Origin of the sequence: Gemmata sp., from assembly GCF_051859125.1 — a bacterium.
Taxonomy (GTDB): domain Bacteria; phylum Planctomycetota; class Planctomycetia; order Gemmatales; family Gemmataceae; genus Gemmata.
Window position 1 is genome coordinate 1 of record NZ_JBHYGG010000260.1, and the last position, 47,339, is coordinate 47,339.

Genomic DNA, 47,339 nt, shown 5'->3' on the forward strand with positions numbered 1-47,339 from the left:
CTAGCCCAACCGGACTTGGTGGCGAACCCTGAGCGCCAGCGAGGGGGTGAGGCGGACCCCCTCGCTGGCGCTCAGGGTTCGCCGGGCGCAGCGCGCAAGCAAAAGGCCGGCCCGGTTGGGTCGGCCTTTGATCAATCAGAGTGTTCGCCGCCCGGGTCAGGCGGTGGCGGTGACGGGGATCGGCGGGATCGGCGCGGCCGCGGGGGGCTGGGCGCCGCCGGGCTCGCGCTTACCGCCGGGCAGGGCCGTCGCCTCGGCAACGCGCCGGTAGCCGAGCGAGTACAGCACCTCGAGCACCTCGCTCCAGGTCGGGAACGGCCGGCGGTTCTCCCGCTTGTACCGGTCCATCGCCTTCATGAACTCGGTCTCGTCGAGGTTGTAGTCCCGCTCGCAGGTGGTCGGGTCGATGAGCCGGCGGCGCTCGCTGCTCTTGCGCTTCTCGGCGGCGTTCTGGGCGCGGCGGCGGTCGGTGGCGATGGGAATGGTCCGCTTCCGCCGCTCGTTGCCGAAGGGCGTGGTGGCACCGTCGTCGCCCGGGGTGTTTTCGAGGTCGGGAGTCATCGCATCCGGGGTGGGTTCGGGTGGGTTCATCACGCGGTGCCTCAATCCGTGGGGGAGCGGCGGGCCGCAACCGCTGGGTTAACCGAAGTACGGTTGTGGAGCGGTCCTACGGAACACACTAATCAAGTTAAACCTACCCGACGAACCGGGGGTGTCAAACCGTTTTCAACTGTCGCCCCAATTCGGGAAGTATTTCCTCATGTCGATTATACCGGCTGCCGACGTCGCGCGGTCAACCCCCCGGGGAAGTTACTTGCCGGCCCGCCGCCACTGGTTCAGCGCCACGTTCGCGAGGAGCAGTACGCCGATCAGGATGTACTGCATCTCGACCGGGACGTTGAACAGGCTCACCCCGTTCTTGATGAGCCCCAGGATCGCGACCCCCAGCAGCGCCCCAACGACCGTCCCCTTCCCGCCCGACAGGCTCGCTCCGCCGATGACCACGGCGGTGATGACGTCCAGTTCCAACTGCTCGCCCAGCGTGGGGTTGCCGCTGTTACTGTGGGCGAACATCACCACCCCCGCCCAGCCGGTGAGCAGTCCCGCGAGGGTGTAGACGAGCACCCGGGTGCGGTTCACGTCCACCCCGCACAGCCGGGCGGCCGCCTCGTTCGACCCGACCGCGTAGACGTGGCGTCCGAAGACGGTCAGGCGGAGGAGGACCGCGGTCAGCACGGCGAGGAGCACGACCGACCACAGGCCCGGGTTCGTGAAGCTCGTGACGGCGAGGCCCTCGACCCATTCCGGCGGCTTGCCGGGGAACGCGAGCGTCGTGCGATCGGCCAGCCACACGGCCGCGCCGCGGGCGATGCCGAACATGCCGAGGGTGGCGACGAACGGCGGCAGCCTCAACCGGGTGACGAGGAGCCCGTTGGCGAGGCCGCACAACCCGCCCACCCCGACGCCCGCGGCCGCGGCCGCGAACCCGGCCCCCGGCGTGTCGGCCCCGCCCCCGGCCCGCACGAACACCCGCATCGTCACGACCGACACCAGCGCGACGACCGCCCCGACCGACAAATCGATCCCGCCCGATATCAGTACCAGGAGCATCCCGAGCCCGACGACCGCCGGGACGGTCGCCTCGTGGAGCAGGACGCGGAGGTTGCCGGCGCTGAGGAACTTGTCGAGTTCGCCGGTCGTGCCGATCAGCACGCTGAACAGGACGAGGACCGCGGCGAACCCGACCCACGGCCCGGCGGGGAGTGCGAGCGGTCGCGGCGCGTCGGCGGCGGGTGTGGTCATCGTGCCTGCTGGTGTTCGAGTGAATCGGTGCGCCCGCGGGCCGCGCTACCCGGCCCCGGTGGCGGCGGCGATGACGGCTTCGGGCGTCCAGTCGCGGACGGGCCGCGGGGCGGTCAGGCGGCCGCGGCACATGACGGCGAGCGTGTCGCAGACGCCGAACAGCTCCGGGAGGTAGCTGCTCACGACAATCACCGCCCTCCCCGCCGCGGCCGCGGCCCCGATCTGGCGGTAGATCTCGGCCTTGCTCCCGACGTCCACGCCCTTGGTCGGTTCGTCGAGCAGGAGCACGTCGGCCCGCTGGTGGAACAGCCGGCCGAGCGCGACCTTCTGCTGGTTGCCGCCGCTCAGCTCGCCGACCGCCTGCGCCTGGTCCCGGCACTTCACGCCGACCCGGGCGAGCACGCCGGCGACCGACGCCGCGAGCCCGGCCCGCGACAGGAACCCGCGGCCGAGCCGGCTCAGGGTCACGTTGTCCGCGATCGACATCTCCAGCAGCAGCCCCTCGTTCTTGCGGTCCTCGCTGAGCATCCCGAGCCCCTGGGCGATGCGGGCCGCGGGGGTCGCGCGACTGGTCACGCGGCCGCCGACCGTCACGGCCCCGGAGCGGACCGGGTCGAGCCCGTAGACCGCCCGCAGGAGCTCGGTGCGGCCCGAGCCGACGAGGCCGGCGATGCCGAGGATCTCGCCGCGCCGCAGGGTGAGGCTCGCGCCCGCCGGCAGCGGGTCGCCGGAGAGGGCGGCGAGTTCCAGGACCGGCCCCCCGATCGCGTGCTCGGTGCGGGGGTACTGCTCGGCGACCGACCGCCCCACCATCAGCTCGATGATCTTCTCGCGGGGCACCGCGCCGACCGCCCCCGTGGCGACCGCCCGGCCGTCGCGGAGGACCGTGAACCGGTCGGCGACGGCCTCGATCTCTTCGAAGAAGTGGCTGATGTACACGACCGTGACGCCGCGGCCCTTCAGCCGCCGCACGAGGTCGAACAGCCGGGCGGCGTCCTCCTGCGTGAGCGCGCTGGTCGGCTCGTCGAGCACCAGCACCCGCACGTCGGTGAGCAGCGCCCGCGCGATCTCGACGACCTGGCGGCCGGCGGGGCTCAGGCCGGCGACGGGCGCCCGCGGGTCGATCTCGGGGTGGCCCAACTCACCCAGCACCGTGCGGACCCGCTCGCGGTCGGCGGCCCGTTGCAGGAACCCGCCGCGGGCCGACTCCTGGCCGAGCAGCACGTTCGCCTCGACGGTCAGGTCGGGGCACACCGCGAGCTCCTGGTACACCATCACGACGCCGCGCCGCCGCGCCGCCTGCGGCCCCGCGGGCCGGAAGTCGGTGCCGTCGAGGGTCACGCCGCCGGCGTCGGGCCGCTCGGCCCCGCTCAGCACCTTCATGAGCGTGGACTTCCCGGCCCCGTTCTCGCCGACGATCGCGTGGACCTCGCCCGCGAGCAGCTCGAGGTCGACGCCCCGCAGCGCGGCCGTCGGCCCGTAGCTCTTGTGGACGCCGGTCATCCGGAGGCGGGCGGCCATCTACTTCGCCCCCCGCTTGGGGAACCGCGGCCTGTCGATCACCCGCCGGGCCTGGGCCGCCGGGTCGAACAACCCCAGGGTGGCCTCGGCGGCGACGTTCTCGCGGGTGACGACCGTCTCGCCGGTCCCGAGGTTCAGGTCGGTGCGGCCGGCGTTCACGTCGTCGCCCAGGGCGTGCCGCACGCAGCACCAGGTCGCGAGGTAGCCCATGCGGTACGGGTCCTGGAGGACGCTCCCCACGGCGTCGCCCTCGTTGATGGAGCTGAGCAGCGGCTTGCTCGCGTCGAACGCCATGACGAGCACCTTCTTGTTCAGCCCCTGCGACCGCAGCACGTCGATCACGCCGGACGCAGACGACTCGTTGGGCGCGAACACCGCGTCCATGCGGTCGGCGAACTGGTGGACGAGCGGCCCGGCCTCCCGCATGGCCGAGTCGCGGGTCGAGCCGGCGTACTTGTCCCGCGACACCCACACGACCCCCGGGCACTCGGCGGCCACGGTGTCCTCGAACCCCTTCTCGCGCTCCTCGGTGCTCTGCGACCCGACCGCGTACCGGAACAGCACGACCCGCGGCTCCGTCACCCCCTTCTCGCGGAGCACCGTCAGCAGGTGCCGGGCCGCGAGGCGGCCGCCGTTGTAGTTGTCGGTGGCGACGTACTTCTGGACGCGGCTCATGTCGGAGAGGCCCGAGTCGATGAGCACGACCGGCACCCCGGCCCCGTCGGTCCGCGCCACGCACGCCTCCATGGTCCGGTTGTGCTGGGGGGCGAGGACGATGCCGGCGGCCCCGGTGGCGACGCGGCGGTCGACGATGCGGATCTGCTCCATCGCGTCCCGCTCGCGGAGCGGGCCGTCGAAGACGACGCGGACGGTCACGCCCTCCTCGGCGAGCAGGTCGGCGGCGCACCGCTCGGCCCCGCGGCGGACCGACTGCCAGTGCTCGTGGGTCATCCCCTTGGGGACGACCACAACGGTGAGTTCGCCCGCGGGCCGGCCGCACCCGACGAGCACGGGGCACAGCGCCAGGCAGAGGAGTCGCAGGGGGCGGAGCATCGCGGGTCCCGGGAGAGGGCGAGCGCCGAAGGTACCCCCGGTGCGACGGGGAATCAAGTTTCGGGCGGGGAAAACCGATACGATCCTGATAGGTCGCCCCAGGTGCCGCATGCCAGACGAACCGCCGCCGATCAACCTGATCCGCATCTTCGACTTCTACGTCAGCCTCATGTTCCTCATCAGCTTCCTGCGGCGGTGGGACGTGTACCTGAACGCGGTGCGGATCGCGTTCGCGGTGCGGGGCCGGTGGCCGAAGCTGATCCAGCGGCTCGGCGACCACAAGAGCCTGATCCTGAACTGGTCGTTCTTCCGGCCGGCGATCCTCGCGGCGGTCGTGACCGCGGTCCAGCTCGTGTGCTCGCGGATGATCTTCCCGATGGCCGTGCTGACCGGCCCGCAGCTCGAACAGGAGTGGTGGCTGGTCCCGATCATCCTCGTGCCGATGATCCCGATGCTGGCCGTGGACCTGTACTTCATCCTCCGCGTCGGGCGGTTCGACCACGGCGAGACGGTGAAGTACTTGGACCAGGCCGAGACGTGGCTCGGGTGGCGCGGCCCGCTGATCCGGGCGGTGACCCTGGGCATCGTCAACCCGAAGCAAATGGTGGACAACGAGGTGAAGAAGAGCCTCGCCGAGATGCAGACCACGCTCGCCTCGTCGCTGTGGTGGGTCATCGCCCAGACGGGCCTGCGGTTCGCGTTCGGCCTCACCCTCTGGACCGTCTGGGCGCTCCACGGCTGACGGTGTGCTGGTGGGGCAGGCATTCTTGCCTGCCCTGGTCTCGCCCGGTAGGCATGAATGCCCGCCCGACGCACAACCATCTACCACCCGTCCGGGAACGTAGTGTTCGGGAACACCGCACGCGCCTCGGCGAGCAACTCCCCGAGCCGGGCGGGCAGGTAGCGCGGCGAGACGTGGAACAGGATCAGCCGCCCCACCCCGGCGCGTGCGGCGAGGGTCGCGACCTCCCGTGCGGTCGAGTGCATCGCGGCCTCGGCCAGTTCCACGTCGGCCGCAATGTACTGGCTCTCGCACACCACGGTTGTGACGCCCCGGAGCCGCGCTGCGAGCACGTCCTGCGTCGCGGCGTTCAGGCGGAAGTCGGTCAGGTACGCGATCGATTCGCCGGGCGTGGTGGCGAGCAACTCGGCCTGCAACTGCGCGAGCGAGTGCTCGGAACCGTTGACCGCGACGACCTCCCCGGGTTGTGCGGCCGGGCCGCGGAGCCGCTTCAGCCACGCCCCGGGTGCGAAGCCGCGTTCTGCCAACTTCACGGTGTCCACGTTCACCCGCGCCGCCTCGCGGACGACGTACCCCATCGACGGGCACCCGTGGTCGAGTTGCACCGCCTCCACGGTGTAACCCTCGCCCCGGACGATCACCGGATCGCGGGGCTCCTCGCCGGCCGGGTGCCCGGTGCGGAACGCCTCGCGGGTGAAGAACCGCGTCGTGCGCACTTGCTCCGCACCGATCTCGTGAACCTCCCACGTCCCGCGCTGCCGGCTGCCGACGAGGTTCCACTCGTACCCGCGGAACCGGTGGTGCAGGACCTCGGTGCCGTTCGAGGGCACCCACAGGCTCACGGGCGGCTGGTCGCGGTCGAAGTTGATGCGGAAGAAGTGGTCGAACCCCGCGACGTGGTCCATGTGAAAGTGCGAGAAGAAGAGGTGCTCGGTGTTCAGCAGGTCGGCGACCGCGAGCGCGTGCGGGCACCCGTCGCCGCAATCGAAGAGCAGCCGCGAGGTGCGCTGACCCGTGTCGACCGTCACGAACAGCGCGTTGTCGCTGCCGGGGCCGCCGAGGACGCGAAAGGACAGGGGCATGGCGAGTTCCTCACGGCGCGCCGCGGGTCACCCCGGGCGCTCCTCGAACCGGACGTGCTTCACCGACTCGCCGCGGTCCCGGAGTTCGATCAGCGTGTCGATGCCGATGTCGAGGTGCAGCCGGGCGAACTTCTCGGTGACGGTCGCATCGGACCGCGAGGTCTTCACGCCCTCGGGGGTCATCGGGTTGTCCGACACGAGAAGGAGAGCGCCCTTGGGGATGTGGTTCACGAACCCGACGACGAACACCGTCGCCGTCTCCATGTCGATCGCACTGGCCCGGACCTCGCGCAAGTAGTTCTTGAACTTCTCGTCGTGCTCCCAGACGCGGCGGTTGGTCGTGTAAACGGTGCCGGTCCAGTAGTCGAGGTTGTGGCGGTTGATCGCGGCCGAGAGTGCGGCCTGGAGCCGGAACGACGGCAGCGCCGGGATCTCGGGCGGCAGGTAGTCGTTGCTCGTGCCCTCCCCGCGGATCGCCGCGATCGGCAGCAGGAAGTCGCCCACGGTGGTCTTCTTCAGCCCGCCGCACTTGCCCAGGAAGAGCACCGCCTTGGGCTCGACGGCCGACAGCAGGTCCATGACCGTCGCGGCCATCGCGCTGCCCATCCCGAAGTTCAGGATCGTGAGGTTCTCGGCGGTCGCGGACTGCATTGGCCGGTCGCGGCCGAGGATCTCGACCCCGAACCGGGTGGCGAACATCTCGACGTAGTTTGCGAAGTTCGTGAGCAGGACGTACCGCCCGAACTGGTCGAGCGGGCGGCCCGTGTACCGCGGCAACCAGTCCTGCACGATGTCGGCCTTCGTCCTCATCGGCTCCCCCGTTCCGTGGGCACTCGCGGCGCGCCCGCAGGATATTCTCCGCTCGGGTGCGGCACAATCCAATCTCGTCGGTCAGCGCGGCGCGAGCCGCACGCGGCCGTCGTCGCCCACGAGCAACTGGCCGGCGGCCGTCTGCGCGTTGAGCGCTTCGGCGACGCGCTCGCGGATCTTCGGCCCGGTGCGCTTGAACCCGAGCCGCTTCGACACGGCCGCAATCAGGTCTTCGGCCGGCATGGACCCGAAGTCGCGCAGCGAGCGACCGATCGCGTCCGTGACCGCGGGCTCGGGCACCGCTTCGATGTTGTCGAACTCCGGGGCGGGCGGCGTTCGCTGATTCACGACCACCGGGGCGGGGGCGGGTTCATCGCGGCGCTCGGGGTGGGGCTGCTTCGCCGCTTCAAGCGCCGCCAGCACGCGCCGCACCTGCTTCTCGCGGTCGCGGACCCAGTCGGACGACCAGACGCGCACCAGCCGCCACCCGAGCCCTTCAAGGACCGCGTGCCGGAGCCGGTCGCGGTCGCGGGCCGTGGCGGCCGAGTGGTACGTCGCCCCGTCGCACTCGACGCCGAGCAGGTAGCGGCCACCCTGCCCCGGGTCGGCGATCGCGAGGTCGATGCGGTAGCCGCCGCACCCGACCTGCCGGTGGACCGTGAGCCCGCGGCGCGCGAGTTCCTCGCCCACCTCGCGCTCGAACGGCGAATCGGCCGCCCGCTGATTCGCCTCGGTGACCATTTCGCCCAGCGCGACCGGCCCGCGTTCGGCGTAGTCGAGGAACGACTTCAGGAGCTTCGCGCCCTCGGCCGCGGTCCGCGACAGGTCGATGTCGTTCGCGGTGAGCGACGACACGACGACCATGGCCCACCGTGCCCGCGTGACGGCGACGTTCAACCGCCGCTCGCCGCCGCTCTGGTTCAGCGGCCCGAACCGCATCGCGACCTTGCCCGAGTCGTCCGGGCCGTAGCCGATGGCCAGGACGATCACGTCGCGCTCGTCGCCCTGCACGTTCTCCAGGTTCTTGACGAAGAACGGGTCGGGCCGGTCGTCGGCGAAGAACCCCTCGTGCTCGCTGCTCTGCAGGCGCAGCACTTCGAGTTCGTCGAGGATGCGGTCCTGCTGCTTCTGGCTGAACGCGATGACGCCGAGGCTGCGGCCGGGCGTCTGCCTCGCGTGGTCCATCACCAATTGAGCGACGCGGCGGGCCTCGACGGGGTTCACGCCGTCGGCGAAGCGGCCGCCCGCGACGCGCTCGACCGTGACGGCGCGCGTCGTGCCCTCGTCGGCGCTTGGGAACGTGACGAGCCGGCTCTCGTAAATGTGCCGGTTCGAGAACGCGATGAGCCCCTCGCGGCGGCTCCGGTAGTGCCACCGCAGCCGCTTGCGGGTGAGGCCGAGCGACACGCACACGTCGAGCAGGCTCTCGAAGCCGGCCCAGCGGTCGTCGCTGTCGTCCCCGTCGCCGGTCGAGCGGTTGAAGAAGTCGGTGGGCGGGAGTTGCTTCGGGTCGCCGCCGACCACGAGTTGCCCGGCGCGCGAGATCGCGCAGATTGCGTCGTGCGGGCGGACCTGCGACGCCTCGTCGAAGATCACCACGTCGAACGTGAAATCCGGGTCTTCGAGGTACGTGCTGACCGCGAGGGGGCTCATCATGAGGCACGGCTTGAGCCGCGGGAGGAGCGTCGGGATCTGCCGGAACAGCGCGCGCAGCGGGAGGTGTCGGCGCTTCTTGGCCACCTCGCGCATGAGCACGCCGAGTTCGGAACTCTCAGGTGCGGAGTCGCGGCTGTGGGGCCGCGGGGCGGTCGCGTCGAGGTGCCCGCGGACGCGGTTCGGTGCGGTGCGGACCGCGAGCCGGTCGAGTTCGGCGAACCGCTCGATGAGCCGCTCGTGCGCGTCGGTCGAGAACGCCGCGAGCGCCGGCACCTGCTGGTGCAGCGAGTCGAGCCACAGGCGGAAGAACCGCGCCCGGAACGCCGCGGCCGCATCCGCAACCGGGTACTCCTTCGCCCGGACCTCGTCGAGGACAGCGCCCAGACCGGCCGCCCGCATCTCGCGCTCGCACGCGACGAACCGCGCCCACTCGGCGAGGCGGTCCACGTTCGCCGCGAGGTCCGTCGCCCACGCTCTCAAGTCCGACAGCGGTGCGCCTTGCAGAACGACGTTCGAGGAGACCGACGCCGTGACATCGAACAACTCGCTCGCGACGCGGTCCCAGGCCCGGTCGAACGCGGCGTGCGCCGCCGTGCTGGTGTCGAGCGCGACCCGCAGGCGCTCGCGGGCCGCCGGCTCCGTGAGGGTCGCGGCAAGTTCGACCGAGCCCGGCCGGTTCAGGGTCGCCAGAAGCGCGAGCAGCGTGCGAGCGGTCGCAGCGGCGGTCGCGTGGTCGGTGGCTTCGAGCGCATCGGACGTGCGCGTCTCGCCGAGTGCGGTCGCAGCGCCGGCGACGCGCACCCGGGCCGCGGCAAGTTGCCGCAGCGCCGCACGGCGCTCGCTGAGGTTCGCCCCAGTGACATCGTGCCCCGGCTTCAGCAAGGCGACGATCTTCCCAAGTTCGCTGGCCTCCCGCGAGACTGCGGCCGCCTGCGTCTGGAGCCACGCGATCACGTCGGCCGGGGCCTGCGCCAGGATCGTCGCGGCATCGGGAACGACCAAGTCGCGGAGGAGCGCCGTCCAGCCCTCGGCGAATGCGGCCGCGACCGCCGCGAGCCGCTGCGCCACCGATCCGAGGACGGAGCGGTCGAACGAACCGCCCGCGGCGAGGCGCGCCTTCAGTTCGGGCGCAGCCTTCCAGCGGTCGAGCGACTCGATGTCACGCAGCCCCGCGAGCGTGGCGTTCCAGTCCGGCGCGCCGCTCGGGCTCAGCAGATCGGCCCGGTACGCGGCAGCGACCTGCTCGGCGGCTTCGACGCGCCGGTGGTACGCCGCGAGTTGCTCGACATCGGCCCGGAGCGGCGCATCATCCGGCGGGGCCGAGTACCACGCGGCGACCGGCACGCGGGCCTTGCCCCACGCCGACCACGGAACCCAGCGCCAGGTGGACGCTGCCGCGGTCGCCGCTTCCCGAACGACCGGTGCCGACTCACGCGCGAACGCGACCGGCGAGAGCTTCGCGGCGAGCTTCGTGCGGTCCGCCTGTGCGGTGCGGGCGTCGTCCGCGGCGCGCCCGACGGCCGCGAGCAACTCGGCCCGCCGCGGCGCGTCCCACCAACTCGCGGGGAGCGGCGGCAGCGCGGCAAGTCGCCTCGCGACGGCCGCGAACTCGGGCAACTGCGCCGCGCCGATGCGCGGCACCCGGAGCGCGTCGCGCACCTGCCCCGCGAGTGCTTCCGCCTCCCGCAGTTGCTCCCCGAGTGCGGCGAGCGCGGCCGCGACGCGCTCCAGCGTTGCGAGTCGGTCCTTTGCCGAGGGTGCCGCGGTGAGCGACACCGACGCCGCTACGGCGTCGAGATCGGCGGGTAACGAGCGGAGCGTTTCGGGCGCGAACTCGGGCAGCGCCGCGACCACCTCCCGGGCGGTGCGGGACGCGCCGTCGAGTTCGAGGACCGCCTTCGCCGCCCGAACGGGGTCGGCCCGGAACCACTCGGCGGGGAACAGCGGCGCGGCCAGAACCGCACGCGCGTCGCCCTCTGCCGCCTGCCATTGGAACACGCCGCAGGGGGCCGGCGCGACACCAGCCGCGGTCAACGCGGCCACCACTTGCTCGGCCGCCGGCAGCGCGGCCGCGAGTTGGGTGAGGGCGTGCCGCGTCTCGTCGGCGGCGGTGTGCGAGTACGCCACCACTTTGCACCCGCGGAACGGGTGGCCGCCGGGTTCCTCCAGCACCGACCCGCACGCGGCGAGCCCGGAAAGAATCGCGCTCGACTGGTCGAGCCAGGCCGCGTCTTTCGTCAGCGGTTCGGGGACCGCCACGCGCGTTCGCCCGGTGCGGTCCCCGAGGACCGCGAGTTCGCCGTGGACCCGGAAGGCGCTCCGACCGAGCGGCTGCCGGACCGCGTGCAACTCTGCCACGAATTCGTTGAGCGCGCGCTGCGCGGCCCCGAGTTCGCCGAGCGGCCCCGCGTCGTCGGGTTCCGCAACGACGGGCAGATCGAGGCACCGGCCGAATTCGTCGAGTACGGCGCGCTTGTTCGCCTTGGCGCTGTGCAGTTCGAGGCAGTAGTCGCCCAGCCCGCTGCGGTCGAGCCGGCGCTTCACGACCTCCAGCGCCGCGGTCTTCTCGCTGACGAACAGTACCGTCTTTCCGGCCCACAGGAGTTCGGCGATCATGTTCGCGATGGTCTGGCTCTTCCCCGTGCCCGGCGGGCCGTCCATGACGAGGTGCGCGCCGCGCTTCACCGCCTCGATCGCCTCGTGCTGGCTGCTGTCGGCGTCGAGGATGTGGACCGCGGCCGCCGGCGTCACCAGGCGGTCGAGGTCGGCGGCGTGCGGCAGGTCGGCCGGCGGCGCGAGTGACACCGCACTGTCACCGGCGATGGCGCGGCACACCGGGTGCGCCGTCACCCGGGCGGCGTTGCGGCCCAGGTCCTCCCACATCGCGAGCTTCTGGAAGTTGAACACGCCGACCGCCGCGGACTCGACCACGCCCCACCGCGGGACGTGCGCGACCGCGGCCCCGACCGCTGCGCAGTACCGGGCGACGCACTCCGGGTCGTCGGCACCCAGCGGGCACGCGGCCGCGGTCGGCAGCGCGATGCGGAACTGCGTGCGGAGCAACTCGGCGAGGCAGTGGTTCGGGACGACGTCCTCGTCCTCGGCCCGGAGCGTGAACGACGACTCGACGGTCTCGCGCTCGAGCCGCACGGGCACGAGCAACAACGGGGAGAGCACCTCCTCGGTCGAGTCCGGGCTCTCGAACCAGCGGAGAAATCCGAACGCGGCGAACAGCGTGGTGACGCCGTGGTCGGTCGCGCCCTCGCGGGCCGTGCGGAACAGCCGCGTGAGCCGGGCCGCGAGCTGGCGGTCGGTGAACTCGGTCAGCAAGTGGTCACGCCGGAGGTGCGGGGACCGCAGGCACAACTCGGTCAACTCCCGGGCCGCGTCGGCCCCCGCGGCCGCCTCGCTCTGCGGGTCGTAGTCGGCCCCGAGGGTCTCGGCGTCGAGCACCTGCGCGGGGAGGCCGAGGATCTCGGCCTTGCGTGCGAACGTGAGCCGCTCCCCCTCGCACACGAGCCGGGTCCACAGGTCACCGACCGTCGGCCGGAGCAGGTACGCGCCGCCACCCCGGCCCGCGGCGAACTTGATGAGGCGGTTCCGCTTCGAGATGTCGAGCAGGCTCTTCCGCCACTCGGCGAGGCGGGCGTCCGGGTCGAACGGCATCGGCTGGTCCTCGGTGCGACTGCCTCAGGTTACTGCCCGCACTCACCAGCGGGAACGACACCTCGCGCACGCAGAGCGTTCGTGTAAGTGTAAAGGCCGATGGATCAGGGCGGGGCGTGCGCCGGTCTCGCAGTTCCGCGACGCGAGCACCTGGGACGAGTTGTTCGGCGCAACGTGACACGGATCAGGGTGACAGCGGCTGGGGCAATGCGGCGAGTTCCTTGACGGTTATCCCGCTGCGGCCGATGGTGCGGAACTGCTCGGCCAGCGCGACCACCCGCCGGACCGCCTCGTCGCAGCTCACGCCGCGCGAATGGATGTTCGAGATCAAGTTCCGGTCGGCGTCGGTGTGGCCGGCCCGCGGGCGGAAGGCGAGGTACGCCGAGAGGCTCTCCGCGGTTGCCAGCCCCGGCCGCTCGCCGATCAGCAGCACGGCGACTCCCGGGTTCAGCAGGTCGCCTACGTCGTTCAGCACGCCGACACGACAGTACCGCACCAGAAACGGCCGCCCGAACGACCACCCGCGGGCCTCGCACGCGGCACGGAGCCCGTCGAGGAGTGCGGGGGCCTGGGCGGACACCGCGGTCGCGGAGAGCCCGTCGCCGATCACCACCTGCACGTCGCGGCCCGCGGGGCAGCGCTCGAGGATCGTCTGGCGCGACTCGGCGTCGAGTCGCCGACCGAGATCGGGCCGCCGCAGGTACTCGGCCTTCGAACCGGCTTGCGACTTGAGCGCGAAGAGTTGGTGAGCGGCGATGCGGTCCGGCCCGAACGCGCCGAGCAGATCGACCTCGGCCTGCACCGCGTCGCGGGCGGCGGCGTGGTCCTCGCGCAAGGAGAGCCAGGTGCGGGTGCGGTAGCCCGGTCCGGCGCGGTTGACGAGGACGCGGGCCGGGGTGTGGTCGCGGGCCACCTCCAGCGGATCGGGCGTCGGTGACAGCGGGCTGTCACTCACTTCGCACCCTCGTGAACCCGGACCTCGGCCGCGGCGATCTCGGCCCGCTGCTGCGGGGTGAGCGCGCCGACCGGCGGGCCGGGGAACGTGCGGCGGGCGACCGCGAACCACCACACCCCGAGCAGCACGACCGTTCCGCCGACGACCACCGCAGCCTTCTCGTTCGGCGGCTGCATCCCGATGACGATGAGCCCCCCGCACCCGATCACGCTGACAACGGCGAGCGGCCGGAACCAGCGGCCGAGGTGCCACGGCCCCAGCTCGGTCCACCAGCGGCCGTGTGCGACGAGGCCAATGGCGGTGGGCAGCACATACGAGACGTAGAGGTAGATCACGCACACGGCGGCAATCGTCTCGTACACCTCGGCGTAGGCGGTGAACGCGACAGACGCGAGCGCCACGACCCAGATCGCGACGACCGGGGTGCGGAACCGCGGCGACACGAACCGCACCCACCGCGACCCGGGCAGGCCGCCGTCTCGGGCGAACGCGTACGCCATCCGCGACGCCGACGTAACCGTCGCCAGCCCGCAGAGGTACTGTGCGACGACGATGCACCCGAGCAACACGACCGAGTACCACTTCGGCAGCACGTCTTCAAGAGTGAACACGAACGCGCCGGTACCCTTCGCCGCGGCCGCGTCCGGGTCGCGCATCGCGAGCACGACGGCGCACAGCATCACCCACCCGAACACGCCCGACACGAGGACCGACCGCACGATCCCCCGCGGCACGTTCCGGGCGGCCCCTTCGGTCTCTTCCGAAACATGCGCCGAGGCGTCGAACCCGGTGATGGTGTACGCGGCGAGGAGGAACCCGAGCGCGAACAGCCACGGCACCGACTCGGTCCGCGGCCACGCGACGAGCGCGTCGCCGTCCTGAAGGCCGCTGTAGTTGGTGAACGTCCAGAGTCGCGAGAGGTCGTGCGAAGGGGCCGCAACCAACAGCGAGACTGTGAGGACCGTCGCGATCAGCAGGATCCAGTACCCGCTGAAGTCGGTCAGTACCTGCGTCACGCGGATGCCGCGGTGGTTCACGATCGCCTGCGAGACTGTGAGCAGCAGCACGACCCAGAACTGCTCCATCGGGTCGGGCTTCGCCTCGGGGTAGAACGCACCGAGTGCGAACCGGTACGTGCCGACGTTGATGCTCGCGAGCACGGTCACCAGCCCAGCGAGGTTGAACCACGCCGTCACCCACCCCCATCCACGGCCGCCCAGAATCGCGGCCCAGTGGTACAGCCCGCCGGCCGTCGGGAACGCCGACGCGATCTGCCCCATCGTCGCTGCCACGCACAGCGAGAACACGCACACGAGCGGCCAGCCAAGCCCGATCGCCGCGCCGCCGACCGAGCAGTACCCGACGTGGAACGACGTGATCCCGCCCGCGAGGATGCAGATGATCGACATCGAGATGGCGAAGTTCGAGAACCCGCCGAGCACGCGCGACAGTTCCTGGGCGTACCCCAACTTGTGGAGGGTGCGAACGTCGTCGGATTCGGGGGGCAGGTCGAGTGGTGCGGGCATGGGGGCGTTGTATGGATGGCCGCGCTAGCGCCCGAGTTCATCCGCGTGGTTCTTGGCTCCCCCCGTCGTTACCGCGGGGAGGATGGCGATGGTGAATTGCACTGCGGTCATGGCGGCTTCCCCTGCGATCTGCTGGTCGGAGGGCAGAGGTGCTCCTGCCATGCATCCCGGCCGCCGCTCGCCGCAGCCGGTGATGAACACGAGTGCGAAGAGTCCTGCTGCCCACGCGGAGCGCTTGTGCAGCCACTTCCACACGCGCTCTCGCCGCGTCGTGCAGTCGGCGGTCATCACCCGACCGTCCGGCCGACGGTAGACGCGGAGGCAAGGCATCGATTCCCCGTCGGTAACCAGTTGGACGGCCTCGGCCCGCGCGAGTTCGCTGACATCGTGGACGTTCTGGTTGCACTTGTCGCAGAACCGCACTCGATCGTCGCCGTGCATCGTGTCCCAGTCCACCGGGCATGCGACGGGGATTGCAATTGAGTCCAGCACGTCAATTGTGGGCAGCGGGACCATGTTCCGCCCTCTGGTGGCTTTCACACACTCATTGTCGATTCTACCCGCATCATGATTCGACTCACCGGTTATCTCAACCCGTGAGCACTTTACCGAGTTTCGCGAGCAGTGCGGGCTGCCCACCGGCGGCCAGCTTACCCGCACGGTGTATGCCCTGCGCTTCGAGCCACGCTAGGAACTCCGGGGCAGGGGTCAAGCCGAACAGGCTCCGAACGGTCGCCGCGTCGTGGTAGCTCGTGGACTGGTAGTTCAGCATCACGTCGTCGCTGCACGGCACGCCCATGACGTAGTTGCACCCCGCGGCCGTGAGCAACAGCAACAGGTTGTCGGCCGAGTTCTGGTCGGCGTCGGCGTGGTTGGTGTAGCACACGTCCACGCCCATCGGAAGGCCGAGCAACTTGCCGACGAAGTGGTCCTCGAGTCCGGCCCGCGTGATCTGCCGCTCGTCGGCGAGGTACTCCGGCCCGATGAACCCGACGACGCTGTTCACGAGGAACGGGTCGAACGAACGGGCGACGGCGTAGGCACGCGCTTCGAGCGTGAGTTGATCGACGCCGTGGTGCGCCTCGGCCGAGAGCGCGCTCCCCTGCCCCGTCTCGAAGTACATGACCTGATCGCCGACCCAGGCAACGTCGCGCTTCGCGTGCGATTCCCGCACCCGCTCGCGGCCCTCCTTCAGCATCGCGAGCGTGACGCCGAAGCTCGCGTTCGCGGCCTGCGTGCCGGCGACCGACTGGAAGAGTAGATCGACTGGCGCGCCGCGTTCGAGTGCCGCGAGTTGGGTGGTGACGTGGGCGAGGCAACACGCCTGCGTGGGGATGCCGAGCGTGTCAATGAGCCGGTCGAGGGTGCGAAGCACGGCCGCCACGGTCTCGACGGAATCGGTCGCGGGGTTCACGCCGATGACCGCGTCGCCGCACCCGTACAGCAGTCCGTCGACCGCAGACACGACGATGCCGGCGGGGTCGTCGGTCGGGTGGTTCGGTTGCACGCGGACGCCAAACACGCCGGCCCCGCCGATCGTGTTGCGGCACCGCGTCACGTTGCGGATCTTCGCGGCGACGTAGACGAGATCCTTGTTGCTCATCAGCTTCGCGACGGCCGCGGCGACCTCGGGCGTGATCGCGCTTCGCAGCGAGTGCAGCGTGTCGCACGTGGTCGCGTCGTCGAGCAGGAACTCGCGGAACTCGCCGACGGTGAGCGACGCGATCGACGCGAAGCCGGCTGCGTGGTGCGATTCGACAATGAGCCGCGACACATCGTCGGTGTCGGGGTCAATGACGGGGTTTGCGACGATCTCGCCGAGGGGCACGTCGGCGAGTGCGAACTTGGCCGCGGCGCGCTCGCGCTCGCTCCGAGCCGCAACGCCCGCGAGTTCGTCGCCGGACTTCAGCTCGTTCGCCTTCGCGAGCAACTCGCGCAGCTCCGCGAAGACGAACCGCTCGCCGCGGGTGGTGTGAGTGAACGCCATCGTGTTACGCCGGCGGGTTCAGGAGATGAGCGGCCCACACCGCATCGCCGGCGGGCAGCGGCGGTTCGGGGTCGGCGTCGTAGATGAAGAGCTGATACCCGGCGGTGTCGTAGATGCGGTGGACGATCGCTTGCAGGTCGAGCGTCGCCTCGGGTTCGCCGGGGCGGAGCGGAATCGGGATCGTCGGCAGCGGGTCGCGGACGCCGATCGGCCACAGGCCGGCGTGCGGGTCGTCGCCCGTGCGGTCGGCCGGACGGCTCACGATGGCGTAGTAGTCGCACGCCGGCAAGCGATCCCACGGCATCCGCGGACCGCCGCGAAGCAGGTCGATCTCCACGAAGCTCGTCCGACTCGCGAGAATCCGCCGCACCTTGGCGAGGTACTGCTCGCGCGGCGTACCGGTGGCCTTGTTCGCGGGACTGAGCAACTCGATGACCGTGACGACTTCGTTCCGCGATCGGTCGCGTATCTCCAGAAACGGGAGCCGCTCCTCTTCGACGTGAACCGGCATCCCGACCGACGTGGGGGCGAGTACCGCCACTCCCTGGGCTCGATCAGGAGCAGTTCCATGAGCCGGGTGAATCGAGACGTCCGGTTTCCCGAGCGGGAACCGCTCGCGCGCCTCGGGCTCGTGGATGTAGAGGTTCTCCTCGATGCGAACGAAGTACCGCGGCTGAAGCTGCGGCGCGAGCACCTCGCGAACCGCGGGGATGAACGTGTTGTGGAAGTCGTTCCACAGTTCGGGACGTTCGATGTACGGGTTCATGCCCGGGAACGGCGACGGCATCAGCGGCCCTCGTGCAAACGAGACACAGCGATTGTACCACGCGCGCCGCGGTCACTGCTTCCCGAGGATCAGATCGACGACCCAGCACCCGCGGGCTCAGGATCAGCGCGTGGGTCGGTTACCGCGTCCGGGGATCCTCCCAACTTACACCCACTATTGCCCCCCTCGCCCTACCGTTCTCACCGATCGTCAACTCGAGCCACAAGGACTCATCGAAGAGGCCTTTTGCGTAAAAGCCCAGCAACCACCGAGTCCCCTCATCACCCGGGCGCTCAAAGTCAGGTTCGCCCAGCATTTCCACCAATTCGGAGCGCGTTTTTCCGTCGAGCATCTTCTCGTTGGCGAGGTAATTGGCCATTCCGACTCGGTTCCGAGCCCGTCCTCTGAGCCAGAGGTCACGATCGAATGGGATGGGATCGTTGACGTTAGACGTGTACTGAGGATGGACGAGCGCAACAACTCGGCGAACCACGAGGGTGTTGCTGCACGGGCAAATGACACACGTACCCGTCATCGCCATCGCAAGGACCGCCAAAGAACTGCGTGTGACGGTCGGGTTCTTGTCATCCATGATTTTGTCCCCACTGGCCCCGACGAACTCCGTTCCGCAGTTTACCACCGTCGCACCAACGCCGGGAGTCGTCATGTCCGAGTCGAACGCGCCGTACCTTGCCATTCAAGTCCCGATGATGCCGAAGGACACGAACCGCCACGGCACCATCTTCGGCGGGGTACTGCTGTCGTACCTCGACCTCGCGGGGGCGATCACGGCGCAGCGCGAGTTGCAACTCCGTGGCGGGAACCCGAAGGCGTCGTTCGTCACGGTCGCCATCAACCGCGTCGAGTTCAAGAAGCCGGTGCTCGTCGGCGACGTGGTGCGGTTCGAGACGAGCGTCGTGCGCGTCGGGCGCACGTCGATGACCGTGAGAATCGACGTCCACGCCGAGCGGGGGGCCGAGACGATCCATGTCACCGAGGCCGAGGGGGTGTTCGTCGGCGTCGACCTCTCGACCCCCGAGCGCAAACCCGTAGCCCTGTTTCCAGATGCGTCGTGATTCCGCCCCGTGATGCCCGGCCCCGCGAACGCCGGAACACTTGTCTTCCATCGCCCAACGGCTATAGCAACGGACGGTGTTGCGGTCCCGTGGTGTTCGCCCGAGGTCGGTTCATGGCTTTTTCGGCCGCCCATTTGTTCTTCGACGACCTGGACGTGAACCAGGAATGGGTCTCAGGCGGGCGAACGGTCACCGAGGCGGACATCGTCCACTTCGCAGGGTTCAGCGGCGACTTCAACCCGATCCACGTCGACGCCGAGTTCGCCAAGACGACCCCGTTCCGCAAGCCGATCGCGCACGGGTTCGCCGTGTTCTCCATCGGCAGCGGCCTGGGCGTCATGGCCCCGCAGCTCCGCACCATCGCGATGCTGCGCGTGCGGTACTGGAACTTCATCCTGCCCGTGTTCGCGGGCGACACCATCAAGATGACGAGCCGGGTCATCGAGAAGACGCTCCGCGGTCGCGGCAAGCGCGGCGAGGTCGTCTGGCAGCGGTCGATCAGCAACCAGGACGGCAAGGTCGTGCAGGAGGGCGAGATCGTCCTGCTCATCGAGGCCCGGCCCCTGCCCCGCCCGACCACCGTCGCCGCCAATTCGGAATGCGAGGTCCAGACCGCGGAATAGAAAGGCATGGGGCAGACGAACCACCCGCTCGCGGCGTGCGTCCGTCTTCCGTGTTGCAGACTCCGCACTCCGCACCCCACGATCACATGACCGTTCGCACCCGCTTCGCCCCCAGCCCGACGGGCTACTTGCACATCGGCGGCGTCCGCACGGCGCTGTTCAACTGGCTGTACGCCCGGCGGCACGGGGGCCAGTTCGTCCTCCGCATCGACGACACCGACGCCGCCCGCAACCGGGCCGAGGCCGTCAAGCCGATCCTCGACGGGTTCGAGTGGCTCGGCATCGACTGGGACGAGGGCCCGGCCCGGGACGCCAGCGGCGAGAGCTTCGGCCCGCACAAGCCGTACTACCAGGGGCAGCGGAACGACAAGTACGTCGCGGCCGCGATGAAGCTCATGGGGGCCGGCCTCGCGTACCCCGACTACACCACGCAGGCCGAGCAGGACACCCGCCGCGACCTCGCGCAGCGGCTGAAGAAGGCGTACGTCCACCGCGGGAGCAACCGCGACGTCGCCCCAGAAGAGAACCTGCGCCTTTACAAGGAGAAACCGGCCCCGGTGCTGCTTCGGGTGCCGGAGGGCGAGAAGGTCGTGTTCGACGACCACGTCCGCGGCACGGTCGAGGTGAGCACCGACACGATCCGCGACCCGGCCCTGCTCCGCGCGCCGAACGCCGACGGCGTGACGGGCGCGCTGTACAGCTTCGCCACGGTCGTGGACGAGATCGACTTCGGCATCACGCACGTGATCCGCGCCGAGGAGCACCTCGCCAACACACCCGTGCAGTTGCTCATCTACCAGGCGCTCTTTTACAAGGCGCTCGGCGCGAAGCCGCCCGAGTTCGCGCACGTCCCGCTGCTCTACCGCAACGGGAAGAAGATCAGCAAGCGCGACCTCCCACCGCTCTCGGCCGACGAGATCGCGAAGCTGAAGGCGTGCGGGTGGACCGACGAAGAGTTGAAGGGCCGCGACGACCTGAACCTCGCGACCGTCGCGTACTACCGCGAACTCGGGTACATCCCGGCGGCGCTCATCAACTACCTCGTGCGGCTCGGGTGGGCGTTGAACGCCACCGACGAGATCATCCCGCTCGAAACGGTCATTGCGAACTTCGACACGAAGGACGTGACCAAGGCACCGGGCAACTTCGACGAGAAGAAGCTGTTCTGGGTGCAGGCCGAGTACATGAAGAAGCTCTCCGCCGAGGAGAAGCTGGCGGGTTCCCTCCCGTATCTGACGCGAGCGAAGCTCGTGGCCGACCCGGTGCCGGACGAAACGCGGGCGTTCCTGCTCAAGATCGCCGAGGCCGCCGCGGACCGGATCAAGCTGTTCTCGGACTTCGTGTTCTACGCCGCCCCGCTACTAAAGGACGCGCCCGACTTCAACCCGAAGGCCGTCGCCGACAAGCTCGCGAAGCCCGGCGTCGCCGACCGCCTCAAGGCGTTCGCGGAGGAACTCAAGACGTTGGAGCCGTTCGACCCGCCGACGATCATGGTGGCGTTCACCGCGTTCGCCGCGAAGGTCGGGGTGAAGCCCCGCGACCTCGACGGGAGCGTGCGGGTCGCGGTCACCGGCGAGACGATCGGGTTCGGGCTCCCGGAGACGCTCGCCCTGCTCGGCCGCGACAAAGTGCTGCGGCGAATCGACACGGCCGCCGCGATGGCGTAATCTGGACGGTGAACACGGGAGCCCGACGATGTTCACCTCAGTCCTCCGCGAGCTGTCCGGCCCGTACCCGCTGCTGCCGTTCCTCCAGGAGCCGTGGTTCCTGCGCGAGCCCCTCGCCCGGCACCTGCTCACCGCCTGGGAGCAGACGAGCCGCCGGGTGCTCCGCGACAACTGCGTCGAGGAGCTGCACGCGGTCCGCGACGACTACCACGCGGTGCTGCTGGGCCACGTGCGGATCATCGAGGGGTACCTGACGCTGATGGGCCGGTTCGGCGGCGACCCGCACGGCGACGTGCTGCGGCACCTGGCCGTGAACCTGGACAGTCTGCGGCGGCACTACGACTCGCTGTTCCCGCAGTGGCAGACGCTCGACGACCTGCGGGCGGTCCTCGCCGACCAGATCAACAGCGCGGCGTGGCAGCGGCCCACCCCGGTGTACCTCCCCCGGTTCGAGGCGTAGCCCCGCACCGGCACCCAGAGAAGCACACAGCAATGAAAGAGTTCGACGTCATCGGCCTCGGCAACTCGCTCGTGGACATCCTCCTGGAACTCACCGACGCGGAGTTCGCCGCCCTCGGGTTCGAGAAGGGGACGATGCGGCTCGTCGAGCCCGCCGAGCAGGCCCAATTGCTCGCTGCGTACCGGGACCACGAGCCGCGGCTGGTGAGCGGCGGGAGCGTGGCCAACTCGGTGATCGCGTGCTCGCAACTGGGCGGCAAGGGCGCGTTCCTCGGGTGCGTCGGCGACGACCGGTACGGGCTCCACTACGCAACCGAGTTCCAGGAACTCAACATCGACTTCGCCAACGCCCCGCTCGTGGGCGAGACGACCGGCACCTGCGTCAGCATCATCACGCCCGACGCCGAGCGGACGATGCGGACGAGCCTCGCGGTGTCGAGCCACCTTGCCGCGAGGCACGTCCGCCCGGAGAAGGTGACGGCCGCGACGTGGCTGTTCGTCGAGGGCTACGTGTTCGCCAACCCGAGAACCGGCCAGCACGCGATCCGCGAGGCGGTGAGGGCCGCGAAGGCTCACGGCACGAAGGTCGCGCTCACCTGCTCGGATGCGTTCATCCCGCAGGTGTTCGGCGAGCCGTTCCGCGAGGCGCTCGCCCAGAGCGACCTCCTGTTCTGCAACGCGGTCGAGGCGGCGGCGGTCGCCGGCGGGAACACGGCCGCGGAGTCGTTCGCGAAGCTCAAGGCACTCGTGCCCAGTGCCGTCGTCACCGACGGGCCGAACGGCGCGTTCGTGCGGTACGACGGCGAGGAGTGCCACGTCCTTGCGTTCCCGTGCCACCCGGTGGACCTGACCGGGGCGGGCGACATGTTCGCCGGCGCGTTCCTCTACGGGGTCACCCGCAACGTCGCCCCGCAAAAGGCCGCACGGGCCGCGAACTTCCTGGCGATGAAGGTCGTCACTCAGATCGGGGCGCGGCTCCACCATGGGGCCAAGCAGTTCTGGGACGAGGCCGCCTGGAGCTAAGCCGAGCCGCCGCGTCGCCCGGACCCGCACCACGAGAAGCACGCACGCACATGGGCCGAACCCGCACGTTCATAGCCGTCGAGATTGACGACGAGGTCCGCGACCGGGCCGTCGCACTCCAGGCCGACCTCGCGAAGACCGGGGCCGAGGTGAAGTGGGTCGAACCCGAGAGCATGCACGTCACGCTGCTGTTCTTGGGCGAGGTGGACGACCGCGAGCTGCACTCGGTCTGCCGGGCCGTCACGAGCGTGGCCGCGAAGGTGCCGGCGTTCACGCTGGCGGTCGCGGGCGTGGGCGCGTTCCCGACCCCGCGGCGGCCGAAGGTCGTGTGGGCCGGGGTCACCGAGGGGGCCGAGGAGCTGCGTCAGTTGTACGGCAAGCTCGAAGCTCGGATGCTCGACCTGGGCTGCTACCGCACCGAGGAGCGCGGGTACACCCCGCACCTGACCCTGGGCCGGGTGAAGGGCGCGGCCGACGGCGAGGCGCTCGCGCCCGAGCTGCCGAAGCGCATGTCGTGGTCGGGCGGCCGCACCGCGGTGTCGCAGGTGACCGTGTTCAGCAGCGAGCTGGAGCGCGACGGACCCGTGTACACGGTCCTTGCCCGCGGCCCCCTCCGCGGCTGACCGCGTGGCCCTTCTATGACACAAAGCGGCCTTGTCAGCGGCCCGACCCCGCCGGACAATTCCCGAAGAGCGCCCGTAGCTCAACTGGATAGAGCACCCGCCTTCTAAGCGGGTGGTTTCGGGTTCGAGTCCCGACGGGCGTACTCCGTGTCACGCAGTCCTCAACAGTCCCCAAGCGTCCCAACCCCTAAGAAACTAGGGGTTTCGTCTTTCCCCGCACCCGCCCTTCCGTCCCCGAGTTCGTCCCAGCGGGGATTAGACCGTACCCGTCCGTCTCACGAGTTGGTGTAAGCGGGGGTGATCAAATGACCCCCGCGATCGCCGTCGATGCCCCAAACGGTGGCGAGGAGCATCTCGGCAGCGGCTCAAAGCGATCCGAGGCGCGGTCCCGCGGAACCTCAGAAGGGCAAGTACCCCGAGGACCGCTCACCGATACCCATACACGGCCAGCGGCGTTAACAGTGCGACATCGGCCAGGACGCGCGCGTGTTTCGTGCCGGTGGGGTGGCGGGCGGCGTGCAGTACGAGCAGGAGCGCGACCGACGTACCGAGCGCGCCGCGCACCGCGGCGGGTGAGGTCGCTCCGGTCAGGAGCACCCCGAGGGCCAGCAGCACGGGGAGGATTGCACCCCCGCTCGCCCCCGACTCCCAACGCTCGATCAACGCACAGTTCAGCCAGCAGAGCAGTCCGAACGCGAACGTGGAGGGGAGCCACGCGACGAGGGGCGCGTCCGAAGCGATCAGCGGCACGGACACCCCCGCGGCGAAGAGCACCCCGACGAGGGATTCCTTGGCGATCGGCAGGGCCGCACGGGTCAGGTGAACGAGGCCGAAGTAGCCGGCGACCAGACCCGCCACCACCGCCCCGACTTCAAGGTACGCCCAAGGGAGCGTGACCGCGAGGAGCGCTGCGGCGACAAGAGCGGCGAACGCCAAGACGGTAACGAGGTACGGGTTCCGGCGCGCGAATGTGTGCCGCGGCTGGGTGAACCCGGGCCGCGCGGCGTCGAGCCGGCGGTCCAGGAGGTAGATGCCCCAGACCACGAGGCCGAGCGCGACCGACGCGGACGCCGGGACGGTCGCGCCAACCGTACCAGCGAGGAACCGCTGCCAGACCACCGCGACCACCGGCGCGTCGAGCGCCAGCACGTTCGGCCACAGCCACCACTCCACCGCGGGCGCGTCCGGCTCCGTCACGCAAACAGGTCCTTCACCACGCGGCCGTACACGTCGGTGAGGCGGAAGTCGCGGCCCGCGTGACGGTACGTCAGTTTCTCATGGTCCAGGCCCAAAAGCCACAGGATCGTGGCGTGCAGGTCGTGCATGTGGACCTTGTCCCGGACCGCGTGGTAGCCGAAGTCGTCGGTCGCGCCGTGGACGTGCCCGCCCTTCACCCCGCCCCCGGCTAGCCACATCGTGAACCCCTGCGGGTTGTGGTCGCGGCCGTCCTTCCCCTGCGACACCGGCGTGCGCCCGAACTCGCCGCCCCAGACAACGAGCGTGTCCTTGAGGAGCCCGCGCTGCTTCAGGTCCGCGAGGAGCCCGGCGACCGGGCGGTCGGTCTCGCGGGCGTTCGCCTCGTGCTGGCGGATGTTGCCGTGCTGGTCCCACTTGAAGCTGTGCGACACCTGGATGTACCGCACCCCGGCCTCGGCGAACCGGCGGGCCATGAGGCACTGGCGGCCGAAGTCGTCGGTCGGCTTCTCGCCGATGCCGTAGAGCCTCAGCGTCTCCTTGGTCTCGTCGCGGAGGTCGGCGACCTTCGGCACCGCGGCCTGCATGCGGAACGCGAGCTCGTAGCTCGCCGCGGTCGCTTCGAGGCGGTCGTCGGCCCCGGCGCGGGCGGCGTGCTCCTTGTTGAGCGCCTGCATGAAGTCGAGTTGCTGGCGCTGGAGTTCGCGCGGCAGGTCCGGGTGGTTGGCGTTCTTGATCTGAGCGCTCGACGCGGGCGTCCCGGCCGCCCCGATCGACGTGCCCTGGAACGCGGCGGGGAGGAAGGCGTTGCCGTAGTTCTGCGCGCCGCCGTGGCCGCGGGTCGGGCACACGGTGACGAACCCCGGGAGGTTCTGGTTCTCCGTGCCGAGGCCGTAAGTGACCCAGCTCCCGACGCTCGGCCGCGACAGCGCGATGTCGCCGGTGTGGAGCTTGAGCACCGCCTGCCCGTGGCTCTGCCCCTCCGTGTGCATGCTGTTGACGACGCACAGGTCGTCGACGTGCTTCGCGGTCTCGGGGAACAGCTCGGAAACGGGAATCCCCGACTCGCCGTACTTCTGAAACTTCCACAGCGGCCGCATGAGCTTGCGGGACACGGTCGTGCCCTTGGCCGGCTCGAACGGGAGCTCCTGCCCGTCGCGCTTCTCCAGCTCGGGCTTGTGGTCCCACGTGTCCACCTGCGACGGCCCGCCGTGCATGAACACGAAGATGACGCGCTTGGCCCTCGCGGGGTGGTGCCCGGCCCGTGCCGCGAGCGTGTTGGGGCTCGCACCCTCCCCGGCCCGTGCGAGGAGGTCGAGGAACGCGAGGTAACCGAACCCCGCACCGGCCGACGCGGACCGCAGCATGTCACGACGGGAGAGCATTGGGGAACTCCGACTCGGGGGTGCGGGGGAGGTCACTCGACGAAGCGGAACTCGCTGGACCCGAACACGGACAGGCACACGGCGGTCCACGCCGCGAGGTCCGGGTTCTTCGGCTTCTGACCGGTGCCCAGCGACTCGATGGTTTTGCGGTACTCGGCGCGGAACCGCTCGGTCGCGGCCGCCTCGGCCCTCGTCGGCGACCGCCCGAGCGCCCGGCGGAACAGCAGTTCCAGGCGCCGCGCGTCGTCGGCCGACTCGCCCAGGAGCCGCTCGGCGGCGAGCCGGGCGTGGGTGTTCGCGAACGTGCTGTTCATCAGGTACAGCGCCTGCGTCGAGACGGTGGTCGCGTCGCGGCGGCCGTTCGACACGTCCGGGTCGGCGAAGTCGAACACCTCGAACACCGTCGGCAGGTCGTTGCGGATCACCGGCAGGAACACGGCCCGCTTCGTGAGCGGGTCGGTGTTGAACCCGCCCTTCGAGTCGTTCTCGATCACCTTCTCGGGCAGGTGCGACACGACCGGCCCTCCGCCGTCGAGGTCCAACCGACCGGACACGGTCAGGATCGCGTCGCGGATCACCTCGGCCTCGACGCGGCGGCGGGTCGCGCGGCCGAACAGCCGGTTCTCGGGGTCGGCCCTGAGCAGCGCCGGGTCCGCGGTCACCGAACGCTGGTAGGCGCTGCTGGTGACGATCTCGCGGATCAGCTTCTTGTGCGACCAGCCGCTCTTGGTGAACTGCGCGGCGAGGTAGTCGAGCAGTTCGGGGTGGCCCGGCGGCTCGCCCTGGGTGCCGAAGTTGTCCACCGTGCGAACGATGCCGCTGCCGAACAGGTGCATCCACACGCGGTTCGCGGCGACGCGGGCGGTCAGCGGGTTCGCGGCCGACGCGATCCACTCGGCGAGCTGGAGCCGGCCGCTCTGGTCGGCCGGGAGCGCCGGCTGCGGGCCGACGGTCGTGACCCGGAGGAACCCCCGCGGGGCCACGGCCCCAAGCTGAGCCGGGTTGCCGCGGATGTTGATGCGGGCGTCCTCGATCTTGTCCTCGTCGCGAACGGCCATCGCCATCCTGGGCGGCGGCGGGGTCCCGGCCCGGAGCGCGGCGGCCCGCGCTTCCAGTGCCTGGAGCCGCGCCTGCTGCTCGGCGACCGCCGCCTTGACCTCGGGCGCGACGCCCATGCCCATCATCTCGGGGAGCTTCGCGAGTTCGCCCGCGGGGACGAACCGGACCGCGTCCACGATGACGTGCCCCTCGGTCCCCTTGGTCGCGATGGTGACCGAACCGACCGCCCCGGCCTTGAACGTGAACTTCCCGATCGAGTGGAACAGGCCGTCGATCTCGGGCGGCTTCGTCTGATCGACCGTGAGTTCCTTGACCTCGCCGTCGCAGGTCACGGTGACGGGGACGTTCGTGTCGCGGCCCTGGTTGGCGGTGAACGAGAGCAGCACCTCGTACTCGCCGGCCCGCGGGAGCTTCGGGGTGAACGTGGCGGACTTCTCGCCCTTCCCGGCCTTGTCGTCGTGAACGTACCCGGCCCCGACGTAGGGCTTGCTGAACGTGGAGCCCTTCCAGGTGCCGACGAACTTCGCCTCGGTGTCGTCTACCGTGATGCCGAGCAGCGCACCGGGGTTCCGCATCGTGGCCTTTTCCTGGCTCGCCGCGAGCAGCGCCTTCACCGCCTTGATCTCGTCCTGGACCTTCTTGAGCCGCGCCTCGTAGAGCCGGCGGGCGGCGGCGACCTTCTCGGGCTCCGGGACGCCAAGGGGCCGCCGGATCCACCCGGACACGAGCGGGTTACCGAGCTTGAACCCGTCGATGGTGCGGGTGCTCGTGAAGATGCCCGCGAGCGCGTAGTAATCGGCGGTCGGCACCGGGTCGAACTTGTGGTCGTGGCACCGGGCGCACCCGAGCGTGAGCCCCAGGAGCGCCTTGCCGACGGTGTCGATCTGCTCGTCGGCCACGTCGAACCGCTGCTTGAACTTGTCGCGCTCGGCGAGGATCTTCGGGCCGACGACCAGGAAGCCCGTCGCGACCAGCAGTTCGTCGCGCTCGCCCTGGGTCGTGGCGGGGAGCAGGTCGCCGGCGAGTTGCTCGACGACGAACCGGTCGAAGGGCTTGTCGGCGTTGAACGCCCGCACGACGTAGTCGCGGTAGAGGTGCGCCTCGTGGAAGGTGAGGTTCTCGTCCTTGCCGTTGCTGTCGGCGTACCGGGCGAGGTCGAGCCAGTGCCGGCCCCACCGCTCGCCGAACCGCGGGCTCGCGAGGAGCCGGTCGACGAGGGCCGCGTACGCCGCGGGCGACGGGTTCTTGACGAACGCCTCAACGTCCTCGGGCGCCGGCGGGAGCCCGGTGAGGTCGATGAAGAGCCGGCGCACGAGGGTCTGCGGGTCGGCCGCGGGTGCCGGCGAGAGCCCCTGCTCCGCGAGCTTACCGAACACCAGCGCGTCGATCGCCGACCGGCCCCCGACCGCGGGAACCACGGGAGCCGCGACCGGCCGGAAGCTCCAGAACTGCCGGCCCTTCTCGATGTCGATTCCCGCGGCGACCGCGACCGCCCCGGCACGGGGGTCCGGCGCGCCCATCTTCACCCACTTCTCGAAGTCGGCGATGACCGCGTCCGGGAGCTTCCCCTTGGGCGGCATGGTCGAGACGCCGTCGCCGTGGAGCGCGTGGATCAGCGGGCTCTCGGTGGGCTTCCCCGGGACAATCGACCTGCCCGAGTCGCCGCCCTTCAGGAGCCCGTCGCGACTGTTCAGGAACAGCCCGCCCTTCGGCCCCTTCTTGGTCTCGGCGGAGTGGCACGAGTAGCACTCCTTGATCAGCACCGGCCGGATCTTGTTCTCGAAGAACGCGATCGCGGTCTTGTCGGGCGGGGCCGACGCGTCCGGTTTCGGGCTCTCGGCCCGTGCGGGTTGCGTGTGAGGGCCGAAGAGCGCGAGAACGGAGAGGGCGATCGGGAGCCGTCGCATCGGGGCAACTCCGGGCGGCGGGACGGATGGGAGGGAGAGTCGCGCCACCAGACAAGAGCCGAACCCCGCGCGCTTGGACGTGAGAATTTCGCGCGAGGTGGTCACGGGGCGGAGAGTGCGGGCCGCCGGGACATACCGAATCCGGTTGATCCGGACCCGGCGCAACTTGTGTTCGTGCCCTCCCCACTTTGAGGGTGGCGAGGCTCTGCGAGCCGGGTGGGGGCGCCTTTACAAATAGCGACGCCGTTTCCCCACCCGCCACTCGAAGACTCGTGACGACCTCCCCTACCAGGGGGGAGGTCGAGACACCGCGGGTACGGATCAGCCAGACTTGGTATCACACGTCGCACAACGTCACAGCCTGCTTCAACCCGGCGAGGGGGTCGCGGGTCGGGATGAACTCCTGGCCGACGTACCCCGTGTACCCGATGTCGAGGAGCTTCTTCATCACCGCCGGGTAGTTGACCTCCTGGTTCTCGTCGAGTTCCCCGCGGCCCGGAACGCCGGCCGTGTGGACGTGCCCGATGACGTCCTTGTTCTGCTCGATGCGGCGGATCAGGTCGCCGTGCATGAGCTGGACGTGGTAGATGTCGAACAGCAGTTTGATCCGCGGCGACCCGACCTTGCGGAGGATCGAGGACACGAAGTCGAGGTCGTCCCCCTGGTACCCCGGGTGCCCCTTCATCGGGTCGGAACTGTCGCGGGTGTTCAGGTGCTCGACGCACACGGTCACCCCCTTCTTCTCCGCGTGCCGGGCGAGTTCCTTGAGCCCCTTCACGCAGTTCGCGAACGCATCGTCCTGGGTGATCGCGGGCGACTTGGGGTCGTCGGGGTTGGTCCACTTGTACCCGACGAACGCGATCACGCTCGGGAACTTGGCGTCGGCACACGCGTCGATCGTCTTGCCGGTGCGCTCGGTGATCTCGGCGTGGAACTGGGCGTTGTTGAACCCCCGCATGAACGGCATCCCGGGCATGCCGTTCGGCGCGATCGCACAGACCAGACCGTGCTTCTTGATGGTGTCCCAGGTCTCGGGCCCGGCGAGTTCGACCGACGGATACCCGAGCTGCCTGGCGACCTCACACGTCCTATCGATGGACCACTTGTCGCCGCGAGCGTTGAAGCACCAGAACACGACGGATTGCTTGACACGGCCCTTGAGCTTGGGTTCGTCCGCAGCCGCAGCGCGTTCGGGGAGGGCCGCCGCTGCGAGCGCGGCGGAGGTCACGGTTCCGACGCTTTTGAGGAAGATCCGGCGACTGGACATAAAGGGGCTCCGGGGAGTGGTGAGGTGACAGTATAGCCCACCCCGGGACCGGCCACGGACACCGACCCGCAACAGAGAATGTGTGCCGGGTGCGGTGGGTACGAGAAATGTGGCTGTCTTGCTCTTGTCGGGAGCCGCGAATCGCTTTAAAAAGTGTCAGTGCTGATCGAGATTCCCCGATAGCTCAATGGTAGAGCAACCGGCTGTTAACCGGTTTGTTGTAGGTTCGAGTCCTACTCGGGGAGCTGCCTTAAGTCCTGTCAGCCGAAGCGGTTACGCTTACCTCCGGGCGGTCCGGGGCGACGGTCGCGAAGCCTGCATCTGCGGTAGTCTACCGCAGGGGGTTCCGACGTGCCTCGTCCCGCCCGCGTTCCGTCCTACCGACTCCACCGCCCTTCCGGCCAAGCCGTCGTCACAATTCGCCTCCCGAGCGGCGAACGCCGTGACGTGTACCTGGGCGTCTTCAACTCCCCCGAGTCCCGCAGAGAGTACGGCCGGCTCGTCGCCGAGCTGGCGTCCTCCCCCGCGCCGCAGGTCGTCGCCGCGGGTACGGCCCGCGGCCTGACCGTCGACGAGGTGCTGGTCCCGTTCATGCGGTGGGCGCTCACCCACTACCGCACGGCCGCCGGTACGCACACGTCCGAGGTGGACGAGCTGAAGCGATCCCTCGCTCCCCTTCGTCGGCTGTACGGGCACACCGCCGCGGCCGACTTCGGCCCCCGCGCGCTCGCGGCGGTCCGCCAGGAGATGGTCAGCGCCGGCTGGTGCCGCACGAACATCAACCGGCGAATCGACCGCGTGAAGCGCGTGTTCCGGTGGGCCTCGGCCGAGGAGCTGGTCCCCGTGACGGTCTACACCGCCCTGCGGACCCTCGCCGGGCTCCAGCGGGGCCGCACGGCGGTCCGGGAGAGCGCCCCCGTCGGGCCGGTCGAGCCGGCCCACGTCGCCGCCGCCCTGCCCTTCCTCAGCCGCCACGTCCGCGCCCTGGTCGAGCTGCAGCGCCTCACCGGGATGCGGCCGGGGGAGGTCCGGGCGTTCAACTTCGCCGAGGTGGACCGGTCGGCCGAGCCGTGGCTGTACCAGCCCGCTCATCACAAGACCCGGCACCGCGGGAAGGTCCGGGTGATCCCGCTCGGGCCGCGAGCGCGGGCACTGCTGGTCGCGTTCCTCGTGAACGACCGGCCGCCGCCGTCGGGGTGGGAGGGGCTCGACCTGGCGAACGACCCGACGGGCCGCCTCGCCGCCGCCGATGCGTTCCAAGAAGCCGGCCGGGACCGGGACGCGGACCTGCTCCGCGACCTCGCCCGGCCGGTCGCGTTCGTGGCCGGGTGCGTCGTCGATCCGGCCGCCGCGGTGTTTTCCCCCGCGGCCGAGCGCGCCGAGCGATCCGCGGTCCTGCGCGCCGGCCGCAAGTCGAAGGTGCCGCCGTCGCAGCGAGCCCGCAGGAAGGCGGCCCCGGAGCGGCGGCCGGGGACCGCGTACTGCGCGCCGGCTTACGCCGCGGCGATCCACCGGGCCTGTGAGGCCGCCGGCGTGCCGCACTGGCACCCGAACCAGCTCCGGCACAGCTTCGCCACCGAGGTGCGGCGAGCCCACGGCCTCGAGGCCGCCCAGGTGCTGCTCGGGCACTCCCAGGCCAACGTCACCCAGGTCTACGCCGAGCGCGACCTGACACTCGCCGTCCGGGTCGCGAACGAGGTGGGGTGAGTAGCTCGGCCGGCGGGGTTGTTCCCCGGCGGCCGTTCGGTCAAACTGGATGCGCTCGGGCCGGCGGGAGTAGCTACCCGCCGAAGGCCGGGCGACGTGACGGGGCTCCTCGCTTTGCCCCGGATCGTTGCCCGGCCGGCCCGGACGCTCTGAAAGCGAGAACCAAATGCACGACACGTTCCCCGAGCTGGAGCAATTCAGCGCCGCGTTTCGCCCCCGGCGGGCCACCTCGCCCGGATCCGGCAACCTTGATGAAGCCCTGCAAATCGTGGTCGCGGCCAGCGTCTTCGGGCTCGGAGACGGCGACCTGTTACGGCTCGAATCAATTCTCCGGACCGCGGTCGGCGGATCGCCCACCGCTCCCAAACGGGGGCGACCCGCAAAGCGGCGGCCCGACGTCGTTCGCCGAGTTCGGGAACTTCGCGATCGGGATACGCCGTGGCGACAGATCGCGAAGATGATCTCTGAGGAATTCCAGATGCGATGCAACCACGATCAGCTCCGAAAGCTGGTCGGGAGATCGCCGGCCTGACGGCCGGCGAAGAGGACGAAGAGCCGCACCCAACAGCGGACAGAAAGGACGGCCCCGGGGCCGTCCTTTCTGTCCGCTGTTTTCCATTCTGTCCGCGGTGTTTCCTTTTGCGCACCTCATGACCGTGCGGAATGATCCTCGCAAGGCGTGGCGACGTTCGCCCGCTTCGCATGGAGTTGCTTCCGTATGGTCACGACCACTTCGCCGGCCCCAGACGCCGGCCCCCAGCTCCTCAACGGCGAAGCCCTCATCGGGCTGACGGCTGCCGGGAAGCTCTTCCCTGGCTACCGCGGGGAATCACCTCTGAACCCCAGCACCTTGTTCCGCTGGATCACGTCCGGCGCGCGCGCGACCTCGGGGGTGCGGGTCAAACTCGAAGCGGTGCGCCTCGGCAACCGCTGGGTCACCTCGGTCGAAGCGATCAATCGGTTCGCCAGTTCGCTGACCACCGCCTCGCTCCCCGCGGACGATGTCGCCCCTCCCCGCTCGCCGGCATCGCGGCGCCGGGGGGCCGTGGCCGCCGGAGTGGAGTTGGACGCCCTGGGGGTCCGGAAGTGACCGGGAAACGACACGCCCCGGGCGACCAGACCCGGGGCGTGCGAGGTGCCGTCGGCACCGAACCAAGAGGTGAACTCATCATGCCTCCGGAACGTTCCGCAGTCAACTGCGTCCGCGACCAACTCGCCCGCCTCCGCGCGGCGATCACCGGTCGCCGCCACTGGGTCATTGCGACCGACCTGCCCCGCAACGGAACGGCCGGGCTCGCGCTCCGCGGCCTGCCCGTCATGCTCGTCTCACTGGGTGTCTGCCGGAGAGGCGAGCTGACCGTCGCCATACCGGACGTTGTCCTCGGGGTGAGCGGCGGGTTCCCGCTCACCGCGGTCGCCGTCCCCAAGGACGTGTTCCCGGCCGAGGTCCTGGTCGAGTTCCTGGCCGGGATCGCCGGCGGCGACCCGGCCGCTTACCGGACCAGCATTGCCGCCGGCACCGACCAGTTCTCGCTCGGCCGCGACCCGGCAGAGGTCGCCGCGGTCGTCGGCCGCATCGCCCGCGGCGCGCCCGTCCTTGACCCCGCAAACAACTGAGGATCGCCCCCGTGGACGACAACCATGCCCTGGCGGCCGCGCGGCGGTACCGCGCCGCCGGGCTGTCCGTGATTCCCGTGGCACTCGACGGCTCCAAGGCCCCGGCCCTCGCCGGCTGGCGGGAGTTCTCGGAGCGCCGGCCCGGCCCCGAGCTGCTCGACCAGTGGTTCGCCGGCCCCGTCCGGCACGGCATCGGCATCCCCGGCGGCCCGGCGTCCGGGCACCTCGTGGTTCTCGACTTCGAGGCCCGCGCTGCCTTCGACGGGTGGGCCGCGCTCCTGTCGGCCGAGGAGCGGGCCGCGGTCGCCGGCTCGCCCGTGGTCCGCACGCCCCGCGACGGCGTTCACGTCTACGTGCGGCTCACCGACTCCGTGAAGGGCACTAAGTACGCCCGGACCGCGGCCGGGGCGTGCCTGATCGAGACGCGGGGCAACGGTCACCAGGTCGTTGCGCCGGGCTCGCCACCGGCCGCCCACCCGTCCGGCCGGCCGTACACGTTCGCCCGCACGGGGTGGATCGTCGGTCCGCCGACGCCCCCGGTCCCGCTCGACGTGTTCCACGGGCTGACGGTCCACGCGGCGGCCCTGAACGAGTACAGCCGGCCGGCGGCGCACGAGGTCATCGGCGACCGCCGGTTGGTCGGCGAGGTCCGGGGCCAGCGGCCCGGGGACTGCTTCAACGCGGCCGCGAGCTGGGCCGACGTCCTCGGTCGGCACGGGTGGCGGGCGTACCGATCGGCCGGACCGGTCACGTACTGGAGCCGGCCCGGCAAGGAACCACCGGGCGTGTCGGCGAGTAGCGGCCACTGTCGCGGGCCGTCCGGGCACGACCTGCTCTACGTGTTCAGCTCGTCCGCCGCGCCGTTCGAGGCCGAGCGGTCGTACTCGCGGTTCGGGGCCTACGCGCTGCTCTGTCACGGGGGCGACTTCGCCGCGGCGACGCGGGCGCTCGGCCGGGCCGGCTACGGCGCCCCGCCCCGCCGGAAGGGGGTGCGGGCGTGACGCCACCGACGGATTCGAAGCCCCACGTCGAGGTGCGGTTCACGCCCGCGGCCGACAAGCCCGGCCGGTTCATCGTGACCGCCGTGTACGGGGGCGGCGACCTGCACCGCGACACGATCGACCTCAACTCGGCCCGCTCCCGGGCGGCGTTCGCCAAGGCGACCCGCGCGCGACTGTCCGTCGTCTCGCCGGATCTCGACGCCGGCACGCTCGACGCCGAGGCGTCGAGCGTCGGCCGCCATCTGCTCTCGGCCGCGGCCGCCCCGCCCGGGGCACCGGGGCGGGGCGCACCGCTCGCCGAGGTGGACGTCGGCCGCGTGGCCCGGCCCGAGCTGTTCCACACGCCCGAGGTGTCCGGCCTGACGCTCGCCGTGATGACGGACGACGGCGGGCGGATCGTGCCGCGGTGGCGGACCTACCTGCGATGGGCCGACGGCCGCCGCGAGGTGGTCGACACCCCGCCCGCGCTCGCGCTGGCAGGCGGCGGGAAAATGTTCTTCGGCCCCGACCCGGGGGAACCGACCGCCGGCCCGTCGCCGCCCTGGTCGTTCAAGTCGCGCTCCGCCTGGGAGGCGATGGCCCCGCCCCCCGACCCGGCCGCCGCGTTCAAGCGGGTGTGCCGGCGGTTCGCCGAGTTCCTGGAGCTGGGCGGCGACGCCGAGCGGGCGAGGGGGTCGACGGCGACGCTCGCCCTGTGGGTGGTGCTCACCTACGCGTACCCGGCGTGGGACGCGGTCCCGTACCTGTCGGTCGGCGGCCCCGCCGGCTCGGGCAAGAGCCGCCTCCTCGACATCCTGGCCCGCGTCGCGTTCCGCCCCTTGTCCAGCTCGAACCTGACGGCCCCGGCCCTGTTCCGGACCATTCACGCCGAGGGCGGGACGGTCCTGTACGACGAGGCCGAGCGACTCCGCCAGGCCAACGACCCCGGGGTTCAAGAGGTGAACTCGATCTTCCTGGCCGGCTACAAGCGGGGCGGAACCGCGATCCGCCTTGAGCCGGTCGGGGACGGGTTCCGGCCGGTGCGGTTCGCGGTGTACGGGCCGAAGGTGCTGGCGTGCATCGCGGGGCTTCCGCCGACGCTGGCAAGTCGCTGCATCCCGTTCACGATGTTCCGGGCGGACAAGGGGTCCGAGCGGCCGAAACGGCGGCTCGACGCGGACCCCGGGGAGTGGGCCGCGGCGCGGGACGAGTTGCACGCCCTTGCGCTCGAGCACGGCCGAACATGGGTCGCCCTCGCCGACCGCCGCGACGTTGTTCCGGACACGATCTCGGGTCGCAACTACGAGCTTTGGCAGCCGCTGCTGGCGCTCGCGGCGTGGTTCCAGGAACGGGGCGTGAAGTCGCTGCTCGACGTGGTGCAAGCGTTCGCGAAGGGGAGCGTCGAGGAGTCGCGGGACGACGCCATCCCCGACGCGGACGAGACGGTACTGGAGGTGTTGGCCGAGAAGGTCCGCTTGGGCCTTCGGCCGACTCCGGCCGAAGCGCTGGCCGCGTGTCGCGAGCGCGACGAGGCGACGTTCAACAAGTGGCAGCCGAACACCGTGAGTCGGAAGCTCAAGAGCTACGGCATCCCGACCAAGAAGTCGAACGGCGAACGCCGGTACGATGTCTGCCGCCGCGCGCTGGAGGAAATCGAGGCACGGTACGGGATCGACTTGGGCTTCGCGGAGAGCGAGCCGCACGCGTCCCAAAGGGCCGCCGCAAGTCCTGGCGAACGTCGAAAGGCGCTCGCGTGGATCAGGCGGATGCTCGCGTCCGGTCGCCCTGTGAACCACGCAGCCCTCCGATCCCAGGCCGCGGGAGAAGGGATCGACTTTGAGACGGTGATCGAGATCGCCCCGGAGGCGGGCGTTGTCGAGGGCGACGGCGTGTGGAGCATCCCACAACGAACGGGCGTGACGTGGGCCGGCGACTGACCCTGTCCGACCCTGAATCGGAGATCACCGACCCTGCCAAAGCCGCGTGCCGTCCGCGTCTGAATGGTTACAAGTTGTTGCAAGACAAGAGTTACTGAAGGATGGGACGGCGCACCCAGGGTCAGTAGGGTCAGTGAGGGTCGGTCCATTGGGGTGTGTCTTGCATCACACGATTTGTCGGTGCGAGGCCGGGTGTGAGTTGTGGGGCGATACCTACCCCTGGAAAGCGACCCTGACCGACCCTACCGACCCTGTGCGTGTTGCGGAGCGAGACTCAAACACCGGAGCGGCAACAGCATACGCCGCAATTGCGGTTCAGTACCGTTCAGGGTCGGTGGGGGTCGGCAGGGTCGATGGAAGTCGGGCCTGAACCCGGCGGCCGGACCCCACCCCCCTTCAATGGGTCCTCCCGGGCGGGTTCTGTTATCCGACCACACAGGGAACGGCAGGCGACCAACCTAAAGTGAGTTGTCAATCAGACATCAGGCGCCGATCAGACGGAGGGGGCCGTGGACCGCGAGCAGATGACAGCGTTGATCCTGACCGAGGTCGTGCGCCGGTGCGACGAGATCGCGGCCCGGCCGAAGCCGCCGGCGTGGCGGACGTGGGAGTCCGGCCCCGACGCCGAGGATCGGGAGTACGGGCCGCGGTACTCGCCGACGTGGTTCGGCGAGGTAGACGAGGCCGCCCGGGTCCGGTTCCTCCGGGCGGTGTACGGCCTGCACGCCGCCGGCCTGGTCGCCGCCGTGAAGAGCGAGGGCGGCCGGCTGGAGCGGGTGAAGATCACCGATGAGGGCCGTGCCGCCGCGGCCGAGATGGTCAGCCAGCAGCGCCCGAAGCCGAGCCGCCGGAAGCGGTGACCGGCCCGCACCCACTCGTGTCCCACCGCGGGCGGGAGTGGGCTATCCTTCTCCACACCCGTTCACCGCCCGCCCCGACCCCCGCACCCGCTGGGGCCGTCGGCGTGCGCCAGCCGAGGGCCGCCGATGTCTTCGCCCAAGGGCCTGTACTGCCCGAACTGCCGCGGGGTCCGGCTCACCGTCAGCTCGTCGAAGAAGCCCGCGCCGGGCGTCAAGGTGCGGTACCGCAAGTGCTCCACCTGTGGGCACCGGTTCACCACCCGCGAGGTCGTTGTGAACCGGCCGACCGCCTGCCGGACGGGAACATAGCCGCCGGCGGCACCTCAGTTCGCCGCTCGCCCGATTCCCACCCCCCCGCCCCCCGTGGCGGGTGTACGCTGCCGGTGCCAACCACCCGCAGCACAGCACCCGACCACAGGGGGAGACCATGCCCGCACCGACCTTTGTCGGCCGCATCCGCGACCGACTCCTCGGCCCGGCCGAGGCCGCCCCGCCGGCCGACGAGACCCCGGCCGAGTGGGCGGACCGCGTAACGGCGGCCGCGGCCATCGACCAGGAGCAGACGGAACGGGCGTACTGGGACGCCATCCGCGCGGCGTCCGCCGGCACGGGCACCCCGGAGGCCGCGTGGGCGGCCGCCCAGCGCGCCGGCAAGACGCCCGACGAGTTCCGCCGCGACGCCGAGCAGGTCCGCGGGCGGTTCGAGGCGCACGCCGCCCACGCGGAGCGGCGGCCCCAACTCGAAGCCGAACTGGCCCGCCTCGACGCCGAGCACCGGGCGGAGCTGGCCGCCTTCCAAAAGGTCTCCGACGCCCACGGGGCGAAGTGCCAGGACCTGTACGACCGCAAGCAGGACCTCCGCCGCCAGGTGCAGGGCATCGTCAGCCGCCGCGAGCAGGCGTTCAGGAGCTGCCCCTACGCCTGGCTCGACGCGGCGGCGCGGGCGGTCGGCCGGGAGGTCGGGGACCTCAACCGCCGGGCGGAGGGCCTCACGGCGAAGATCCGCGACATGCAGTTCCTGCTGGGCCGCGACGAGCAGCACGAAGAGAGGAACCGCAGCCGCGCGAAGGAGCCCGAGGCGGACCGCATCCGGGAGGCCCGGGACGCCGAGTTCGAGGGCCGGCGGCGGACCATCGCCGACATGGAAGCGCGGCTGGCCGACATCCACCGCCAGGCGGCCGCGCTGAGGAAGCAACAGGAAGCGATCGAGGCCGAGCAGTTCGTCCCCTGACCCCGGAGCCGCCGTGCCGCCACCGACCAGGTCGCCCGCGCCGCCCCGCGCTCCGGTCGCCGCGAAGCCCGCCGCGCCGCCGGAGGGGTGGGCGTACATCTACGGCCGCGCCACGAACCCGGACCTCGACGACCGGGACCGGGACCTGTGGCCCCGCTGGTGGACCTGGACCCCGGGCGCGTTCCGGGCCTCGCTCGCCGCGGTCCGGGCCGGGACGCGCGACGTGCGGCTGCTCGTGGACCACGCCGCGGGCCGCGAGCTGGCCGGTACCCGCGACGGGTCGCTCGCCGTGTGGGCCAACCGGAACGGGCTCCGGTGGCGGGTGAACGCGGGCACCCCCCGCGGGGCCGCCGCCGTGGCGTGGCTCAGGGCCAACCCGGCGTACCGGGCCGTGTCGCTGGGCGGGAGCGCGACCCGGTACGGCGTCAGGACCGTCAACGCGACCCGGCACTGCCGGGTGTCGGCCTTCGACCTCTGTGAGTTGTCCTTCGTCCGCGTGCCCGCCTTCAAGGGCGGGTACTTCACCGCGTCCGCCCGCCGCGGGCCGGACCTTCCTGGAGGGCACCCCGTGCCGCCAACCACCGACCACCAGACCCTGCGAGCCCTCCAGGCCGTCGCGGCCGCCGAGCGCGGCCAGCTCCAGGCCGTCCACATCGCCCCGGCGGTGTTCGCCGCGGCGGTCGGGGCCGGGCTCCTCGCCCGGTCCGGCCGGGGCGGGTACAAGCTCACCCCGGCCGGCCGGGCGAGGATCGCCGCCGGGTCCGCCCCGCGCCCGGCCGGCGGACCGCCCGCCATGCTCCACTTCTGACCCGAGCCCGGCCCGCACCACCGAGGACCTGGACCCATGACCGCGTTCACCTGCACCGCCTGCAAGGACGGCCGGGGCTACCCCGTGCGGCTGGAGGTCACCCGGGTGAGCCACCCGGCCCCGGGCGTGACCGTGCGCCAGCGGCGGTGCCCCCAGTGCGAGCGGGCCACGACGACCGAGGAGCGCGAGCGGGGCGCGCTGGGGGTGAACCAGCAGCTCATCAACGCCATCATGGACCGCCCCACCCGGGCCGCCCGGACCTGACCCGAGTTGGCCCGCCGGCCCGCCGGGCTGCGGCGATCGAGGACGCAACCGTGACGACCGCCGACCCGCCCACGTTCGCCTGCCGCGCCGGCACGTTCGCCGTGCGGGTCACCGACGAGTTGCTCGCCGTGCTGTCGCTCAAGTGGGGGTGCGACGTCGCGGCGGCGTGGCAGGGCGACGACCCGGACCCGGTCCTCGTGCGGCTCCAGGACCCGGCCGAACTCGCCGGCGCGGTCGGCGGGGCCTGCTCGCTCCAGCTCCTGGCCCGCGGCATCGGCTCGACCGAGTTCGGCCGCGCACTGGCCGAGGGGGCGGCCGCCCGCCGCGCCCGCCGGGCGCTCGTCGCGGCCCTGGCCGTCAGGTTCCCGGACGCGCCGGGGACGCGGGCCGCGCTGGCACTGTGGGGCATCCCGAACGACCTACTGGGGGGCTGACGAGATGGGCACGCAGAAGGCCAGCGGTGGAGGCGGCAAGGGCGCCAGCGACGTGAGGGCGGGAGGGGGTTACTGGGAACTCAACCTCCGGGACAACCTCTCGAAGGCGCTGGACAAGATCCAGGCCCGGGTGAAGGCGTTCGCGGCGAACCTGTCGAAGATCGGCGGCGCGGGGCTCGGGGCCGGGGCCGCCCTCGGGGCCGGGCCGCTCGGCCTGCTCCTGGGCGGCGGGTCGCGCCTCGCCGACACGGCCCGCATGGCCCGTCAGTTCCAGGTCCCGATCGAACTGATGGGCAAGTTCCAGGAGGCCGCCGAGCGGGCCGGGGTGTCGGTCGACGAGGTGATGGGGGACACCAAGGGGCGGTTCTCCGACCTCGTGAACCAGGCGTCGCCCGTGGACCCCGAGCAGGCGAAGGCGGCCCTCAAGATCCAGACCGACTTCGCCAAGGCGGTCCGCGCCCTGCAGGACGCGCTCACCCCGCTCCTGACGAGCATCGCGCCCGTGGTGTCCGAGGTCGCGAAGTTCGCGAAGGAGAACGCCGGGGCCGTGAAGATCCTCGGCGGGGTCGCGCTCGCCGTCGGCGGGGTCGGGGCCGCGCTCACCGTCGCCGGGCCGGTGGTCGCCGCGCTCGGCACCGGGCTCGGCCTGATCGGCACCGCCGCGGCCGCGGTGCTGTCCCCGGTCGGGCTGGTGGCCGCGGCCGTGGGCGGGTTGGGCTACGCCTTCGTGACCCAGACCGACGCCGGCCAGAAGCTGTTCGCCGAGGCCAAGGCCGGGTTCGCCGAGGTCGCCGCGGTCGGCAAGACGGCCTGGACCGGGATCGCCGACGCGCTCAAGGCCGGCGACCTGTCGGCCGCGTGGGAGGTCGTGCTCCAGACGCTGAAGGTCGGCTGGGCCGGGGCGATCCTGTTCTTCGAGACCAACTGGTCGCGGTTCAAGGGCCTGTTCGTGGACGGGTTCCGGGACGTGGTCGCCGGCGTCAAGCTGCTGTTCTGGGACGCGATGGCGTGGATCGCCAAGCAGTTCTCCGGGGTCATCACCAAGATGGTCTCCGGGGCCGCGGGCCTGCTCGACGCGGTGGGCCTGGACGGGCTGTCCGGGAAGCTGAAGGCGCTCGACTTCTCCGACGCCAACATCGACCGCAACCGGGACGCGATCAAGGGCGGCATCGTCGCCGACCGCCAGGCCGCCCAGCGCGAAGCGGACGCGGCCCGCGCCGCCGACGTGAACGGGGCGCGGCAGCGGCTGGAGGACGCGAAGGCGGCCCTCAACGCGCTGGTGGCGAGGGGGCCGGCCGGGGGCCTGGACAAGTTCCACACCGACGACGAGATGGACCGGTTCAACAAGTACGGGCTCCCGCAGGCCGGGAAGGCGTTCGACGAGATCAAGGGCGGGTTCAACGCGTCGGCCGCGGCGGGCCAGTTCGGGTACGGCTCGAAGGCGGGCGAGCAGACCGAGCTGATGAAGCAGCAGCTCGGCGCGGTCAAGGAGCTGCCCAAGAAGATCGGCGACGAGGTCGCGAACGGGATGATCGCCCGGTTCCTGCTCAAGTGAGGCCACCCTATTAGGCGTCGGGTGGGCGGTCGGCCCCGGGCTCGTTGTCCGGGGCCGTTCCGTTGGTGGGTCACGCCGGGGGCCGACACGATGACGAGCGCCGAGGCCGCGGACCTGGTGGACCGGTACACGCCCCTGGTGCGGTCCGTCGCCGCGGGGTGGGGCGGCCGGTTCCCGTGGCTCGCCGACGACTTCCTTTCGGACGCCCTGCTCGCGACCTGGCGGGCCACCCCCCGCCACGACCCGACCCGGCTCCCGTACCCCGCGTTCGTCCGCGTCGTCGCCCGCCGGGCCTGCGCCGCCCGGCTCCTGGTCGAGCGCCGCCGCAACCCGGCCGCCCTCGGCCGCCGGGCGGTGCCGCTCGACGCCGACGGCTCGCCGGTCGACCTCGCCGAGCTGCTCGCCGACCCGCACCCGCGGCCCCCGGAGGTGCTCGAGCGCACCGAGGAGGCGGCGACCGCGGCCGAGCTGCTCGCGGCGCTGCCGGCCCGGCAACGGGACCTGGTGCTGCGGGCCTTCGCCGGCGAGACCAAGACGGAGTTGGGCGAGGGCCTCGGGGTGAGCCGGTCCCGCGTCTACCAGCTCGTGAAGCGGTCGGTCGCCGCGATGCGGGCCGCCGCGGCGGGGTGAGGCACGGGTCATGCCCGCGTGAGATGCGGAGGGTTCTCTTCTCGGACGGCGAATCCATCCCCGCCGTCTGACATGCGGACGGCGTACCACCGGTCCGCATGTTCCCCAAAAGAGATGCGCACCCATAGGGCATCAAGTCCCTGTGAACCCAGGCTCCCCAAGATGACGCAATTGTCATCACTGCCGGTGCCGACGTCCGCCCGGTCGATCAACAGACCTCTGAGGGACACATGTCCGGTCACGCACACAAGCCGCACCTTGTGGCCGCGACCCCCGGACAACGCTGGACTGGTTAGGCCGTACTCCACCCAGGGCAAGCGGGCTGGGAGTTCGCCGTTGACCACTTTCAGCGGGCCGTTGGCGTCGGCCGCCTCTTCTGCCCGCGGGACAACCGTGACTTCTGAGAACCCGCCGTTGGTTACAACAACCCCGTAATTCCCCTGTCCCCACCCGACAACGTCAGACACGGTGACACGTCGGAACCGAGCCCACGTCGTACCGGCCACGAACGCCAGATAGGGGGCTGCGACGCCAAACGCGATGGCCGACCCGAGGGGGATGGGAACCACATCGGTGAGCGTGTATGAGGTGGCGGCGACCGCGATAACTCCGAGCAACTTCACAACGGTCCCGGCTGCCGACGAGCCCCGGAAGGCGGCGCGGCAAAAGTCGTTCGCGAGAGCGGCCACTGCGGACACCAAGCTCATAGGGCTTCTCCTCAGAGTGTTTGTTCAGGTACCGATGAGGTCGACCAGTTCACCCGCCGAGCTGGTCCGGGTCGACCCGCGCGAGCAGCCGGTCGAGCTTCTTCGCGTCGGCCCGGTCCCGCAGGTCGAGCCCGAGGTCCGCGCCCGCGTCGGCGAACGACCGCACCCACCAGCGCGGCGGCCGCTTCGAGGACTGCGAGCCGTGGCCGGCGTGGCGGGCGACGAGGTAGTCGCGGTGCGCGCCGCCCGCGAACCACACCTGGACCGCCGCGAGCCGCACCGGGCCGCGGTCCGGCGGATCGTCGAGGGCGTGTGGTGCCTGTTCGTGGCCCGCGGCCCGGTGCCCCTCGGGGCGCATCACTTCTTCCCCTTCTTCGGGGCTGACACCTTCGCCTGCTCAGCTCCCTCGGCCGTGACGGGCGGGAGCGGTGTAATTTTGGTGGGGACCGGCAGCGGCGGGGGAGGTGGTGCCGGGGGAGCCACAAGGGGCGGCGGTGGGTTGTCGAGGTGCCGACGCATCGCCAGCTCTAAATGGTGCCGGACCTTCTCACCACGCTCTTCACAGAACGCCCTGAACTCGTCCAAGAGTGCTTCGCTGACCTCGACGCCGAGTTGCTTCGTCCCCTTCGTTCTTGCCATCTGATCCCCTCTGTATCGTTGGCCCACCGTCATCATAGCAAGCCCCCGACAGAATGCCTAGGTAACATTCCCTAGAATCCGGATTGACAACCTAGGTAGTTATACCTAGAGTACGTTCGGAGTGGTTGCGACGGACACAACGAACGGGGGACGCGAGATGTACGGGGCACTGATCCAGGCGGCGTGCGGCGTGGTGCTGATGGCGACGGGGTTCTGGGTAGTGGGCTGCGTGATCCTGGCCGGGGCCGGGGTGACGGCCGCGATGAGCGGGCCGGACGACGACGGGGACGAGTGAGGCGGACCGAACCCGGGGCCGGTCACTCCGGCCGGCCCCGTCCTTCAACGCGATCGAGGGCACGACATGGCGGCGCTGATGCAAGAGGTCGAGGTGTGGGTGATGGTCAACGACCAGGGCGAGTACGTCGCGCACGCGGACCCGGACAAGCTCGCCGAGGTGTACGCCGCGGACGTCGGCGAGTTGGCCGACGCCGGCGGCCTCCGGCGGGTGAAGCTCACGGTCAACGTCCCGCTCCCGGAGCCGTTCGAGCTGCGGGGCGAGGTGAAGGTCGAGGAGGCGGCGGGCGACCTGAAGGCGGCGTGACGAGCCCGCCCCGCCCGCGACGGGTGAACCCGGCTCGATGCCGGGGCGGGGCGCTCCGGGCCACAGTGGCGGCCCACTCTCCAGGAGGAACGACCGATGGCGACCAAGACCAAGACGACCGCGGCCCGGACCGGGGCCGCCCGCCCGCGGCGGACCGCCCCCCGCCGGCCGGTGCCCGACGAGGCCGCCGGCGAGGAGCTGGTGACGATCTCCCGGGCCGGGTGGGAGTTCATGGGCCACGAGGCCGAGCGGTCCCGGGCGAAGCTGACGGCGTGGTGGGCGCGGACGCTCGGCGAGATCCACTGGGTGGCCGACCTGCTCATGCGCGGGGCCGAGCCGTTCGCCAAATCCGTCACGCCGGAGGTGCGGAGCGAACTGGGCCTGGTGCTCGACCAGGTGTGGCACCAGATGGCCCGCACCGGGCCGCTCAGTCCCCCGGCCGAGTTCGACGACTGAGGCCGCACGGACCCGGACGCTCTCCCCGGGACCTCATCCTTCACCACTCTCCCGAGCCGACCATGAACACGCACACGGTGTGCGGCGGGGTGCGGTTGCGCGCCCGGTCCGGAGCCTCCCCCGAGTTGGTTGCCGCCCGGTGCCTCGCCGAGATCCGCGAGGCGCTGCACCGGTGCGGGCGTTCGCACCTCCGAGCCCGCGCCGACCTGGGCGGGCTGCGGCTGACGCTCGGCGTGTCTCGCGCGCCGAGGCCCGCGACGGGCGGGGCCGACCTGCCCCCAGTGCTCCGCTCGGCCCGGCCCGCGACCCGGCGTGTGTTCCGGCAGCTACGCGACCTGCGCGCCGAGCTGGGGGCCGGCGCGACCGTCTTCCCGCGACACATCGTCGCAGCGCTCCGGGCCGCCGACCCGAGCGGCGACGAGCCGTCGGCAGACACGGTGAACCACGCGCTCCGCGATCTGCGGGACCGCGGCCTTGCTTGGTCGCACCCCGAGCGAGGGTGGGCTCTGGTGTGAAGCAACGGGATCAATGCGCGGCCCCGGGGATCGATCCCCGGGGCCGCGCTACCGCAGGTCCTGCGGTAGAGGTTCCCTTCAGGGGCGAAATGCGGTCGAGTAACACGGGCGAAGCGAGCGTTCACAGCGCGATACCGCACTCTACCGCAGATCGGCCCGGAGTACCGCGAAACCAGCTTGTTTCACGCATTCGATGTGTCGTCTTGCACTGAGCGGGCGACGTGATAGACTGCTGGGAATTCAAGGCGTTCGCGGCCTTCAGGCGGTAGGATTTTTCTGGCTGTTAACCGGTTTGTTGTAGGTTCGAGTCCTACTCGGGGAGCTGGCTTCTAGTCCTTTCGGCCAAAGCAGTTACGCTTACCCCGGGGTGTTCCCGGGCGCGGTCGGAACCGTCGGGAAATGGTGTAGTCCTACACTACTTCGCGAGTTCCCTCATGCCGCGTCACGTCAGCCACGTCCCCGCCTACTCCCTCCACAAGCCCACCGGACAAGCAATGGTCCGGGTCAGTTCCGGCGGCACGCGCCGGTTGATCTACCTGGGCAAGTACGGAACACCCGAGAGCCAGGAAGCGTACCGCCGCGTCCTCGCCGAGCTGCAAACCGTCGGCCCGGCCGTGGTCGCGACCGCGGACCGCGCCGGGGAGCGGACCGTGAACGAAGTGCTGCTCGCGTTCATGCGGCACGCGGACCTTCACTACAGGCTGGCGGGCGGAACCCCGACCTCCGAAGTGAAAGAACTCAAGGCGTCGATCGCCCCCGTCCGCGAGTTGTACGGCCTGAGCCCCGCGGGCGAGTTCGGACCCCGGGCGCTCGCCGCGGTGCGGACCCTCATGGTCAACGCCGGTTGGTGCCGCACGCTGGTCAACCGCCGGATCGACCGCGTGAAGCGGGTGTTCCGTTGGGCCAGTTCCGAGGAGCTGGTTCCGGTCACGGTGTACACCGCCCTGCGGACGCTCGCCGGGCTCCAGCGCGGCCGGACCAGTGCCCGGGAGTCGGACTCCGTCCTGCCCGTCGATCCCGCCGTGGTCGCCGCCACACTGTCGCACATGAGCCGCCACGTCCGCGCGATGGTCGAACTGCAAGGGCTCACCGGGATGCGGCCGGGCGAGGTGACCGCGGTCACGTTCGCCCGGATCGACCGGTCCGGCGAGCTGTGGTTGTACAGCCCGACGCAGCACAAGTCGCGGCACCAAGGCAAGGCCCGCGTAATCCCGATCGGACCCAAGGCCCGTGCGGTCCAGACCACGTTCCTCGTGAACGACAAGCCGCCGCCGGCCGACTGGCAGAATGTGGACCTCGCGACGGACCGTACGGGCCGGCTCGCGATGGCCGATGCGTACCAAGAGGCGGGCCGGGACCGGGACGCCGCCCGGCTCCGAGACACCGGGCGGGCCGTCGTGCTGGTCGAAGGGTGCGTGGTCGACCCGGCCGCCGCGCTGTTCAGCCCCCGCGAGGCCCGCGAGGAGCGGTACGCCGCCATGCGTGCCGGCCGGAAGAGCAAGGTGCAGCCGTCGCAGGTGAGCCGGAAGAAGGTGGTGCCGAAGCGAGTGCCGCCCGAGCGGTTCACCCCGGCGGGCTACTCCAACGCCGTCGCGGACGCAGCCGAGCGGGCCGGCCTGGACCGGTGGTCACCCGGACAGTTGCGGCACACGTTCGCCACGGCCGTCCGGCGCGACCACGGCCTTGAGGCCGCCTAAGTCCTGCTCGGCCACTCGCGGGCGGACGTGACCCAGGTCTACGCCGAACGGAACCTCACCCTTGCCTCGCAGGTGGCGGCCCGCGTCGGGTGAGCGGTGGGCGGTCGGCACTCCCCATAAGTGCACAAGCCCCGGTTCACGACCGGGGCTATTTTCGTTTGCACATCGTCCCAACCGCAACACAGCCAACGACTTACGACGTGGCAGAAATGCCACTCTACGGCGTGGCAGAAATGACACTTGCACTGTGGGACAACAGGTGTACACATGAGACATGTTGAGCCCCAAAGGTCCCCTTACGACACGGTCCCTGATCGCGTCAACAGAAGAAACGGAAATACGGGGAAATTTCCATCAAATCGGCGTCCCGTCATGACCCCCACCGCTAACGACACGGTCACCCGACCTCATAAACGAAGAGCTGCACCGCATCTGCGCCGCCGACCTGGTCCCGGCCTTCAGGGGCACGCACCGATCCTCGATGCACCGGTACCTCCTCAAGGGCGTGTGATGCAACGGCAAGCTCGTGAAGCTGGAGGCGGTGCGGATCGGCGGCGTCTGGAAGACCAGCGTCGGAGCCCTCAAGCGGTTCGCCGCCGCGACCACCAGCGCCACGCCCGACGCGGTTGCCCCGCCCCGGAGTCCGACTGCGACACGCAAGGCCGGCGAAGTCGCGGGGCGGGAGTTGGCGAGGATGGGGGCGTAAGATTCTGATCGCGGCCAGAATTGACCACGTGGTCCTGGGCGATTTCTGTGGGCATCGAGTGGTGTCGGGGATGGGTAGGGCTCACGCACAATGAAGTAGTGGGCGTGTAAGGGTTTGTGTGTATCACGGGGTCAGGAGGACACCG

46 protein-coding genes and 2 tRNA genes are annotated in these 47,339 nt (G+C 70.7%); 28 read left to right on the forward strand and 20 right to left on the reverse strand.

Annotated features, from left to right (window positions below):
* Window positions 1-156: 156 nt before the first annotated feature.
* The 4 genes from ACTIGN_RS24385 to ACTIGN_RS24400 form a co-directional block, all read right to left on the reverse strand.
* Window positions 157-591: a hypothetical protein gene (locus ACTIGN_RS24385; RefSeq protein WP_439628741.1), complete on the reverse strand. Its 435-nt coding sequence runs from the start codon at window positions 589-591 to the stop codon at window positions 157-159.
* Between the two features lie 219 nt (window positions 592-810).
* A complete protein-coding gene (locus ACTIGN_RS24390; protein WP_439628743.1) occupies window positions 811-1,803 on the reverse strand; it encodes an ABC transporter permease in 993 nt (330 codons plus the stop codon).
* Window positions 1,804-1,848: 45 nt separating this feature from the next.
* Window positions 1,849-3,324: a sugar ABC transporter ATP-binding protein gene (locus ACTIGN_RS24395; protein WP_439628745.1), complete on the reverse strand. Its 1,476-nt coding sequence runs from the start codon at window positions 3,322-3,324 to the stop codon at window positions 1,849-1,851.
* Window positions 3,325-4,377, reverse strand: coding sequence for a substrate-binding domain-containing protein (locus ACTIGN_RS24400; RefSeq protein ID WP_439628747.1), 1,053 nt, complete (start codon window positions 4,375-4,377; stop codon window positions 3,325-3,327).
* Window positions 4,378-4,486: 109 nt separating this feature from the next.
* On the opposite strand from ACTIGN_RS24400, the gene ACTIGN_RS24405 reads away from it, so the two are divergent.
* Window positions 4,487-5,119, forward strand: a complete 633-nt coding sequence (locus ACTIGN_RS24405; protein WP_439628749.1) for a hypothetical protein — start codon at window positions 4,487-4,489, stop codon at window positions 5,117-5,119.
* A gap of 80 nt (window positions 5,120-5,199) precedes the next feature.
* Here ACTIGN_RS24405 and ACTIGN_RS24410 read toward each other — a convergent pair whose 3' ends face one another.
* From ACTIGN_RS24410 to ACTIGN_RS24450, 9 genes are all read right to left on the reverse strand, one after another.
* The gene (locus ACTIGN_RS24410) at window positions 5,200-6,201 is read right to left on the reverse strand and encodes an MBL fold metallo-hydrolase (protein WP_439628751.1); all 1,002 of its coding nucleotides are present in this window, start codon (window positions 6,199-6,201) and stop codon (window positions 5,200-5,202) included.
* 27 nt (window positions 6,202-6,228) lie between these two features.
* On the reverse strand, window positions 6,229-7,011 hold the full coding sequence (locus ACTIGN_RS24415) for an AMP nucleosidase (protein ID WP_439628753.1): 783 nt from the start codon (window positions 7,009-7,011) through the stop codon (window positions 6,229-6,231).
* A gap of 81 nt (window positions 7,012-7,092) precedes the next feature.
* A complete protein-coding gene (locus ACTIGN_RS24420; protein WP_439628755.1) occupies window positions 7,093-12,333 on the reverse strand; it encodes a DUF4011 domain-containing protein in 5,241 nt (1,746 codons plus the stop codon).
* 184 nt (window positions 12,334-12,517) lie between these two features.
* Window positions 12,518-13,288, reverse strand: coding sequence for an ethanolamine ammonia-lyase subunit EutC (gene eutC, locus ACTIGN_RS24425; protein WP_439628757.1), 771 nt, complete (start codon window positions 13,286-13,288; stop codon window positions 12,518-12,520).
* Window positions 13,285-14,814 carry an amino acid permease gene (locus ACTIGN_RS24430; protein ID WP_439628759.1) on the reverse strand — a complete coding sequence of 510 codons (1,530 nt, stop codon included), beginning with the start codon at window positions 14,812-14,814 and terminating at the stop codon, window positions 13,285-13,287. Before ACTIGN_RS24430 ends, eutC begins: the two co-directional genes overlap by 4 nt.
* Window positions 14,815-14,838: 24 nt before the next feature.
* Window positions 14,839-15,330 carry a hypothetical protein gene (locus ACTIGN_RS24435; protein WP_439628761.1) on the reverse strand — a complete coding sequence of 164 codons (492 nt, stop codon included), beginning with the start codon at window positions 15,328-15,330 and terminating at the stop codon, window positions 14,839-14,841.
* A 73-nt stretch (window positions 15,331-15,403) separates the two neighbouring features.
* On the reverse strand, window positions 15,404-16,801 hold the full coding sequence (locus ACTIGN_RS24440) for an ethanolamine ammonia-lyase subunit EutB (protein ID WP_439628763.1): 1,398 nt from the start codon (window positions 16,799-16,801) through the stop codon (window positions 15,404-15,406).
* Between the two features lie 4 nt (window positions 16,802-16,805).
* Window positions 16,806-17,588, reverse strand: coding sequence for a DUF4058 family protein (locus tag ACTIGN_RS24445; RefSeq protein WP_439628765.1), 783 nt, complete (start codon window positions 17,586-17,588; stop codon window positions 16,806-16,808).
* 118 nt (window positions 17,589-17,706) lie between these two features.
* Window positions 17,707-18,234, reverse strand: a complete 528-nt coding sequence (locus tag ACTIGN_RS24450; RefSeq protein WP_439628767.1) for a hypothetical protein — start codon at window positions 18,232-18,234, stop codon at window positions 17,707-17,709.
* Between ACTIGN_RS24450 and ACTIGN_RS24455 the strand changes: the two genes are divergently transcribed.
* From ACTIGN_RS24455 to ACTIGN_RS24485, 7 genes are all read left to right on the forward strand, one after another.
* Window positions 18,233-18,643, forward strand: coding sequence for an acyl-CoA thioesterase (locus ACTIGN_RS24455; protein ID WP_439628769.1), 411 nt, complete (start codon window positions 18,233-18,235; stop codon window positions 18,641-18,643). The two genes, ACTIGN_RS24450 and ACTIGN_RS24455, sit on opposite strands and share 2 nt — an antisense overlap.
* A 113-nt stretch (window positions 18,644-18,756) precedes the next feature.
* Window positions 18,757-19,266 carry a MaoC/PaaZ C-terminal domain-containing protein gene (locus ACTIGN_RS24460; RefSeq protein ID WP_439628771.1) on the forward strand — a complete coding sequence of 170 codons (510 nt, stop codon included), beginning with the start codon at window positions 18,757-18,759 and terminating at the stop codon, window positions 19,264-19,266.
* A gap of 86 nt (window positions 19,267-19,352) precedes the next feature.
* Window positions 19,353-20,933 carry a glutamate--tRNA ligase gene (locus tag ACTIGN_RS24465; RefSeq protein WP_439628773.1) on the forward strand — a complete coding sequence of 527 codons (1,581 nt, stop codon included), beginning with the start codon at window positions 19,353-19,355 and terminating at the stop codon, window positions 20,931-20,933.
* A gap of 28 nt (window positions 20,934-20,961) precedes the next feature.
* Window positions 20,962-21,393, forward strand: coding sequence for a hypothetical protein (locus ACTIGN_RS24470; protein WP_439628775.1), 432 nt, complete (start codon window positions 20,962-20,964; stop codon window positions 21,391-21,393).
* A gap of 32 nt (window positions 21,394-21,425) precedes the next feature.
* Window positions 21,426-22,415, forward strand: coding sequence for an adenosine kinase (locus tag ACTIGN_RS24475; protein WP_439628777.1), 990 nt, complete (start codon window positions 21,426-21,428; stop codon window positions 22,413-22,415).
* A gap of 50 nt (window positions 22,416-22,465) precedes the next feature.
* On the forward strand, window positions 22,466-23,038 hold the full coding sequence (thpR, locus tag ACTIGN_RS24480) for an RNA 2',3'-cyclic phosphodiesterase (protein ID WP_439628779.1): 573 nt from the start codon (window positions 22,466-22,468) through the stop codon (window positions 23,036-23,038).
* A 69-nt stretch (window positions 23,039-23,107) separates the two neighbouring features.
* Window positions 23,108-23,181: transfer RNA gene (locus tag ACTIGN_RS24485), tRNA-Arg, on the forward strand.
* Window positions 23,182-23,464: 283 nt separating this feature from the next.
* On the opposite strand, the gene ACTIGN_RS24490 is transcribed toward ACTIGN_RS24485, so the two are convergent.
* From ACTIGN_RS24490 to ACTIGN_RS24505, 4 genes are all read right to left on the reverse strand, one after another.
* Window positions 23,465-24,235, reverse strand: a complete 771-nt coding sequence (locus tag ACTIGN_RS24490; RefSeq protein ID WP_439628781.1) for a hypothetical protein — start codon at window positions 24,233-24,235, stop codon at window positions 23,465-23,467.
* On the reverse strand, window positions 24,232-25,617 hold the full coding sequence (locus ACTIGN_RS24495; RefSeq protein ID WP_439628783.1) for a DUF1501 domain-containing protein: 1,386 nt from the start codon (window positions 25,615-25,617) through the stop codon (window positions 24,232-24,234). Before ACTIGN_RS24495 ends, ACTIGN_RS24490 begins: the two co-directional genes overlap by 4 nt.
* Window positions 25,618-25,649: 32 nt before the next feature.
* Complete coding sequence (locus ACTIGN_RS24500; RefSeq protein WP_439628785.1) at window positions 25,650-28,583, reverse strand: DUF1553 domain-containing protein; 2,934 nt, start codon at window positions 28,581-28,583, stop codon at window positions 25,650-25,652.
* 337 nt (window positions 28,584-28,920) lie between these two features.
* Window positions 28,921-29,850: a hydroxypyruvate isomerase family protein gene (locus ACTIGN_RS24505; protein WP_439628787.1), complete on the reverse strand. Its 930-nt coding sequence runs from the start codon at window positions 29,848-29,850 to the stop codon at window positions 28,921-28,923.
* 173 nt (window positions 29,851-30,023) lie between these two features.
* Here ACTIGN_RS24505 and ACTIGN_RS24510 point away from each other — a divergent pair.
* The 15 genes from ACTIGN_RS24510 (at window position 30,024) to ACTIGN_RS24580 (ending at window position 41,873) form a co-directional block, all read left to right on the forward strand.
* A tRNA-Asn gene (locus tag ACTIGN_RS24510) sits at window positions 30,024-30,095 on the forward strand.
* Between the two features lie 202 nt (window positions 30,096-30,297).
* Window positions 30,298-31,557, forward strand: a complete 1,260-nt coding sequence (locus ACTIGN_RS24515; RefSeq protein ID WP_439628789.1) for a tyrosine-type recombinase/integrase — start codon at window positions 30,298-30,300, stop codon at window positions 31,555-31,557.
* A 166-nt stretch (window positions 31,558-31,723) separates the two neighbouring features.
* Entirely contained in the window at window positions 31,724-32,089 is a 366-nt protein-coding gene (locus ACTIGN_RS24520) for a hypothetical protein (protein WP_439628791.1), read from the forward strand.
* Between the two features lie 186 nt (window positions 32,090-32,275).
* Complete coding sequence (locus ACTIGN_RS24525) at window positions 32,276-32,647, forward strand: DUF1580 domain-containing protein (RefSeq protein WP_439628793.1); 372 nt, start codon at window positions 32,276-32,278, stop codon at window positions 32,645-32,647.
* Window positions 32,648-32,727: 80 nt separating this feature from the next.
* A complete protein-coding gene (locus ACTIGN_RS24530; RefSeq protein WP_439628795.1) occupies window positions 32,728-33,174 on the forward strand; it encodes a hypothetical protein in 447 nt (148 codons plus the stop codon).
* A gap of 11 nt (window positions 33,175-33,185) precedes the next feature.
* Window positions 33,186-34,175: a bifunctional DNA primase/polymerase gene (locus ACTIGN_RS24535; protein ID WP_439628797.1), complete on the forward strand. Its 990-nt coding sequence runs from the start codon at window positions 33,186-33,188 to the stop codon at window positions 34,173-34,175.
* Window positions 34,172-36,091 (forward strand): hypothetical protein, encoded by a 1,920-nt coding sequence (locus tag ACTIGN_RS24540; RefSeq protein ID WP_439628799.1) that lies wholly within the window; start codon window positions 34,172-34,174, stop codon window positions 36,089-36,091. The genes ACTIGN_RS24535 and ACTIGN_RS24540 overlap by 4 nt, the downstream gene beginning before the upstream one ends.
* 524 nt (window positions 36,092-36,615) lie before the next feature.
* Window positions 36,616-36,951 carry a hypothetical protein gene (locus ACTIGN_RS24545; protein ID WP_439628801.1) on the forward strand — a complete coding sequence of 112 codons (336 nt, stop codon included), beginning with the start codon at window positions 36,616-36,618 and terminating at the stop codon, window positions 36,949-36,951.
* 126 nt (window positions 36,952-37,077) lie between these two features.
* Window positions 37,078-37,260, forward strand: a complete 183-nt coding sequence (locus ACTIGN_RS24550; RefSeq protein ID WP_439628803.1) for an NrdR family transcriptional regulator — start codon at window positions 37,078-37,080, stop codon at window positions 37,258-37,260.
* A 118-nt stretch (window positions 37,261-37,378) separates the two neighbouring features.
* Window positions 37,379-38,182, forward strand: a complete 804-nt coding sequence (locus ACTIGN_RS24555; RefSeq protein ID WP_439628805.1) for a hypothetical protein — start codon at window positions 37,379-37,381, stop codon at window positions 38,180-38,182.
* Between the two features lie 13 nt (window positions 38,183-38,195).
* Window positions 38,196-38,990 (forward strand): HK97 family phage prohead protease, encoded by a 795-nt coding sequence (locus tag ACTIGN_RS24560; protein WP_439628807.1) that lies wholly within the window; start codon window positions 38,196-38,198, stop codon window positions 38,988-38,990.
* 36 nt (window positions 38,991-39,026) lie between these two features.
* A complete protein-coding gene (locus ACTIGN_RS24565; protein ID WP_439628809.1) occupies window positions 39,027-39,254 on the forward strand; it encodes a hypothetical protein in 228 nt (75 codons plus the stop codon).
* A 50-nt stretch (window positions 39,255-39,304) separates the two neighbouring features.
* Entirely contained in the window at window positions 39,305-39,688 is a 384-nt protein-coding gene (locus ACTIGN_RS24570; RefSeq protein ID WP_439628811.1) for a hypothetical protein, read from the forward strand.
* Between the two features lie 4 nt (window positions 39,689-39,692).
* Window positions 39,693-41,243 (forward strand): hypothetical protein, encoded by a 1,551-nt coding sequence (locus ACTIGN_RS24575; RefSeq protein ID WP_439628813.1) that lies wholly within the window; start codon window positions 39,693-39,695, stop codon window positions 41,241-41,243.
* A gap of 90 nt (window positions 41,244-41,333) precedes the next feature.
* Window positions 41,334-41,873 carry a sigma-70 family RNA polymerase sigma factor gene (locus tag ACTIGN_RS24580; RefSeq protein WP_439628815.1) on the forward strand — a complete coding sequence of 180 codons (540 nt, stop codon included), beginning with the start codon at window positions 41,334-41,336 and terminating at the stop codon, window positions 41,871-41,873.
* 8 nt (window positions 41,874-41,881) lie between these two features.
* On the opposite strand, the gene ACTIGN_RS24585 is transcribed toward ACTIGN_RS24580, so the two are convergent.
* From ACTIGN_RS24585 to ACTIGN_RS24595, 3 genes are read right to left on the reverse strand one after another with little or no spacing between them, the layout of a single operon-like run.
* Window positions 41,882-42,580 carry a hypothetical protein gene (locus tag ACTIGN_RS24585; RefSeq protein WP_439628817.1) on the reverse strand — a complete coding sequence of 233 codons (699 nt, stop codon included), beginning with the start codon at window positions 42,578-42,580 and terminating at the stop codon, window positions 41,882-41,884.
* Between the two features lie 49 nt (window positions 42,581-42,629).
* A complete protein-coding gene (locus ACTIGN_RS24590) occupies window positions 42,630-42,938 on the reverse strand; it encodes a hypothetical protein (protein WP_439628819.1) in 309 nt (102 codons plus the stop codon).
* Window positions 42,938-43,219, reverse strand: a complete 282-nt coding sequence (locus ACTIGN_RS24595) for a hypothetical protein (RefSeq protein ID WP_439628821.1) — start codon at window positions 43,217-43,219, stop codon at window positions 42,938-42,940. The genes ACTIGN_RS24590 and ACTIGN_RS24595 overlap by 1 nt, the downstream gene beginning before the upstream one ends.
* 157 nt (window positions 43,220-43,376) lie before the next feature.
* Here ACTIGN_RS24595 and ACTIGN_RS24600 point away from each other — a divergent pair, with 157 nt between their 5' ends.
* The 5 genes from ACTIGN_RS24600 (at window position 43,377) to ACTIGN_RS24620 (ending at window position 46,488) form a co-directional block, all read left to right on the forward strand.
* Window positions 43,377-43,514 carry a hypothetical protein gene (locus ACTIGN_RS24600; RefSeq protein WP_439628823.1) on the forward strand — a complete coding sequence of 46 codons (138 nt, stop codon included), beginning with the start codon at window positions 43,377-43,379 and terminating at the stop codon, window positions 43,512-43,514.
* A gap of 66 nt (window positions 43,515-43,580) precedes the next feature.
* Window positions 43,581-43,820: a hypothetical protein gene (locus tag ACTIGN_RS24605; RefSeq protein WP_439628825.1), complete on the forward strand. Its 240-nt coding sequence runs from the start codon at window positions 43,581-43,583 to the stop codon at window positions 43,818-43,820.
* 96 nt (window positions 43,821-43,916) lie between these two features.
* Window positions 43,917-44,276, forward strand: coding sequence for a hypothetical protein (locus ACTIGN_RS24610; protein ID WP_439628827.1), 360 nt, complete (start codon window positions 43,917-43,919; stop codon window positions 44,274-44,276).
* Between the two features lie 62 nt (window positions 44,277-44,338).
* A complete protein-coding gene (locus ACTIGN_RS24615) occupies window positions 44,339-44,791 on the forward strand; it encodes a hypothetical protein (protein WP_439628829.1) in 453 nt (150 codons plus the stop codon).
* A 434-nt stretch (window positions 44,792-45,225) separates the two neighbouring features.
* The gene (locus ACTIGN_RS24620) at window positions 45,226-46,488 is read left to right on the forward strand and encodes a hypothetical protein (RefSeq protein ID WP_439628831.1); all 1,263 of its coding nucleotides are present in this window, start codon (window positions 45,226-45,228) and stop codon (window positions 46,486-46,488) included.
* The last annotated feature ends 851 nt before the right edge of the window (window positions 46,489-47,339 follow it).

Bases quoted from the DNA above. Each gene is read 5' to 3' on its own strand.
- ACTIGN_RS24385 (WP_439628741.1), bottom strand. From the start codon at position 591: ATGAACCCACCCGAACCCACCCCGGATGCGATGACTCCCGACCTCGAA.
- ACTIGN_RS24390 (WP_439628743.1), bottom strand. From the start codon at position 1,803: ATGACCACACCCGCCGCCGACGCGCCGCGACCGCTCGCACTCCCCGCC.
- ACTIGN_RS24395 (WP_439628745.1), bottom strand. From the start codon at position 3,324: ATGGCCGCCCGCCTCCGGATGACCGGCGTCCACAAGAGCTACGGGCCG.
- ACTIGN_RS24400 (WP_439628747.1), bottom strand. From the start codon at position 4,377: ATGCTCCGCCCCCTGCGACTCCTCTGCCTGGCGCTGTGCCCCGTGCTC.
- ACTIGN_RS24405 (WP_439628749.1), top strand. From the start codon at position 4,487: ATGCCAGACGAACCGCCGCCGATCAACCTGATCCGCATCTTCGACTTC.
- ACTIGN_RS24410 (WP_439628751.1), bottom strand. From the start codon at position 6,201: ATGCCCCTGTCCTTTCGCGTCCTCGGCGGCCCCGGCAGCGACAACGCG.
- ACTIGN_RS24415 (WP_439628753.1), bottom strand. From the start codon at position 7,011: ATGAGGACGAAGGCCGACATCGTGCAGGACTGGTTGCCGCGGTACACG.
- ACTIGN_RS24420 (WP_439628755.1), bottom strand. From the start codon at position 12,333: ATGCCGTTCGACCCGGACGCCCGCCTCGCCGAGTGGCGGAAGAGCCTG.
- ACTIGN_RS24430 (WP_439628759.1), bottom strand. From the start codon at position 14,814: ATGCCCGCACCACTCGACCTGCCCCCCGAATCCGACGACGTTCGCACC.
- ACTIGN_RS24435 (WP_439628761.1), bottom strand. From the start codon at position 15,330: ATGGTCCCGCTGCCCACAATTGACGTGCTGGACTCAATTGCAATCCCC.
- ACTIGN_RS24440 (WP_439628763.1), bottom strand. From the start codon at position 16,801: ATGGCGTTCACTCACACCACCCGCGGCGAGCGGTTCGTCTTCGCGGAG.
- ACTIGN_RS24445 (WP_439628765.1), bottom strand. From the start codon at position 17,588: ATGCCGTCGCCGTTCCCGGGCATGAACCCGTACATCGAACGTCCCGAA.
- ACTIGN_RS24455 (WP_439628769.1), top strand. From the start codon at position 18,233: ATGTCCGAGTCGAACGCGCCGTACCTTGCCATTCAAGTCCCGATGATG.
- ACTIGN_RS24450 (WP_439628767.1), bottom strand. From the start codon at position 18,234: ATGACGACTCCCGGCGTTGGTGCGACGGTGGTAAACTGCGGAACGGAG.
- ACTIGN_RS24460 (WP_439628771.1), top strand. From the start codon at position 18,757: ATGGCTTTTTCGGCCGCCCATTTGTTCTTCGACGACCTGGACGTGAAC.
- ACTIGN_RS24465 (WP_439628773.1), top strand. From the start codon at position 19,353: ATGACCGTTCGCACCCGCTTCGCCCCCAGCCCGACGGGCTACTTGCAC.
- ACTIGN_RS24470 (WP_439628775.1), top strand. From the start codon at position 20,962: ATGTTCACCTCAGTCCTCCGCGAGCTGTCCGGCCCGTACCCGCTGCTG.
- ACTIGN_RS24475 (WP_439628777.1), top strand. From the start codon at position 21,426: ATGAAAGAGTTCGACGTCATCGGCCTCGGCAACTCGCTCGTGGACATC.
- thpR (WP_439628779.1), top strand. From the start codon at position 22,466: ATGGGCCGAACCCGCACGTTCATAGCCGTCGAGATTGACGACGAGGTC.
- ACTIGN_RS24495 (WP_439628783.1), bottom strand. From the start codon at position 25,617: ATGCTCTCCCGTCGTGACATGCTGCGGTCCGCGTCGGCCGGTGCGGGG.
- ACTIGN_RS24500 (WP_439628785.1), bottom strand. From the start codon at position 28,583: ATGCGACGGCTCCCGATCGCCCTCTCCGTTCTCGCGCTCTTCGGCCCT.
- ACTIGN_RS24505 (WP_439628787.1), bottom strand. From the start codon at position 29,850: ATGTCCAGTCGCCGGATCTTCCTCAAAAGCGTCGGAACCGTGACCTCC.
- ACTIGN_RS24520 (WP_439628791.1), top strand. From the start codon at position 31,724: ATGCACGACACGTTCCCCGAGCTGGAGCAATTCAGCGCCGCGTTTCGC.
- ACTIGN_RS24525 (WP_439628793.1), top strand. From the start codon at position 32,276: ATGGTCACGACCACTTCGCCGGCCCCAGACGCCGGCCCCCAGCTCCTC.
- ACTIGN_RS24530 (WP_439628795.1), top strand. From the start codon at position 32,728: ATGCCTCCGGAACGTTCCGCAGTCAACTGCGTCCGCGACCAACTCGCC.
- ACTIGN_RS24545 (WP_439628801.1), top strand. From the start codon at position 36,616: ATGACAGCGTTGATCCTGACCGAGGTCGTGCGCCGGTGCGACGAGATC.
- ACTIGN_RS24550 (WP_439628803.1), top strand. From the start codon at position 37,078: ATGTCTTCGCCCAAGGGCCTGTACTGCCCGAACTGCCGCGGGGTCCGG.
- ACTIGN_RS24555 (WP_439628805.1), top strand. From the start codon at position 37,379: ATGCCCGCACCGACCTTTGTCGGCCGCATCCGCGACCGACTCCTCGGC.
- ACTIGN_RS24565 (WP_439628809.1), top strand. From the start codon at position 39,027: ATGACCGCGTTCACCTGCACCGCCTGCAAGGACGGCCGGGGCTACCCC.
- ACTIGN_RS24575 (WP_439628813.1), top strand. From the start codon at position 39,693: ATGGGCACGCAGAAGGCCAGCGGTGGAGGCGGCAAGGGCGCCAGCGAC.
- ACTIGN_RS24580 (WP_439628815.1), top strand. From the start codon at position 41,334: ATGACGAGCGCCGAGGCCGCGGACCTGGTGGACCGGTACACGCCCCTG.
- ACTIGN_RS24585 (WP_439628817.1), bottom strand. From the start codon at position 42,580: ATGAGCTTGGTGTCCGCAGTGGCCGCTCTCGCGAACGACTTTTGCCGC.
- ACTIGN_RS24590 (WP_439628819.1), bottom strand. From the start codon at position 42,938: ATGCGCCCCGAGGGGCACCGGGCCGCGGGCCACGAACAGGCACCACAC.
- ACTIGN_RS24595 (WP_439628821.1), bottom strand. From the start codon at position 43,219: ATGGCAAGAACGAAGGGGACGAAGCAACTCGGCGTCGAGGTCAGCGAA.
- ACTIGN_RS24600 (WP_439628823.1), top strand. From the start codon at position 43,377: ATGTACGGGGCACTGATCCAGGCGGCGTGCGGCGTGGTGCTGATGGCG.
- ACTIGN_RS24605 (WP_439628825.1), top strand. From the start codon at position 43,581: ATGGCGGCGCTGATGCAAGAGGTCGAGGTGTGGGTGATGGTCAACGAC.
- ACTIGN_RS24610 (WP_439628827.1), top strand. From the start codon at position 43,917: ATGGCGACCAAGACCAAGACGACCGCGGCCCGGACCGGGGCCGCCCGC.
- ACTIGN_RS24615 (WP_439628829.1), top strand. From the start codon at position 44,339: ATGAACACGCACACGGTGTGCGGCGGGGTGCGGTTGCGCGCCCGGTCC.
- ACTIGN_RS24620 (WP_439628831.1), top strand. From the start codon at position 45,226: ATGCCGCGTCACGTCAGCCACGTCCCCGCCTACTCCCTCCACAAGCCC.